The sequence below is a fragment of the Plantibacter sp. MMLR14_011 genome (assembly GCF_001865025.1).
Classification (GTDB): Bacteria; Actinomycetota; Actinomycetes; order Actinomycetales; family Microbacteriaceae; genus Plantibacter; species Plantibacter flavus_A.
This window is the reverse complement of sequence record NZ_MJGW01000001.1, coordinates 356,693-398,740: the sequence shown is the minus strand read 5'-3', so window position 1 is coordinate 398,740 and position 42,048 is coordinate 356,693. Positions and strand designations below refer to the sequence as shown.

At 70.3% G+C, this 42,048-nt stretch carries 34 protein-coding genes, 1 tRNA gene and 1 other RNA gene (1 of these 36 running past the window's edge); 13 read left to right on the top strand and 23 right to left on the bottom strand.

Annotated elements, in window-relative coordinates:
• Positions 1–41 precede the first annotated feature (41 nt).
• Positions 42–1,805, top strand: a complete 1,764-nt coding sequence (locus tag BIU99_RS01885) for an alkaline phosphatase family protein (RefSeq protein WP_254773547.1) — start codon at positions 42–44, stop codon at positions 1,803–1,805.
• A gap of 326 nt (positions 1,806–2,131) precedes the next feature.
• Here BIU99_RS01885 and BIU99_RS01880 read toward each other — a convergent pair whose 3' ends face one another.
• A complete protein-coding gene (locus tag BIU99_RS01880; RefSeq protein WP_071258927.1) occupies positions 2,132–2,485 on the bottom strand; it encodes a hypothetical protein in 354 nt (117 codons plus the stop codon).
• 152 nt (positions 2,486–2,637) lie between these two features.
• On the opposite strand from BIU99_RS01880, the gene BIU99_RS01875 reads away from it, so the two are divergent.
• On the top strand, positions 2,638–4,236 hold the full coding sequence (locus BIU99_RS01875; RefSeq protein WP_071258924.1) for an HNH endonuclease signature motif containing protein: 1,599 nt from the start codon (positions 2,638–2,640) through the stop codon (positions 4,234–4,236).
• 571 nt (positions 4,237–4,807) lie between these two features.
• Here BIU99_RS01875 and BIU99_RS01870 read toward each other — a convergent pair.
• From BIU99_RS01870 to ffs, 4 genes are all read right to left on the bottom strand, one after another.
• A complete protein-coding gene (locus BIU99_RS01870) occupies positions 4,808–5,920 on the bottom strand; it encodes a hypothetical protein (RefSeq protein WP_139205298.1) in 1,113 nt (370 codons plus the stop codon).
• A 425-nt stretch (positions 5,921–6,345) separates the two neighbouring features.
• On the bottom strand, positions 6,346–7,569 hold the full coding sequence (locus tag BIU99_RS01865) for an acetate/propionate family kinase (protein WP_071258919.1): 1,224 nt from the start codon (positions 7,567–7,569) through the stop codon (positions 6,346–6,348).
• 12 nt (positions 7,570–7,581) lie between these two features.
• A complete protein-coding gene (gene pta / locus BIU99_RS01860; protein ID WP_071258917.1) occupies positions 7,582–9,750 on the bottom strand; it encodes a phosphate acetyltransferase in 2,169 nt (722 codons plus the stop codon).
• A gap of 201 nt (positions 9,751–9,951) precedes the next feature.
• Positions 9,952–10,048: signal recognition particle sRNA small type (gene ffs / locus BIU99_RS01855), an RNA gene on the bottom strand.
• 154 nt (positions 10,049–10,202) lie between these two features.
• Here ffs and BIU99_RS01850 point away from each other — a divergent pair.
• From BIU99_RS01850 to BIU99_RS01815, 8 genes are all read left to right on the top strand, one after another.
• Positions 10,203–10,853, top strand: coding sequence for an SDR family oxidoreductase (locus BIU99_RS01850; protein ID WP_071258914.1), 651 nt, complete (start codon positions 10,203–10,205; stop codon positions 10,851–10,853).
• A gap of 350 nt (positions 10,854–11,203) precedes the next feature.
• Positions 11,204–11,830 carry a hypothetical protein gene (locus BIU99_RS01845; protein WP_071258912.1) on the top strand — a complete coding sequence of 209 codons (627 nt, stop codon included), beginning with the start codon at positions 11,204–11,206 and terminating at the stop codon, positions 11,828–11,830.
• A complete protein-coding gene (locus BIU99_RS01840) occupies positions 11,827–12,870 on the top strand; it encodes a MoxR family ATPase (protein ID WP_064294961.1) in 1,044 nt (347 codons plus the stop codon). The genes BIU99_RS01845 and BIU99_RS01840 overlap by 4 nt, the downstream gene beginning before the upstream one ends.
• Positions 12,871–12,932: 62 nt before the next feature.
• Positions 12,933–14,333 carry a DUF58 domain-containing protein gene (locus BIU99_RS01835; RefSeq protein WP_071258910.1) on the top strand — a complete coding sequence of 467 codons (1,401 nt, stop codon included), beginning with the start codon at positions 12,933–12,935 and terminating at the stop codon, positions 14,331–14,333.
• Positions 14,320–16,857, top strand: coding sequence for a DUF3488 and transglutaminase-like domain-containing protein (locus tag BIU99_RS01830; protein WP_139205297.1), 2,538 nt, complete (start codon positions 14,320–14,322; stop codon positions 16,855–16,857). The genes BIU99_RS01835 and BIU99_RS01830 overlap by 14 nt, the downstream gene beginning before the upstream one ends.
• A gap of 153 nt (positions 16,858–17,010) precedes the next feature.
• A tRNA-Ser gene (locus tag BIU99_RS01825) sits at positions 17,011–17,098 on the top strand.
• Positions 17,099–17,395: 297 nt separating this feature from the next.
• A complete protein-coding gene (locus BIU99_RS01820; protein WP_071258906.1) occupies positions 17,396–17,839 on the top strand; it encodes a MarR family winged helix-turn-helix transcriptional regulator in 444 nt (147 codons plus the stop codon).
• A gap of 233 nt (positions 17,840–18,072) precedes the next feature.
• Positions 18,073–19,623 carry an MATE family efflux transporter gene (locus tag BIU99_RS01815; RefSeq protein WP_083397128.1) on the top strand — a complete coding sequence of 517 codons (1,551 nt, stop codon included), beginning with the start codon at positions 18,073–18,075 and terminating at the stop codon, positions 19,621–19,623.
• 209 nt (positions 19,624–19,832) lie between these two features.
• Here the strand turns inward: BIU99_RS01815 and BIU99_RS01810 are convergent, their stop codons facing one another.
• On the bottom strand, positions 19,833–20,333 hold the full coding sequence (locus BIU99_RS01810) for a GNAT family N-acetyltransferase (RefSeq protein WP_071258904.1): 501 nt from the start codon (positions 20,331–20,333) through the stop codon (positions 19,833–19,835).
• A gap of 45 nt (positions 20,334–20,378) precedes the next feature.
• A complete protein-coding gene (locus BIU99_RS01805) occupies positions 20,379–20,738 on the bottom strand; it encodes a hypothetical protein (protein ID WP_064294966.1) in 360 nt (119 codons plus the stop codon).
• 56 nt (positions 20,739–20,794) lie between these two features.
• Between BIU99_RS01805 and BIU99_RS01800 the strand changes: the two genes are divergently transcribed.
• A complete protein-coding gene (locus tag BIU99_RS01800) occupies positions 20,795–21,502 on the top strand; it encodes a DeoR/GlpR family DNA-binding transcription regulator (protein WP_071258902.1) in 708 nt (235 codons plus the stop codon).
• A gap of 41 nt (positions 21,503–21,543) precedes the next feature.
• Here BIU99_RS01800 and BIU99_RS01795 read toward each other — a convergent pair whose 3' ends face one another.
• From BIU99_RS01795 to BIU99_RS01775, 5 genes are all read right to left on the bottom strand, one after another.
• Complete coding sequence (locus BIU99_RS01795) at positions 21,544–22,248, bottom strand: glycosyltransferase family 2 protein (protein WP_254773546.1); 705 nt, start codon at positions 22,246–22,248, stop codon at positions 21,544–21,546.
• Positions 22,249–22,271: 23 nt separating this feature from the next.
• Complete coding sequence (locus BIU99_RS01790; protein WP_071258897.1) at positions 22,272–23,738, bottom strand: bifunctional PIG-L family deacetylase/class I SAM-dependent methyltransferase; 1,467 nt, start codon at positions 23,736–23,738, stop codon at positions 22,272–22,274.
• Positions 23,738–24,760 carry an acyl-CoA/acyl-ACP dehydrogenase gene (locus BIU99_RS01785; RefSeq protein ID WP_071258895.1) on the bottom strand — a complete coding sequence of 341 codons (1,023 nt, stop codon included), beginning with the start codon at positions 24,758–24,760 and terminating at the stop codon, positions 23,738–23,740. Before BIU99_RS01785 ends, BIU99_RS01790 begins: the two co-directional genes overlap by 1 nt.
• Before the next feature lie 371 nt (positions 24,761–25,131).
• Positions 25,132–26,142, bottom strand: coding sequence for a 1-aminocyclopropane-1-carboxylate deaminase (locus BIU99_RS01780; protein ID WP_071258893.1), 1,011 nt, complete (start codon positions 26,140–26,142; stop codon positions 25,132–25,134).
• A 156-nt stretch (positions 26,143–26,298) separates the two neighbouring features.
• The gene (locus tag BIU99_RS01775) at positions 26,299–26,967 is read right to left on the bottom strand and encodes a GntR family transcriptional regulator (RefSeq protein ID WP_064294972.1); all 669 of its coding nucleotides are present in this window, start codon (positions 26,965–26,967) and stop codon (positions 26,299–26,301) included.
• A 179-nt stretch (positions 26,968–27,146) separates the two neighbouring features.
• Here BIU99_RS01775 and BIU99_RS01770 point away from each other — a divergent pair, with 179 nt between their 5' ends.
• Positions 27,147–27,680, top strand: a complete 534-nt coding sequence (locus tag BIU99_RS01770) for a hypothetical protein (RefSeq protein ID WP_139205296.1) — start codon at positions 27,147–27,149, stop codon at positions 27,678–27,680.
• A gap of 88 nt (positions 27,681–27,768) precedes the next feature.
• On the opposite strand, the gene BIU99_RS01765 is transcribed toward BIU99_RS01770, so the two are convergent.
• Positions 27,769–28,371 (bottom strand): N-acetyltransferase, encoded by a 603-nt coding sequence (locus BIU99_RS01765; protein ID WP_071258891.1) that lies wholly within the window; start codon positions 28,369–28,371, stop codon positions 27,769–27,771.
• 139 nt (positions 28,372–28,510) lie between these two features.
• Between BIU99_RS01765 and BIU99_RS01760 the strand changes: the two genes are divergently transcribed.
• Positions 28,511–29,386 carry an aminoglycoside phosphotransferase family protein gene (locus tag BIU99_RS01760; protein ID WP_175484329.1) on the top strand — a complete coding sequence of 292 codons (876 nt, stop codon included), beginning with the start codon at positions 28,511–28,513 and terminating at the stop codon, positions 29,384–29,386.
• Between the two features lie 222 nt (positions 29,387–29,608).
• Here the strand turns inward: BIU99_RS01760 and BIU99_RS01755 are convergent, their stop codons facing one another.
• The 10 genes from BIU99_RS01755 to BIU99_RS01710 form a co-directional block, all read right to left on the bottom strand.
• Positions 29,609–31,630, bottom strand: coding sequence for a helicase HerA-like domain-containing protein (locus BIU99_RS01755; protein ID WP_071258889.1), 2,022 nt, complete (start codon positions 31,628–31,630; stop codon positions 29,609–29,611).
• A gap of 67 nt (positions 31,631–31,697) precedes the next feature.
• Positions 31,698–33,209: a cryptochrome/photolyase family protein gene (locus tag BIU99_RS01750; RefSeq protein WP_071258886.1), complete on the bottom strand. Its 1,512-nt coding sequence runs from the start codon at positions 33,207–33,209 to the stop codon at positions 31,698–31,700.
• Between the two features lie 102 nt (positions 33,210–33,311).
• A complete protein-coding gene (locus tag BIU99_RS01745) occupies positions 33,312–34,472 on the bottom strand; it encodes a Gfo/Idh/MocA family protein (RefSeq protein WP_071258883.1) in 1,161 nt (386 codons plus the stop codon).
• Positions 34,472–35,314, bottom strand: coding sequence for a sugar phosphate isomerase/epimerase (locus BIU99_RS01740; protein WP_071259322.1), 843 nt, complete (start codon positions 35,312–35,314; stop codon positions 34,472–34,474). Before BIU99_RS01740 ends, BIU99_RS01745 begins: the two co-directional genes overlap by 1 nt.
• Before the next feature lie 88 nt (positions 35,315–35,402).
• Positions 35,403–36,764: an MFS transporter gene (locus tag BIU99_RS01735; RefSeq protein WP_064294978.1), complete on the bottom strand. Its 1,362-nt coding sequence runs from the start codon at positions 36,762–36,764 to the stop codon at positions 35,403–35,405.
• Positions 36,765–37,068: 304 nt separating this feature from the next.
• A complete protein-coding gene (locus BIU99_RS01730) occupies positions 37,069–37,662 on the bottom strand; it encodes a TetR/AcrR family transcriptional regulator (RefSeq protein WP_071258881.1) in 594 nt (197 codons plus the stop codon).
• Between the two features lie 202 nt (positions 37,663–37,864).
• Positions 37,865–39,373 carry an alpha-N-arabinofuranosidase gene (locus BIU99_RS01725; RefSeq protein WP_071258879.1) on the bottom strand — a complete coding sequence of 503 codons (1,509 nt, stop codon included), beginning with the start codon at positions 39,371–39,373 and terminating at the stop codon, positions 37,865–37,867.
• A gap of 92 nt (positions 39,374–39,465) precedes the next feature.
• The gene (locus BIU99_RS01720; RefSeq protein WP_071258877.1) at positions 39,466–40,518 is read right to left on the bottom strand and encodes a LacI family DNA-binding transcriptional regulator; all 1,053 of its coding nucleotides are present in this window, start codon (positions 40,516–40,518) and stop codon (positions 39,466–39,468) included.
• 43 nt (positions 40,519–40,561) lie between these two features.
• The gene (locus BIU99_RS01715; RefSeq protein WP_064294982.1) at positions 40,562–41,614 is read right to left on the bottom strand and encodes a LacI family DNA-binding transcriptional regulator; all 1,053 of its coding nucleotides are present in this window, start codon (positions 41,612–41,614) and stop codon (positions 40,562–40,564) included.
• Between the two features lie 262 nt (positions 41,615–41,876).
• Positions 41,877–42,048, bottom strand: partial view of a phosphatase PAP2 family protein gene (locus tag BIU99_RS01710; protein ID WP_231884318.1) — the 3' end only. 614 nt of this gene lie beyond the right edge of the window; 172 of the gene's 786 nt are visible here — the last part of the coding sequence; its start codon lies off the right edge, out of view; its stop codon occupies positions 41,877–41,879.

Genomic DNA, 42,048 nt, shown 5'->3' with positions numbered 1-42,048 from the left:
CTCGATCTGCCCCCCCCCCCCTAGCCGGCAAGGAGGTAGGCGTGGCCACGCACAACGAGGGAGCTGGCACTTTGTCTGACAAGGAGCATTCTGCCAACCCCAAACGCCCCACCTCCCGCCGAGACTTCTTCCGCGCCGCGGGCTTCGGTGTCGCCGGGCTGGCGGCGGGCGGAGCGGTCGCCGGTGGCATCGCGGCCGCCACCGCATCCAACCCGCAGGAGGACTACGGCTTCACGCCGCTCCCCAAACGCAGCGAACCGGGGTTCGACCACGTCGTCGTCGTGATGTTCGAGAACCGCTCGTTCGACCACATGCTCGGCTGGCTGTACCCCGCAGGAGGCGAGCCGGCCGGCCAGACCTTCGACGGCCTCGCCCAGGGCGACTACAGCAACCCCGGCGAGTCCGGCGAGGCCGTCCCCGCCCACGTCTACACGGGCCCCACCGACCGGATCATGGCGCAACCCGACCCGGACCCCGGCGAGTTCTACCCACACGTCAACACGCAGCTCTTCGGCACCATCGACCCCGAGAGCAACGGCGACCTCCGCAACCCGCTCCAGCCGCCGTGGAACCTCCCCGCCGACACCTCCTCCCCCAAGAACGACGGCTTCGTCAAGGACTACATCGTCAACTCGACGCTCGCCCGCGGACGCAAGCCGACGCCCGAGGAGTACTCCACCGTGATGGGCGGCTTCTCCCCCGAGATGCTCCCGGTGCTGTCCACGCTCGCCAAGAACTTCGGCGTCTATGACCACTGGTACGCGGCGGTCCCCTCCCAGACCTTCTGCAACCGCTCCTTCTTCCACGCGAGCACCTCCCACGGGTACGTCACCAACATCGAGGGCGACGGCATCGGCAAGTGGCTGAGCGCACCGGCCGTCCCCACCGTGTTCAACCGGCTCGAGGAGGCCGGCAAGACCTGGCGCGTCTACTACGACGCCCAACAGGTCGTGTCCCTCACCGGTCTCCTGAGCGCACCGTCGATCGAGCAGTACTGGAAGAGCAACTTCCGGAGCATGGAGCAGTTCCACGAGGACGCGGCGAACGGTGATCTGCCCGACTACGCCTTCGTCGAACCACGCATGGTGTTCGACCACAACGACATGCACCCGCCGGTCGTCCGTCCCGACAACCCGAGCCGGGACGACGTCGACCCTGAGCTCGACTCCGCCTACTCCGACATGCGCGCCGGCGAGCAGCTCCTCGGCGAGGTCTACACGGCGATCAAGCACGGGGCGTCGACCACCGGTTCGAACGCGATGAACACGGTCATGCTCGTCACCTTCGACGAACACGGCGGCATCTACGACCACGTCGCGCCACCTGAGGCGACCCCGCCGTCGGGCAAGCCGGAGGCGGGCGAGATGGGCTTCACCTTCGACCGCCTCGGACTGCGGGTGCCGACCATCGTCATCTCCGCGTACACGAAGGCCGGCAGCGTCATCAACGAGGAGATGCATCACGGCTCACTCATGAAGACCCTCGCCGAGCTGCACGGCCTCGACCCGCTGACCGAACGCGACCGCACCGCCACGAGCATCTTCAACGCCGTGAACCTTACCTCACCGCGGCAACCGGTGCTGTGGCCGACGGTGACGCCCGCCTACGTGCCGCCGAACCCCGAGGCGAACGCCCGTGCCGACAAGGACAAGGACCGCAAGCGACCACTCACGCCGCCGGCCCTCGGACTCATCGGGATCCTCCTCGCGAAGTACGAACCCGGCGCCCCGCTGCCCGACAACTACGCCGACGCGTACGAGGTGCTGACGAAGCACGGTGAAGGGCTGTTCGGCACGCGCGACTGAGCGGGCGGTGGTGCCCTTCGACAAGCTCAGGGACCGAACCGGATCGCGACGGATGCGAACGCTTCGGTTCTACGCACCCCGTGGCCCCCGAAGCACCGCTCCCGGTTCCTGAGCGGGCCCGCTCGGTCTGAGCGCGCTCTTGGGCCCTAAGCACTACTCCCGGTCCCTAAGCACCACTCCCGGTCCCTGAGCGCGCCACCCGGTCTTGAGCACCCATCCCTACCCCGGGCACCCCGTGCGGTCCCCGAACAGCCCTCCCGGTCCCTGAGTACCCATCCCGGTCCCTGAGCTTGTCGAAGGGTGGCAACCTCCGTCGAAGTGCGACCTCAGAACTGGACGTCTGCCACCGGCGGGAACTCGGTGATCGACTCATCGCCGAACGGGGCGAGTTCCAGGTACGTCGGCCGGTCGTCCTCGATGAAGAGGAGGAGGAACGCGTTCGACGTACTCGCCTCGAGGACCGTCTGACGCGCCGTGGTTGGCCGGTCGTAGCCCTCAGGGACAAGGTCGATCGAGGGACAGGTGCCGCACCCGCACATCCCGTGCACCATGACGCCTGGAAGCTGTCCCGCCCACCGTTCTCGATCGGAGGCGGCGATCACCCGATCAGCACCGTGCTCCGTGCCGCGGGCGATCAGGGCGACCAGGAGGTCGCGCTCACGGTCGGCGAGGGGGCGCATATGGCGAGTGTACGCGGGCCACGCGAGAACTCCCTCGCCGCTCGCAGAGCCCGGCGAGGCATCCGAACGCAACAGGCGTTGGCTAAATATCCCAGATCAGCGCCGGAATCGGTCGGCGTTCGAATGTCAGTGGTTCGTGTTTGGATGGTCCCATGTCCAGCAGCCCATTCGTTCCCCTCGGTCCGGTCTCCGCCGACCCCTTGGGCACGCTGGGCGAGACGGTGTCCGAGTTCCTCCGCACCTGGTCGGGCGCGCTCGACCCGATTCGGCCGGGCGACGACGCCATCGAGCAACTCGCCGGCATGAACGACGCAGGCGTGGTCCGCGTCCTCGACCAGCTGGGTGCCGTGCAGCACGTGGTCGAAGTCCTGGCCGCTCGGGTCATGGGTTCGGTGTCGGAGCGCTCCCGCGGCGGTATCGTCGGCCACGACCCGTTGGCCCGCAGCCACGGGTATGCAACGCCGGCCGTCATGCTCTCGGAACGCTGGCGCATCCCTCGCGGACGCGCCGCCTCGATCACCTCGGTCGCCCGGGCGATCACCCCCAAGCGCGCCCTCACCGGCGACGTCATCGAATGCGAGCGCCCCGAGATCGCCGCCGCCATCGAACCCCGGCCCGCCGCCGACGCCCCCTGCCTGCCGCTGTCCGAAGGCGACAACCCGACGTGCACGGTCGACCACGACGAGACGGCCGCCCCATCCCGCTTCGTCCGGTCCGCACTCAGTGTCGAGGGCGCGGGTATCCTGCTGCGCGAGCTGCGACTGGTGGGCTCCGGTGTCGACGACGAACGCGTCCACCGTGCCGTCAGCGCCGGCATCGAGCACTGCGACGGTGCACCGCTCGCCGAGGTCAACAGCCTCGCCAAGCTCGTCCGCACCAGCCTCGACCAAGACGGCCCCGTGCCGCGCGAGATCGCGCTCCGGAGGCAACAGCGCTGCACCCTCCGCGAACTCCCCGACGGCATGACCGAGCTCCGCGCCTTCCTCGCACCCGAGGCGGCGGGATGGGTCCGCGCCACGATGGACGCCGTCGTCGGCAAGCAGCTGCGGCAGGTACGGTTCGTCGATCCCTCCGATGAAACGGCCGCGGCGGCAGCGACCAGCAGTGAGCTGCCCTCCGCGGATCCCCTCGACGACGCCTACGTTCCGGCCGCAGAGATGCCCGACACCCGCACGATGGACGAGCGTCGAGTGGAAGCCCTCGTCGGGGTCTTCCGTCACGCCGCGGGTTGCGAGTCGGCGGTCATGGAACTGGCGCCCGTCTCCCTCATCATCCGCATGGACGAACCCGATCTGGCCGACGACGGCCAGTGGTCCGACGGCAGGGCCTACATCGACGGCGTCTCCGAACCGATCTCCGCCGGCACCGCACGGTGCATGGCAGCCGATGGCCGGATCATCCCGATGGTGCTCGGCGGGCCGTCGCAGGTGCTCGACCTCGGGGTCGGCACACGATTGTTCACCAAGAACCAGAAGATCGCCCTCGCTGAGCGCGATGGTGGCTGCGCCTGGACCGGCTGTACCCATCCACCGTCGTATACCGAGGCCCATCACCTCGTCTGGTGGTCTCGGGGCGGACCGACCGACCTGTCCAACGGCATCCTGTTGTGCAGTTTCCATCACCATCGCATCCACAACGACGGATGGGAGGTCATCGTGCGCGACCACGTGCCCTGGTTCATCCCGCCCGCGCACATCGACCCGCATCGCATTCCACGACGCGGCGGCAAACCGAGGCTGCGCGCTGCGTGACGCGCTCAGCACGACCGGACGATTGTCTCGACGTCAACCCAATCCACGCGGCCGGACGCTCCGAAGCACTGGTTCCGGTCATTTTCGTTACCCGAACGCGCAAATGGCCGGCGCGCATGGCCTGGGCCAAGCGGTCCCGGCACGTGCGACCGGGCGGAGTGCAGCAATGGAGCTGCCGCTCCGCCTTCCTCCCCCGCCGGGCTCGAACCAGGAACTCTCCCATAAACCCTTCGACAAGCTCAGGGACCGGGGTGGGTGTCGGTCATGGAGCTTGTCGAAATGCACCACGTGGAACCCATCCGGTCGCAGGAGAGAACGGGGCGGTACCGGTCACTGAGCCTGTCGAAGTGCACACGAGTACCGTGCCCTTCGACAAGCTCAGGGACCGGGGGAAGCACTCCGGAACGGAGACCGGTCATTGAGCTTGTCGAAATGCACCACGGACGACCTTCCCGATCGGACCAGTCACCCGGAAGACTCTGCGACAAGCTCAGGCGTGTCGGGGCGCCCCGGCGGCAGCACGAAGCCCCGCCCTCGACCGGAGTTGAGAACGGGGCTTCGCAGGGTGAGACTAGGCCGTGACCTGCGCGCCCTTGCGGCGAGCAGCTGCGAACAGCATGCCCGCAGCACCGAGGAGCAGCAGCGCGGCAGCGCCACCGACGAGGACACCCGAGTCCGAACCGGTGTCAGCCAGCGTCGGGACGACCGGAGCGCCAGCGGCGACCGGGTCGGCGATGACGGCGATCGCGTCCTCGGCGAAGACACCCGCGCTGTCAGTCACGCGGAAGGTGTATGTACCGACCTGGATGCCCTCGCCCACGAAGGTGAGGTCAGCTACGGCGAAACCACCGTCTGCGTCGGCGATGACCGTGTCGCCACCGTCAGCGGATCCGAAGACCTCGCCGTTGGGGTCGATGACGCTGATCGTCAGGGTGTCACCCGGGGTGAAGCCCGTGACGGTCACCGCGAAGCCTGCGCCACCGGGGCGGACGTCGGAGAAGTAGATCGTGTCGGGGTCGACGACCACCAGCGGGTCGAAGACCGGAGCGACGACCGGAGCGGCGAAATTGTAGTTGTCGCCGTTGAAGGAGATCGTCTGGACGACGTCGTCGCCGCCTGCGATGACGAGCACGCCGAAGGCGAGCAGGTCGAAGCTGCCGAGCGCGGTGCTCAGGTCGGCGATGGACGTCGGCGTGTTCGCAGCGATGCCAGCGATGTCATCGCTGCTCGCGACCCAGTTGCCGGTGAGGCCCGCTGCGCCCGGGTTCTCGGGACGAAGCGTGGTGAAGGTGTTGGTGTCGCCAGTCTCGGCGTAGACCGGGATCTGGAAGTAGGCCAGGTTGTTCGTCGACACGACTCCAGCCGTCGCCGCAATCGTCGCGAAGGTGACATCCGCACCGTCGACCGCGACCGGAGCTGCGTAACCGTTGATGATCTGCGAAGGACCGGTCATCTCGAGGCCCGCGTCGGTGACAACCGCGTCAGCGCCGGGAGGGGTGGTCGAGCCGGGAAGGCCGTAGCCTTCGTGCCAGCCGGTGTACACCGTCTCGTTGGCAGCAACCTGGTCATCGGTGACCTGGATCTCAGCTGCAGACGCGGGTCCGGCGATGAGGAGGGTGGATCCGGCGACAACTGCGATGCCGGTGGCGAGAGCCGCAGTGCGGCGTGACGTCTTCAAATTCACTGAGGTGAGTACTTTCGTCTAGGGGTCCGACAGGCGCGACGTCGCTGGCGGTTTCCTGAGACTAAGGGAACTCACAGGGAAAGTTAATAGGGGGAACCACTCATTCTTTTGTCCTCTGCACGGGGGACACGCGAGCGAGGGTCTGCCGTGCGCCCTCGGACAAGCTCAGGGACCGGAGGAAGCGCCCGGGGCCGATTTGGTCACTGAGCCTGTCGAAGTGCACACACGGAACCCCGCCCTTCGACAAGCTCAGGGACCGGGAGAGGGGCTCCGGGACCGGGAGAGGTGCTCCGCGGCCACGTTTCGGTCACTGAGCCTGTCGAAGTGCGCGCGCGAAACCCCGCCCTTCGACAAGCTCAGGGGCCGGCAGAGGCGCTCAGGGACCGGCAGAGGTGCTCAGGGACCGAAGGGTCGGCGACTCGCGGCTAGGCCAGTGCGGCGACCGTCTGGCGCGCGATCTCGAGCTCTTCGTTGGTGGGGACGACGAGGACGGTCACCGGGGAGTCGTCCGTCGAGATCACCCGGATGCCACGCGCACGCTCGGCGTTGCGGTCCTCGTCGAGGACGATGCCGAGCCCCTCGAGCCCCTGCACCGCACCCGCGCGGATCAGCGGCGCGTTCTCACCGACACCCGCGGTGAACACGACCACGTCGAGCCCACCGAGGACCGCGAGGTATGCGCCGAGGTAGTGCCGCAAGCGGTGGACGGTCACGTCGAGCGCGAGCTGCGCCGCTTCATCGCCCTTCGACGCAGACTCGGTGACGTCGCGCATGTCCCCGGTACCCGACAGCCCCAGCAGACCACTGCGGCGGTTGAGCAACGTGTCGAGCTCGTCGAACCCGAGCCCAGCCTTGCGATGCAGGTGGAACAGCACCGCGGGGTCGAGGTCACCGGAGCGCGTGCCCATGACGAGTCCTTCGAGCGGTGTCATGCCCATGGACGTGTCGACCGACCGGCCGCCGTCGATCGCGCACGCCGACGCCCCGTTGCCGAGGTGGAAGACGATCTGCTTCAGCTCACCGAGCGGGCGGTCGAGGAACGCCGCCGCAGCCTCCGACACGAACTTGTGCGAGGTGCCGTGGAAGCCGTATCGACGCACGCGGTGCTTCGCGGCGAGCTCCGCGTCGATCGCGTAGGTGTACGCCGCAGCCGGGATGGTCTGGTGGAACGCCGTGTCGAAGACCGCCACGTGCGGGACGTCGGGGAACGCGACCTGCGCCGCGTTGATGCCCTGCAGGTTCGCCGGGTTGTGCAGCGGCGCCAGCTCGGAGATGTCCTCGATGTTGATCTTCACGAGATCCGTGACCACCGTCGGCTCGAAGAAGCGCTTCCCACCGTGCACCACCCGGTGGCCGACCGCGATCGGCGCATGCTCGTCGAGTGACGGCCCGTGCTCGGCGAACGCGTCGAGCATGACGCGGAACCCGGCCGTGTGGTCGGGGATCTCACGCTCGATGACCCAGCGTTCCTCGATGGGCGGGGTCGTCGCGCCGGCGGCGTCCGCCAGGTACGACCGGTGCTCGGCTGCACCCGTCGCGTCGCCGATGCGTTCGACGAGTCCGCTGGCGAGCGTCCGCTCCGTCTCGACATCGATGAGCTGGTACTTGAACGACGAGGAACCGGAGTTCACCACGAGGACGGTGGGCATGTGTGTCTGGACCTATTCCTGTTCCTGCGCCTGGATGGCGGTGATCGCGACGGTGTTGACGATGTCCTGCACGAGCGCGCCGCGTGACAGGTCGTTGATCGGCTTGTTGAGCCCCTGCAACACCGGGCCGATCGCGACGGCACCAGCCGAGCGCTGCACCGCCTTGTACGTGTTGTTGCCGGTGTTGAGGTCGGGGAAGATGAACACCGTCGCACGGCCGGCGACCTGCGAGTCGGGCATCTTCGTCGCGGCGACCGCGGCGTCGGCAGCGGCGTCGTACTGGATCGGCCCCTCGACGAGGAGGTCGGGCCGACGCTCACGCACCTGTCGGGTCGCTGAGCGGACCTTCTCGACGTCGGCACCAGCACCGGAGTCACCGGTGGAGTACGACAGCATCGCGATGCGCTGCTCGATCCCGAACTGCTCCGCCGTCTCGGCCGACGAGATCGCGATGTCGGCGAGCTGGGCGTCGGTCGGGTCGGGGTTCACGGCGCAGTCGCCGTAGACGAGCACGCGGTCGGCGAGCGCCATGAGGAACACGCTCGATACCACGGAGACGCCGGGCTTCGTCTTGATGATCTCGAACGACGGCCGGATGGTGTGCGCCGTCGTGTGGGCGGCGCCTGAGACCATTCCGTCGGCGAGCCCGAGGTGCACCATCATCGTGCCGAAGTAGGAGACGTCGGTGACGGCGTCGCTCGCCATGTCGATCGTGACGCCCTTGTGCGCTCGCAGCCTGGCGTACTCCTGCGCGAACTTGAGGCGCAGCACCGCGTCGAAGGGGCTGACGATGGTCGCCTTGCTGAGGTCGATGCCGAGCTCGATGGCCCGTGACCGCACCTCGATCTCCTCGCCGAGGATGGTGAGGTCGGCGACCTCACGGGCGAGCAGGGTGCCGGCCGCGCGGAGGATGCGGTCGTCGTCGCCCTCCGGCAGCACGATGTGCTTGCGGTTCGACCGCGCGCGCTCCAGCAGCCCGTACTCGAACATGAGGGGCGTGACGACGTCGGCGCGCGCGACGTTGAGCAGCTCGAGCAGGAGCGGTGCGTCGACGTTCTGCTCGAACAGCGCGAGTGCGGTGTCGTACTTGCGCTGCGAGTCTGCGGCGAGGCGCCCACGGGTGTTCATGACGCGGACCGCGGTGTCGTAGGTGCCGAGGTCGGTGCTGACGATCGGCGGGATCTCGCCGAGACCGGAGATGAGCTCCTCCACCACCTCGGGCAGCGGGAATCCACCGTTGAGCACGATGCCCGCGATCGACGGGAACGTTCCGGAGGCGTTGGCCATGAGCGCGGCGAGGAGGACCTCGGTGCGGTCTGCCGGGATGACGATGACGGATCCCTCGGTGATGCGCGGGAGCACATTCACCATCGACATGCCCGCCACGACGACGCCGAGCGCCTCGCGCGTGAGCAGCTCCTCGCTGCCCTTCACCAGGGTGCCGTCGACAGCCTCGAGGATGCTGTCCATCGTCGGCGCGATGAGGAAGGTGTCTTCGGGGATGGCCCAGACGGGGACCATCGCGGCGCCGGCGGCGTGGCCGGCCGGGGCGACGACGGAACCGTTCGCGGAACCGTTCGGGTGGATGGCGTCGCTGATCGCAGCGGTGATCTCGAGGAGCTTGTCGGGATCGGCGCGGTTCGCGACGACAGCGAGCAACTGGGCGTGTGCGTCGGCGAGTTCACCCAGGGCGAGTTCGGCGATGTTGCGCATGTCGTCGGGTGTGCGGGCGACGGACTGCCCGAGCTGCTCCCCCGCACCCTGACCGGCACGGCCGCCGAGCACGAGGAGGACGGGCGCGCCGAGGTTGGTGGCGATCCGCGCGTTGTAGCCGAGCTCCGTCGGGCTGCCGACGTCGGTGTAGTCGGAGCCGAGGATCACGACCGCATCGCACTGCGCCTCGATGTGCTTGTACCGCTGGACGATGCGCGAGAGCGCCGCCTCGGGATCAGTGTGCACGTCGTCGTAGCTGACGCCGATGCAGTCCTCGTAGGCGAGGTCGACGCCGTCGTGCTCGAGCAGCAGCTGCAGCACGTAGTCGGGTTTCGTCGTGGACCGTGCGATGGGGCGGAACACCCCGATCCGCTCGATCTGATGACTCAGGGTGTCGAGGACCCCGAGGGCCACCGTCGACTTCCCGGAGTGTCCTTCGGCAGAGATGATGTAAATGCTTCGCGCCACGGTTTCCAGCCTACGGGGGCGTGCTCTGCGGGGGCTGGGTAAGCGCACAATGTCGTGGTCGCCGGGCAAGCACAGGAGATCGGCGCGAGAGCAGGAGGAAGCAGGTCCCGGTGTCCTGCTGCCGGGCGGATGTTCTGCTGCGACGCAGGCGGGCGGCGGGCGGCCGACGGGAAGCCGGCGGGAGCGGGCGCACCGCGGGCACGAAAAGACTCCCCGCGCACCCGCCAGAGCCCGGTTACCCTTGCTGCGTTTCCGCCCTGGGGGAGTTGGCCTGGATGGCGCCACGCGGGGAGCCGTCACCTAGTGTACCCGAGCCGCGACCGGGTTGCGTACGCCCCGGTTGAGGCGTTGACTGGCGGATCTGGGACCACTGGCCCCAGACCACCGATCGACCGCCGTCCCCACGAACGGACGGCGCACCGATCGGGACCGCATCGAACGAGAGGACTCACATGACCGACGTCGTCATCGCCGGAGGACACGGACAGATCGCCCTGCACCTGCAGCGACTGCTCGCCGAAGCAGGACACTCCCCCGCCGGCATCATCCGCAACCCCGAGCAGGTCGGCGAGCTCCAGGGCATCGGCTCGCGAGCCATCGTCCTCGACCTCGAGCACTCCTCGGCGGCAGAACTGGCCGACGAACTCGCCGGAGCCGACGTCGTCGTGTTCGCGGCGGGAGCCGGCCCGAACAGCGGCGCCGACCGCAAGCTCACCCTCGACCGCGACGGCGCCATCCTCCTCGCCGAGGCCGCCGAGCTCGCCAAGGTCCCACGCTACGTCATGGTGTCGGCGATGAGCACCGACGACTTCGACCCGGAGTCGGACGACGTGTTCCAGGTCTACCTGCGGGCGAAGTCCGAGGCCGACGCCGACCTCCGCGGGCGCGACCTCGACTGGACGATCGTGCGCCCCGGTGGCCTGACAGACGACGCCCCGACCGGCACGATCACCGCCGAGACGACCACCGACCGCGGCTCGATCCCCCGCGCCGACGTCGCCGCTGTGCTGTTCGCGCTCATCGAGTCGGGCGCGGCGTCCCGCACGCAGTTCGAGGTCATCGGCGGCGAGACCCCGATCCGCGAGGCGCTCGCGGCGCTGTAGGTCCCTGCACCTCGACGGGCTCGGCGAACGGATCCCCGTTCCCGGGCCTGTCGTCGTCTCCGCAGAACACCCCACCCATCGACAAGCTCAGGGACCGGAGGGGGTGTCACGGACCGTGAGAACGTCTCATCTACCGGGTGCGTGCCCAGTGCTCGGGTCCACACAACCGATGCGCCCCACGGCTCCGAAGAATTACCCGACCCGCAGCGGCACCGTGTGTGCGCGACCTGGCGCACATATGGAGTTCCTGTGGGCGACACGTCCAGGGGTGTTACCTGTTCGTTATCGGTCTTAGGATCGGGCAACGGGTTCCGGCCCGGACGATGTACGCAGCGCGACGGAGGCCGACGATGGACCAACGCTACGACCCCGCGTTCCAGCGCGGACACACGGACGAACGCACGCGCCCGAACACCGGTGACACCGGCCGGCGCAGCCACCTCGCCTCGCTCGAGGAGATCGCCCCGCAGCTCATCCAGCCGCCCACCGACGGTCGCCCCGTCCGCCCGCCGACCGACGACCGGTTCGACGATGGCCCGCGCGCCCAGCCGTCCCGCGGCATGCCGTCGCAGGCCGACCGTCGCATCCACCCGTTCGAAGCTCGGACCGCTGACACCATGACGGTCGCCGATCCGCCTGGGGTGACAGGTCCCGACGCGCAGCAGACCCAGCTCGCCCATGATCGGTACGAGGAGTACCTCGACGCCGCCGACGCCCATCGCGTCCGCGCCGTCGTCTGGGAACGGGTCCTCTGGATCGTCGGTGTCGTCCTCACCCTCGGCGGCGGCGTGGGGCTGTGGCAGTCGTTCACCCTGCTGTACCGCGGGTTCGTCGGCGACAGTGGCCCGACCGACAACTACCTCTGGATGCAGTTCCTCGGAGCACTCGCCCCGACCCTCATCACGATCGGCCTCGCCACCATCGTCGCGCTGCTGTTCAAGCGCATGCTCGACCACGACCGCAGGAGCCGACCATGACCGAGCAGAGCAACACCAGTCGCGCCCCACGGGACACCGTCGCCGAACTGAAGCCGGCACTGAACGCCGAGGAGTTCCAGGTGCTGGCCGAGCGCATCCTCGACAACGTCGAGCGCGTCCTCGACGGCAAGCCGTTCGCCGCGCGGATGGCGCTCATCGTGATGCTCGCCGAGGGCCACCTGCTCATCGAGGACGTCCCCGGCGTCGGTAAGACGGTCCTCGCGAAGGCCCTCGCCGCATCCGTCGGCAGCACCGTCCGCCGGATCCAGTTCACGCCCGACCTGCTCCCGTCCGACGTCACGGGCGTTTCGATCTTCAACCAGGTCGACCGCGAGTTCGAGTTCAAGCCCGGCGCGGTGTTCGCGAACATCGTCATCGCCGACGAGATCAACCGCTCCTCGCCGAAGACCCAGTCGGCGTTGCTCGAGTCGATGGAAGAGCGTCAGGTGACGGTCGACGGCGAGACGCACGCCCTGCCGTCGCCGTTCACCGTCGTCGCCACGCAGAACCCGCTCGAGATGGAGGGCACCTACGCTCTGCCGGAGGCCCAGCGCGACCGCTTCATGGCGCGCATCTCGATGGGATACCCCGACGCGTCCGCGGAGCTCGCGATGCTCCGCCAGCGCGACACGGTCAACCCGCTCGACACCATCGGTCCGGTCGCGTCACGCGGCGACGTCGAGCGCCTCATCGCCTGGGCCCGCGGCGTCTTCGTGTCGCCGATCGTCGAGCAGTACTGCGTCTCGCTCGTGCAGGCGACCCGTGTGCACCCCGAACTCCGCCTCGGCGCGAGCCCGCGTGCCACCCTGCAACTCGTCCGTGCGGCCAAGGTCCTCGCAGCGCTCGACGGCCGCGAGTTCGTCCTCCCCGACGACATCGACCAGTTGCTGGCACCGGTCCTCGCCCACCGGCTCATCCCCACCCGCCGTGCGGTGAGCGCCCACGACCGCTCGGGCGTCCAGGCCGTCTCCGAAGTGCTCGCCGAGCTGCTGGAGCGGACACCCGTGCCGCACTCCGGTCGCACCGAGCTGAGGTCCTGATCCGATGGCAGCGCACCGCGACCGCCGGATCGCCGTGATCCGGCAGCGGAGGTCCTGAGCCCATGAAGCGTCGCGTGCCGTTGACGAGACGCGCGGTCGGCGTGCTCATCGCAGCCGGCGTGTGCCTGATCTTCGCTCGCGGGATCGGCTCGCCGGAGTTGCTCGCAGCGGCCGGACTGCTCGTCGCGCTCGTCGCCGCCAGCTTCGGCGCGGTCTACCTCGAACGGCCGTCGCTCCGGGTCGACCGCACCACCCGGCCCGACCTTGTCGCGGTCGGCGGTCGGATCTCCGTCGAGGTCTCGATCGCCGAGACGAGCGCGCTCCCCCACGTCCACACGGAGTGGAAGGACCGCGTGCCGCCCGGACTCGCCGGCAGCGCCGAGGGCACCCTGCCGAGTACCGGCGTCGCGGGCATCGGATCGCGCCGGCGAACGGCCGAGTACACCGTGACGGCGCTGCGTCGCGGCGAGCACGAGCTCGGCCCGCTCGGACTCACCGTGAGCGACCCGTTCGGACTCGTCGTCCGTCGCCGCGACGTCGGCGGGACGCATGCGGTCGTCGTCCTACCGGAGGTCGTGGTCCTGCCCGAGATCCCCGCGCTCACGGCCAGCCGCGACGGTTCCACGCGCCCGTCGTCGCTGCACGTCGGCGCTGGCGAGGACGACATCATCGCGCGCCCCTATCTGCCGGGGGACGCGATCCGCCGACTGCACTGGCGGGCGAGCGCGCACCACGGTGAGCTGATGGTGCGGCAGGAGGAGCAGCAGAACGACCCCGAGGCGACGGTCCTCCTCGACACCGCCGCGGCCCACTGGGCCTGGCCCGACGACGATCCGTCGTACCTGCCGGCGTTCGAGCAGGCCGTGTCGCTGGCGGCCTCGATCACCGCCCACCTCGTCGATGCCGACTACCGCGTCAACCTCCTCGGTGCCGGCACCGAGGAGCTGTCGCGCGAGATCAGTGCGAGATCCGCCGCCGGTGGCCTGCGGTCCAGCCCCGTCGGCGACATGGGCGACGCGCTCGCCCGCGGCGGCCAGCATCTCGAGGAGGACGACCTCGACGCCGCCCTGCTCGACCTGGCCCTCCTGCGTCCGTCGGTCCGGCCCGATCGGTTCCTCGACCTCTCACCCGTCATCGCCGCACGCCGGTCGCAGCCGGTCATCGCGATCCTCGGCGACGTGGAGGAGGGCGATCTCGGTGAGCTGACCGCGGTCGCGCACCTCTCGCCTCTCCCTGTCGCACTGCTCCCGGCCGGCGCGCGGCGTCGGTCCATCGAGCTCCTGGAGTCGGCCGGGTGGCGATGCCACGTCGGCGAGCGCGGCGCATCGTTCCGGGCCCTGTGGTCCGGCACGAGCGGTCCGGTGACCACCACGCTGGCGCCGCAGTCTTCCGGCCGGGGCGGTCGTGGTGGCCGCGGCGGCCGTGGTGGTCGGGGTGCCGGAGGTGCGTATGTCCGTCGCTGAGGAACGCCGCGCGGCGGCCGCCGCCCGTGGTCGAGTGGCGTCTCGCGGAGGTGTGCCAGCGGGCGTCCGTCCTGGTGCCGGCTCGTCGAACCCACGGCGACCGTCCCGCGGCGGAACCAGTGGCGGGTCATGGTCGGGAGACGCCGGCGGACGCCGGGACGACCCACGCGACACCGCGAACGTCGGCGACCTGCGTCTCGGCCTCGCCGCCTTCCTGCTCCTCGCGACGGGTGGCCTCGGGTTCGGCCGGGTGCTCGACGCGCTCGACTGGTGGTTCGTCACGAACCTCGTCATCGCGATCGTCCTCGCCACGGCGATCCTCCTCCGGCGCACGAGACTGCCGGCGGTGTTCGTGTGGCTCGGCGCCGGCATCGCATGGCTGCTGACGATCACGCTGTTCTTCGCCAGTGAGACGGCGATCATCGGCATCGTCCCGACGCCGACGACGCTCGGCGCCTTCGAGCGGTTGCGCGACGCCGGGTTCCAGACCTTCCACGACGGCTCGGCCCCACTCGACACCGACGCCGGCGTGGTCTTCGTCATGGCCGCGGGCGGCGGGCTCGTCGCGCTGGCGGTCGCCTGGCTCGTGCTCGGCCGCCACGCACCGGTGCTCGCGGCCGTCGTGGTCTTCGCCGTCTACGCCGGGCCGACCGTCGCCGTGTCGTTCCCCCTCGATCCGTGGGTGTTCGCGTTCGTCGCCCTCTCCTTCCTCTGGCTGCTCCGCGAGGACGTCCGGCGCCGCGAGTTGCTGCGAGCGCTCGCCTCGGCCCGGGCTGCCGGCGACGGACGCGGCGCCGGACCGTCGGCGATGACCGGCGCCGGTCGCTTCGGAGGCCTCGGTCCGGCCGTCCTCGTCAGTGCCGTCGCGGTGGTCGTCGCGCTCCTCACACCGGCCGTGCTCCCGGACCTCGCCGTCCGGGACGTGACCGCTGGCGCCCGCGGGAGCGGTCCGTTCGTGAACGGCATCAACCCGCTCATCTCACTCGGCCAGAGTCTGCGGCGCCCCGCGAACACCACCGCGCTCGAGTACACGACCACCGCGGACGAACCGCCGTACCTCAAGGTCACCGATCTCAACGAGTTCACCGGCACCGTCTGGGGACCGGACAACTCGGGCTACAACGACGGCAACACGCTCGACGCCTTCCCCGCGCCGGCCGGACTCAGCGAGGCGATCCCGGTGGAGACCTTCGAGACGACGGTCACGGTGGACTCGCTGTCGAGCCCGTGGCTGCCCTTGCCGTATCCGACGCAGAAGGTCGACGGGCTCCGCGGTGACTGGCGGTTCGAGGCAGCCGGGCTGACGGCGATGGCGGAGCGTGGATCCACCCGCGGGCAGACCTACACGGCGACGAGTACCGCGATCCTGCCGACCGCACAGCAGATGCGCGACGTCCCGCCGGTCGCCGACCCGGCGTCAGCCGCCCCCTATCTCGAGCTGCCCGACGACCTGCCGCAGATCATCCGTGACACCGCTGCGGACGTGACGGCGACCGCCTCCACCGACTACGACCGCGCGATCGCCCTGCAGCGCTACTTCCGCAGCACCTTCGAGTACTCGGAGTCGGCACCCGTCGAGGAGGGCTTCGATGGCAGCGGCGCCGAGGTCATCGCGACGTTCCTGGAGCGCAAGGCCGGCTATTGCATCCACTTCTCGTCCGCGATGGCCGTGATGTCGCGCGTCCTCGGCATCCCCGCGCGCATCGCCATCGGGTACCTGCCGGGCACGACGATCGACAACACCCCGGCGAACCGCGACACCTACATCGTCACCTCGGACCAGTTGCACGCCTGGCCGGAGCTGTACTTCGAGGGCGTGGGCTGGGTGCCGTTCGAGCCGACGGCCAGCCGCGGGGTCGTGACGCAGTTCAGCGACGCGAGCACGGCGACGCCCGGCAGCGGATCGGTGAGCCCCGACAGCCGTCCGGCTCCGACCGCGGCGCCGACCCCCACCCCCACCGCGGACGCGCTCGGCGGACCGGCCTCGACCCGGTCCGACGGGGCGTTCACCGCCGCCCTCGTCCCGCTCGCGATCCTGCTCGGCGTGATCGTGCTGCTCGCCACCCCGTCGATCGCCCGGGGTCTCCGGCGTGCGGCCGGGCGTCGCCGTGCACGCACCGAGGGGAACTCGGCGGGCTGGGCCTGGGCGGAGTTCCTCGACACCGCCCGCGACCTCGGTTTCCCGGTGACGTCGGCGGAGTCACCACGCGGGTTCGCGTCGAGGCTGCGCGGGCAGTTCCGGATCGAGTCACCGGCCGTCGACCGGCTCGTGGCGGCCGTCGAGCGGGAGAGCTATGCGCCGAGTGCTGGTGCGCGACGCGACATCTGGGGCGATCCCCGGATCGGTTCCTCGGCTGGTGGTGCGGCGAGCGCCGGTTCGGTCGACGCGGCGTTGGCTGACGCGAAGGCGGCCCTGCGGTCGGCGAGTCAGCCGGTCGAACGCGTCCTCGCGGCCGTCCTCCCGCGGTCGCTCGTGCTGCGGCGTGACCAACGGGTGGACTGGCGGCCGCCTGCTGCGAGCTGATACGAGCGGCGCTCCGTGCCGGTGTGTTCGACCGCTCGCGTTCGTGGTCGGCCGGGCTCGGCCGGGCTCGGAGCGCGGCGGCGGGGCCGGGTGGCGCGCGGCGGTCCGGGAACCAGGTATGCTGCTATCTGGCCGTTTTTCACAAACTGCCTTGGAGAATTCGCCTAGTGGCCTATGGCGCACGCTTGGAAAGCGTGTTGGGTTAACGCCCTCGGGGGTTCGAATCCCCCATTCTCCGCCAGCTTCACCATGAACGCCCCGCCTCGTGCGGGGCGTTCTGCGTTTCCGGGCCTCCCCAGCGACGTCTCTCCGTGGCGCCAGCGCGGTGCGCTGACGTGAGCGCGGATCACACGCGTGAGCGCGGGTCTCCGGAGGGGCGCGCTCAGGGCTACGACCCGCGCCCACGCCGAACTCGTTGGTTTCGTGTCAGAGCACCGCGCTGACGCCGAGTCCGCCCAACTCACGTCAGCGCACCGCGCCGAGCAGGTCGATCATTCGAGGGTTGACAGTTAGAACTCAAAGCGTTAGCGTTCTAACCATGGATGACGAGACACCCGATTTCAGCAGCACACTCCAACTGCTCCGCTGGATCGCGTGGGCACAACGCAAAGCCGGCGAAGACTGGATCCGCGCTCGCGAACTCACGCACGAGCAGGCCTTCGTCCTCGGGTACCTCGTCCAGCATCCAGGCTCCATCCAACGCGACATCGCCGAGGTGAGCCGGACGAGCGCCGCCAGCGTCTCGAGCCTCCTGCAGGGACTCGAACGCCGAGCGCTCGTGGAACGACGCGCCGAAGCGGGGAACGCCCGCACCAAGCGGGTCTTCGCCACGCAGCGCGGCACCGACCTCATCGCCGGGTTCGAGACCGCGATGGCCGATGCCGACGACATCATCCTCACCCCGTTGGACCAGAGCGAACGCGACACCCTGCACGCTCTGCTCACGAAGCTCACGGCGCACCTGCCGCAGCCGACCCGCTGATCACCGCTCGGGAACCCGAGCTCCCCGACCACGCGCCGAGACCACTCGCCGCGTCATCCGCCGACCGCCGCACGCGATGGCGGCCGTGAATGCCACGACGGCGCTGTCCGTCGCGCCCGGACGCCTGCTGAGCCCGACCGCTCGGCCCGCACCGGACGACCACCCCACCAACGAACCCTCGCCGCGCCGGCGCTCATCGTCGCGCCCGGAACCTGCCCGAAACGGAGCCTGCCATGCACCCCGAAGACCACATCGATCCCACAACCGGAACGCCCCTCCCCAGCAGCACCGCACTGTCGACGGCCACCGCGCCACCGACCGTCACCACAGCCTCGACCGACACCGCAACATCGGCCGACAACGCACCATCGACCGCCGCCGACACGGTTGGCAGCAACCGCTGGTACCTCGCGACCGCCCCGATCATCCGGGCACTCATCCATCTGTGCGTCCCGATGGCGGCGGCCCTGGTCGTCAGCGCCGTCTACAACCTCATCAACGCGGGCGTCGTCGGCTCACTGCACGACACCTCGCTCCTCGCCGCGATCACTCTCGGAGCCCCGATCCTCGGACTCATCATGGCGATCGGCGACCTGTTCGGCGTCGGCGGCGGCGCGCTCATCTCCAGGCTCCTGGGCGCCTCCGAACACGACCCGGCACAGGCCGGAGACATCAAACGGGCCGCCTCCTTCTCCGTCTGGGGCGCGTTCCTGACGGGCGCCGTCCTGGGCGGGATCGGCCTCGTGTTCCTCGGCTCGCTCGTGTCGCTGCTCGGGGCGGACGCGGTCACCGCACCCGCGACCTCGGCGTTCATCGGCGTCATGCTCGCGTTCGTCCCCGTCATGGCGACCGCGTTCTGCCTGGAACAGCTCGTGCGGGCCGAGGGTGCCGCCCGTCAGGTGATGATCGCCCTCATCGCGTCGGCCGTGGCGAACCTCGTCCTCGATCTCGTCTTCATCCTCGGGTTCGGCTGGGGCGTCGCCGGCGCGGCACTCGCGATGGGACTGGCGAACCTCGGCGTCCTCGTCTACTTCGTGGCGTGGCTGCAGCGCAACAGCGAGCACGTCAGCCTGGCACCGCGCTGGTTCACGCTGTCGCCGACGATCCTCAAGCCGGTCCTCGGTGTCGGGGTCAGCACGCTCCTGCAGTCGGGGTTCCTCATCGTCACCGCGCTCGTGTTGAACACGCTGGCCGCGGCCTACGGAGACGCCCCGCTGGCCGCCATGGGCGTCGCGGTCCGGATCGCCCAGGTGCCCGAGTTCCTGGTCATGGGTGTCACCTTCGGTGTGCTCCCGCTGCTCGCCTATGCGTTCGGCAAGGGCGACGGCGCGCGCCTCCGGTCGGCTCTCCGCGCCTCGGCACTCACCGTCGGCGGGATCTCGGTCCTCTTCGCCGGCGTCGTCCTCGTCCTGCGCGAACCGATCGTCTCCGCGTTCATCGCCGACCCCGCCGTCCTCGGTCTCGGCGTCACGATCCTCGTCGCCCAACTCACCGCGATGATCGCCAACGGGTTCACCGGACTCATCACCTCGCTCTTCCAAGCGACCGGGCGAGCGCTCCCCGCGGCGGTCATGGCCGTCACCCAGGGCGTGTTGTTCGTCCCGATCGTCCTCCTCGGCAACCTGTGGTTCGGACTCGGTGGCATCGTCTGGTCGCTCACCGTCACGGAGGTCATCGTCTTCCTGGTCGGTGTCCTGCTCTGGCTCGGCTCGCGACGCGCCATCGACCGCGGGCTCGCAGCCGGTTCCCCGGAGCGTGCCGAGGCCCAACTCGCCGACGCCTGACGGACTGCCAGCGCGGTGCGCTGACGCGAGCGCGGGTCACACGCGTGAGCGCGGGTCTCCAGAGGGCCGCGCCGACGTCCACGACCCGCGCTCACGCCGATTGCAGCGACCTCACGTCGGCGCACCGCACCGGCACCCGCACCACCGCGCTCGGGTCGGCGCACCGCGCTGGCGACACCCCGCCGGGCGCGCGGGCCATCTCGGGAGCGTCACCCCGCGGGGGCGTCCAGGGGTATCCGCATCACCGCGTTCTCGATGAGCACCCCGCGACGCTCGACCCGCTGCTCGCGGACCACGACGAAGCCGTGGCGCTCGAACACCGGCTGCGCCGTCCGACTCGCCTGCACGGTCACCTCACGGAGCCCCACCGCCCGGGCTTCGTCGAGCACCTGACGAATGAGCGCGGACCCGACGCCGTGTCGTCCCGCGTCCGGATCGACGAACAGCATGTCGAGGTATCCGATCTCGACGTCCAGATCGGTGAAACCGACCACCGCGTCGTCGAGCTCGGCCACCCACGTCGTCACCGCGGCACGTCGGGCGGCCCAGTCGTCCAGCACGGCACCTGCCGGTTCGTCCGGCACCCAGGCGGCGAGCTGCTCGGCCGTGTAGTGGGCGGCAGCGGTCACCCGCACCGCGCGTTCGAAGATCGACCTGGTCGCCCGCGCATCGGTGTCGCGGTAGCGGCGGATCCTGAGGTCGTCGAGCACGCGCGTCAGCCTAGCCGAGCGCCGGGACTCCGCGAGCGAGCGACCTCAGCCCTCGAGCGCCGGAATCTCCGAGAGGTCGGTGTACACGGGGATCCCGCGCTCACGGGCGATGGCGACGTCGGTGTCGGCACCGGACGACTCCCCCGGCAACCGGAGCACGGCGTCGCAGTGCTGGAGCAGCCGCCTCGCCGTCTCGTACATGACGTCGCCGTCGCCCGACGCGGTGTCGATCCCCCGCAGGATCGGCAGCGCGACCCACTCCCCGATCATCGGGACGTGACCGAGCGCGTAGATGGGCGCTGCAGCGGCTTCGAGTCGTTCCAGGTTGCGGGCGATGGCATCGGGATCACCACCGGTCCCGGAACGGTAGGGGCCGGCGATGAGGATGAGGAGTGGCGTTGTCATGTCCAGCACTGTAGCGTTAACCGTGCACGATCGTGCAACATCATGAAGGAGCACGCATGTTGAGCGCCCAACGCCGATCGCACCTGCTCGACCTCCTCGACCGCGACGGGCGGATCGTCGCGAAGGACGCCGCCGCTGCGCTCGGACTCTCCGAGGACTCGATCCGCCGAGACCTCCGCGAGCTGGCCGAAGCCGGCCTCTGCGTCCGCGTCTACGGCGGCGCACTCCCGGTCCCCGCGGCCGACCGCTCGTTCCACGATCGGCTGTCCCTCGGGACGGCGAGCAAGGAGCGGGTCGCCCGCATCGCCGTCGATCGGATCCGACCAGGCAGCACCGTCATCATCGACGCCGGCACCACCGCGCTCGCCCTCGCGCGACTCGTCCCGGACGACCCCACCCTCACCGTCTTCACCCCGAGCCCGGCGGTCGCGCTCGCCGTGGCGGAGCACTCGCCGGCGCGCGTCATCATGATCGGGGGCGAACTCGGACGGCACTCCATGGTCGCGGGCGGCGCTCTCGCCGCTGAAGCCATCCGTCACCTGAGCGCCGATGCCTGCTTCCTCGGCGTCACGGGCTTCCATCCCGAACACGGCCTCACCACCGGCGACCTCGACGACGCCGCGACGAAACGCGCCCTCGCCGAGCGCAGCACCGACGTCTACGTCCTGGCGAGCGAGGAGAAGGTCGGGGCCGTCTCCCGGTACCCGGTGCTCGACCTCAGCGAGGTCACCGAGGTCATCGTCGATCCACAGACGCGCGGATAGGACCGGCCGACGCGGGCCGGGGGTTCAGACGCGCAGGATCGTCAGGATCGCGGGTAGGTCTCGGCGAGGAACGCGGCGTAACCACCCGGGGTGCGACCGCGTCGCCGACCCGAGGTCTCGACGGGTGCATCCGGCGTCGGCACGACCCTGAGACCCGCCGCGCGGGCGCGCTCGACGAGATCGACGTCCTCGTGCTCGGCCAGCTCACGGAAGCCGCCGAGTTCGTCGAGCCGATCGGCACGGACACCCAGGTTGGCCCCATGCACGTTGCCCGGCAGATGTCCGGGCGGGTGGGTCTCCATCCAGCGCTCGATGTCGCGCTCGGAGAAGTCCGCGAAGTCGGGACGGACGGTCCCGAGGAGGACGTCGACACCGTCGTCGAACGCTTCGGCGTGCACGGAGAACCAGTCCTCCGGAACGCGCGAGTCGGCGTCGGTGTTGGCGATCCAACGTTCTGATACGCCTGCAGCACCCGATCCGGCAGCACCCGATCGCCCAGCGGCCTCGACACCGGCCCGCCGGGCCGCCCCGACACTGCGCTCGTCGATGACGACGGTGACCGCCTCCTCGGGATCGAAGCCCGCCAACCGCTCACGGACGATCCGCGCCGTGTCGTCGCGGCAATCGTCGAGCACCACGACGATCCCCACCTGCAGCTCGGGACGAAGACGAAGCACGGCGGCACGCGCGACGAGCAGCGCGTCGAGGCATGCCCCGATCAGCTCCTCCTCGTCGTGTGCGGGCACGACGGCATCGATCCGTCGCAGCATCAGCCCGTCAGACCGTCCACCGCGGCGATGCTCGCCTCGTCGGCAGGCACGAGGACGTCGAGCAGGAAGTCGTCCTCGACGTGCTGGACCGACCGACGGCCGGGCCAGCGTTCGAGCAACCGGCGATGGACGAACTCGGCCGAGGTCGTGGCATGGTCGTCGGGGTGCCGCCAGTGACACGCGACGATGCTCCCGCCGGGCATGAGCGAGCCGAGGAGGTGGTCGATGACCCGATCGAGGTCGGTCGCCGACAGGTAGTAGCCGACCTCAGACATCACCACGAGGTCGAAGGCGCCGCTCGGCCAGTCGCCCGGGAGCGTCCCCCGTTCGAACCGAGCAGCGGGCACCCGTCGACGGGCGATCTCGAGGGGCGCCTCGGCGATGTCGACACCGAGCACGTCGTCGCTGCGGTCCACGAGCCGCTCCGTCAGGACACCCGTTGCGCAGCCGAGTTCGAGCACCGAGCCGTAGCGCTGGCGCGGCAGGGCGGCGAGGAGGACCCGACGTTTGCGCTCCTCGTACCAGGACCCGAAGTCCCAGCCGTCGGGGTGGTCGCGGTAGTGGTCCTCGAACGACTCCTTCGAGCGCGAGGTGGTGTCGGCAGTCACGACGGTGTCCGTCGCGGTGGCGATGTCGGTGGCGACGTCGGTGTCGGAGTCCGCCGCCGCACCCGCATCCGGCTCGCTGTCGGGCTCAAGGTCCAGTGCACGCCCGTTCGGGAACAGGACCTCGAACCGCCGCGCGTAGTGCTGCAGGTGGTGATGGTCGACGATCGCCTCATCGCCCGGCGCATCCGAGAGCGGCTCCGTCTGCGAGGGGTAGGCGTCCATCGCGGCGATCTTCGCCCCGTGCGCAGCCGCGTCGAGCGGGACGATACGCGCCTCGGGCCACGGCAGGGTCGCGTCGTCGGTGTCGGCCCAGTGCCAGAGCCAGATGGGGAACTCCACGAGCGCGAGGTCGAGCTCGGTCGCGAGGGCCGTGGCGAGTTCGCCCGCGATCCGGTGGTCGCGGTGCCCGTCGCCGCGCCAGGGGGCGACGATGAGCGGTCGTGATCCGGCGGTGGCGACGGCTGCCCGCAGTCGCTGCGCGATGCCCACGCGTTCGGCGTCGAGGCCGCCGTCCGGGATGCGCAGGACGTCGTGCCCGACCGTCGGGTGGAGACGACCGACAGCATCGATGAACTCGGCCTCCCGGCGCGGGGCGAGTTCCTCGGGGGTGGTGGTCGGCGAGTCGGGGTGCGATCCCTCGCCGAGGGTCACGAGGAGGACCTCGACCGGGATCCCGGCGGCCGCGGCGGCCGCGATCAGCCCGCCGGCTCCGAGCGACTCGTCGTCGGGGTGCGGCGACAGCACGACGACGCCCGTGGCATGTCGCCAGCCGTCCCAGACGGGCAGGTCGAGCTCGTGCAAGCGGGTCGCCCAGGCGGCTGCCGACGTGCCGGGGTCGCGGTGGTCGAACGCGGGCATCAGTCGGCCTCCACCAGCATGCGGCCGTAGCGCGCGAGGTCGCGGTCGCCGTGGTCCTGCTGGACGTAGAGCTCGAGGTCGGACATCCGGGCGAGGTAGGCGGGTTCGGAGGTGAGCGGGCCGGGGCCGAGTGCTCCGAGCACCCCGGCGCGGATGGCGTCGACCCGACCCCGGACCGTCGACCGCACGCGCTGGGCGAGGCGCGGGCCGGCCGTGTCGTCGGCGTGGCCGTGTTCGATGGCCTGGGCCGCGTCGGCGATCGCCTGCTCGGCGATCGAGAGGTCGACGGCCGCGGCGCCGAGCGTGCGCAGGAGCAGGTCGGCGTCGGGTCGCGTGCGTGCCGCGGCGAGCAGGCGGTCGACGAGCGTGATCGCGCCGCCCCACCAGCAGGCGGCGACGCCGATCCCGCCCCAGGAGAAGCCGGGGCGTCGCAGGTACCACCCGTCGTCGCCGACCGGGGAGGCGGGGACCCCGTCGAAGCCGACCGGGCCGCTCGGGACGAGGGGCAGTCCGCGGGCGAGCCAGGCGCTGTCGTCGGTCGTGACCCCGGGATCGGTGAGTGCGACGGCGAACAGCCGCCGCTCGCCCGGCGCGGTGTGGGCGGTGACGAGGGCGTCGCTCAGGTGGGAGGCGAGGGAGCACCACGGCTTGGTGCCGGTCAGTTGCCAGGCGTCGTCGACCAGGGTCGCGTCGAGACGCAGCCCGGGCGCTTCGGCCGCGAAGACCCCCCAGGTGGAGACGGCCGGCGGTTCGAGGTCGGCCTGATGCAGGATGGCCAGTGCGTCGAGGTGCGGTTCGACGACGCGTGCGAGCGTGACGTCGACCGCCGCGATGGCGCCGAGTCCCGCGAAGACGCGCCCGGCGGTGTGCTGTTCGAGCGGACCGACGAGTCGCACGGCTGTGGCGGTGAAGGCCAGGCGCGACTCGATGCTCGCCAACGATCCCGTCGCCGCGTCGTGCAGAGCGTCGAGGTCGAGGGAGGTGCCGCTGGAAGGCCAGGCGGTCGACTGCAGACGGATCATGCGGTCCTCGTCTGGTGTCGGGGTTCCATCGGTGCGCGCATGCGACCTCCTCGCGTCGTGGAGGTCCAAGTCTCGCACCGCCGCGCGCCGCCGCCCGACCCTGGACCGCGACCATCGACCCTGGTAGTGCGTCAGCGCGGTGCGCTGGCGCGAGCGCGGGTCTCCGGACGGATGCCAGCGCGGTGCGCTGACGCGAGTGCGGGTCATGGACGTGAGCGCGGGTCTCCAGAGGGGCGCGCTCGTTCGCCTGACCCGCGCTCACGCCGATTCCCTCGGGTTCGCATCAGCGCACCGCGCTGGCACCGGTTACCGGCACCTCGGCTCAGCGCACCGCGCCGGCACCTCGCTCGGGCGGGACACCCGGCACCGGCTCAGTCGCGGAAGAGGGCGCTGTAGGCGTTGATCGCCGGCTGCCCACCGAGGTGCGCGTAGAGGACGTTGCTGGACGCCGGGATGTCACCGCTCGTCACGAGGTCGATCAGTCCCGCCATCGACTTCCCCTCGTAGACCGGGTCGATGATGACGCCCTCGAGCCGGCCGGTCAGGCGGATCGCCTCCATCGTCGACTCGACCGGGATCCCGTAGAGGTCGCCGGCCCACCCCTCCAACACCGTGATCTCGTCGTCGCGGAGCTCGCGTTCGAGGCCGATGAGCTCCGCCGTGTTGCGGGCGATGCGTGCGACCTGGTCGCGGGTCTCCTGGATCTTCGCCGACGCATCGATGCCGATCACGCGGCGCGGTCGGTCCTGCCCGGCGAACCCGGCGATCATGCCGGCGTGCGTGGACCCGGTGACGCTGCAGACGACGATCGTGTCGAAGAACACGCCGAGTTCGCGCTCCTGCTGCTCGACCTCGGCGGCCCAGTTCGCGAACCCGAGACCTCCGAGCCGGTGGTCCGACGCCCCGGCCGGGATCGCGTACGGGGTGCCGCCGCGTTCGCGCACGTCGTCGAGGGCACGCTCCCAGCTTGACTTGAAACCGATGCCGAAGCCCGCGGGATCGAGACGGACCTCGGCCCCCATGATCCGCGACAGCATGATGTTGCCGACCCGGTCGTTCACGGAGTCGGGCCAGTCCACCCAGTTCTCCTGCACGAGGACGGCCTGCATCCCGAGCTTCGCCGCGACCGCCGCGACCTGACGCGTGTGGTTGGACTGGTAGCCCCCGATCGACACGAGCGTGTCGGCACCCTGCGCGATCGCATCGGGGATGAGGTACTCCAGCTTGCGGGTCTTGTTGCCGCCGTAGGCGAGACCGCTGTTGACGTCCTCGCGCTTGGCCCAGATCGTCGCGCCGCCGAGGTGGGCGGTGAGGCGGTTGAGTTCGTGGACGGGACTCGGTCCGAAGGTGAGCGGGTAGCGGGCGAAGTCGCTGAGGGACATGTGGTGGCTCCTGGGTCTCGGTGGTGCGGCTGAATGGTGGCGATCGGTGCGGCGGGCCCCTCGACGGGTTCGGGGACCGGGTGGGGCGTCGGGGACCGGTTCGGGTGGTGCGGACGCGGTCGGGTGGTGGGGACCGGGTCGGGTGGTGCGCGCTGCTCAGTCGTCCTCGAGGTGGGCGAGGACGAGGTCGGCGAGGGTCGTCCAGTTGCCTCGGACAAGGGCGGCCGCCGCGTCGACGTCCCCCTCCGCACAGCGCTCGATGACGGCGTCGTGCTGCGCGATCGACCCGCGTGCCGCGACCGAGGAGAACCGCAGCCGTTCGATCCTCCGCAGCAGCGGGGTGACCGCCTCGAGCGCATCACGGATGAACGGATTCCCGGCGACGTCCACGGCCACGGCGTGGAAGGCGTCGTCCGCTGCGAGCGCCGCGTCGGCGTCGTCGCGTTGCAGCGCGGCTGCGAAGTCCCGGTTCGCCGCGCGCATGCGGTCGAGGTCGTCCGCACTCAGGTGCGGCACCGCCTCGCGGACGGCGAGTTCGTGCATGGCGGCGGCGACCGCCTGGGCCTGCAACGTCGCCCGGCTGTCGAGTGGGGCGACGACCGTCGACCGTCCCGGTTTCGCGATGACGAGCCCACTTCGGGCGAGACGCAGCACGGCCTCGCGGATGGGCGTGCGGCTGACACCGAGCCAGCGTTCCAGTTCGGTGTCGACGAGCTTCTCGCCCGGAGTGAAGGTCCCGTCGACGATCGCATTGCGCAGCGACTGGTAGACGTCGTCGCGGAGGAGCGCCCGGCGATGCGGGTTGGCTTGAGCGGGTGCGGGCATGCAATATATTGCACATCGCAGAGTGGGAAAGTCAAGCACGACCGCCCGACGGGAGGGACCGGCTCGAAGAATGGGGCATTCGTCCTACTTGTCCCCCAGATGGCGGATTGTCCACCCATGCAAAGCAGGCCACGATGGTCGGCGGGGGTGAGCGCGTGGTGCGACGGGGTGAAGAACCGGTGACGGTCAGACCGCATCCCCGCGTGCTCTGGAGCGCCGTCCTGAGCGCCGCGATCGTCGTCCTGCCCGTCTGGGGCGTCTCACTCTGGCTCGTCGGCCCGACCCCGAGTGTCGAACGCACCTGGGTCATCACGCTCGGCGTCCTCGGCATGGTCGTGCTGCTCGGCGTCGCCGTCCTGTCTCGACGCCAACGCATCGTCGTGTGTCGTGACGGATTCATCGAGCAGCCCATCGTCGGACGGCAGCGGTTCGTTCCGCGGGAGGCGATCGGCCGCAGCCTACTCTTCGAGTTCCGGGGTCGGGGGCTGCACGCGAGCTCGCAGTTCTTCGTCTGCGACGCCGAGAACCGACCGCTCCTCCGCATGCGCAGCAACCGATGGAGCACGGACAGCATCGCGGCCGTCGTCGCCGCCTACGACGGCCCGGTGGAGCGACCTCGCCAGCCGGTCTCGCTCGACGACCTCCGCGAGGACCACCCCGACCTGCTCACCCCGCTCGAGCGCCTGCGCTGGGCGCGCGCCGAACTCCTGTAGCTGAGACGTCCTGCCCCGGCCACCGCGCTGGAGCGCGAGAGTACCGTCGCTCCACGCGGGATCGGGCTCGGGTTGAAGACCGCCTGGGTCAGAGCGCTTTCGCGTACCAGTGGGCGCCGGGGTCGCCGTCGACCCGGGTGAAGCCCGTCCGCTGGTAGAACTGCTGCGCCCCGGTGTTGGAGACGCCGACGCCGAGGTGCACGCCCGGGACGCCGCGCGCTGCGAGGAGCCCGCAGAACGCGGCGATGAGCCGCCTGCCGACACCCATCCCCTGCGTCACCGGCAGCAGGTCGATGTGCAGATGGGCCGGGTACTGCACGAGGAGCTCCGGGGCCAGTCCGCCACGGTCCGTCGCGGATCGGACGATACCGCGCTCACCCTCCGAGGCGTCACCGGAGGCCGCAGCCTCCGCGTACTTCCCCTCGACGGTCGGCCACCAGCGCTCGATGAACCAGCGGTCGAAGGCGGCCGTGTCCGCGGTGCCCAGGATGTACCCGATCGGGCCCGCACCGGCGTCGACGAGCAACGCCAACTCGGGCTCGTGCTCGACGTAGGGCAAGGCGTAGATGTCGGGCAGGAGATCGTCCGTGCTGAACTGCCCGGTCGCGTCCGCCCCCGAGTCGCCCGTTCGGGTGCAGATCGCCGCCACAGCGGCGCGGTCGGACGGGCGGTATGCGCGGATCTCGGTCACCGCGCCAGCCTAACCGGCGTTCCCCGCTCCCTGAGCCTGTCGAAGGGCGACGTTCCTCCGTGAGCCCTTCGACAAGCTCAGGGACCGACCGAGGCGCGACCCAGGCACCGGTCCGAGCGGGTTGCCTAGGCTGAGTTCCGTGACATGGCGACCAGGGAGCATCGACGCGGCCGTCGAGCAGTGGCGGCTCGTGCCCGACGGCGAGCTCATCGTGACGCCGTCGAGCCGGCTGCTCCCCGTGACGCACCACGGACGACCGGCGATGCTCAAGGTGCCACTCGTCGAGGAAGAGGCGCTCGGCGGACGGCTGCTCGCGTCATGGGAGGGCTCTGGGTGCGCGGCGGTGTTCGCGGGCGATGACCACGCGATCGTCCTGGAACGCGCGACGGGCGGCCGAGATCTCGCCTCGCTGACCCGCGCAGGTGACGACCTCGGAGCCGTCGCGATCCTGTGCTCCGTGCTCGACACCCTGCACACGGCGATCCCCACCCCGGCGCAGATCGATGCCGGTGGCGTCATCGCCGAGCTCCCGACGCTCCGCCGGTGGTTCCGCGAGCTGCTCGCCGACGACGCGTCCACCCTCGGCACCCTCCTCGGCGATCCGGCGAGCGCGGCGTTCCTCGAGCGTGGGCGGGAGCTCGCCGGTCGACTGCTCGACACCACGACGCCTGCCGACGTCGTCGTGCTCCACGGCGACCTCCACCACATGAACGTGCTCGAGTTCGCACCCGGCGACTGGCGGGCGATCGACCCCAAGGGCATCGTGGGCCACCGCGCCTTCGACGCCACCGCACTGTTCAGCAACCCCGATCCAGCGACGGCGCGGAACCCACGGCTGTTCGCCGAGCGGGTGGACGTCGTGCGTCGATCGCTCGGCCTGCCGCGAACCGTCCTCCTCGAGTGGGTGGTCGCGCGCTCCGCGCTGTCCGCCGTGTGGTCGCTGCAGGACGGGCTACTCGACGACGCCCGTGCCACCGTCGAGCTCGGTCGCCTCGCCGAAGACGGCCTCCGGTAGGCCCTTCGACAAGCTCAGGGACCGGAAAACCACTCGGGAACTGGGATACCGCTCAGGGACCAGGACGCCGCTCGCAGGACCAGGACACCACTCCGGGCCGGGACTCCAATCCGATACCAAGACACCGCTCCGGACAGGGACGCCCTTCCCGGAGCGAGACACCGCTTTGGACAGGGAAGTCGCTCAGAGACCTGGGCGCCGATGAAGAGACGGAGCAGCAGCTCAGCGGCGACGGCGCGTCCCGAAGATGCCCTCGACGACCCCGGTGAGGATCGACCGCGTCGCCTTCGACCCGAGGATCTCCTCGAGCGGACTCTTCGAGGACGTCGACGACGACCTCGTCGACGTCCGGCGGGTCGTGCCGGCGGTCTTCCGGAGCAACCGTTCGTACTCGGCGTCGGCCTTCTTCTGCGCCGCGGCCTGCGCCTTGTCGGCGGCGGCCTGCTGCTTCGCGAGTTCCGCCGCGATGCGCTGCCGCTCGAGTTCGGCCTCGGCGGCGAGCGCGGCCTGGTTCGCCTCCTCGAGCTTCGCGGTCAGGATCTCCCTCGCCGACTCACGATCGACGGGCGTCCCGTACCGCGCGAGCAGCGGCGAGGCCGCGATCGCCGCGTCGATCGCGGCGTCGGGACTCGGCGACATGAGTCCCTGCGGTGCCCGCAGTCTCGTCCACGCGACCGGCGACGGCGCCCCCTTCTCGTTCATCACGGTGACGACCGCCTCACCCGTACCGAGCGAGGTGAGGACCTCTCCGAGCTCGTACCCGGAGGTCGGGTAGGTCGACACGGTCGCCTTGAGCGCCTTCGCGTCGTCCGGGGTGAAGGCACGGAGGGCGTGCTGCACGCGCGACCCGAGCTGCGCGAGTACCTCGCCCGGGACGTCCTTCGGCGTCTGGGTGACGAAGAAGATGCCGACACCCTTGGACCGGATGAGCCGGACCGTCTGCGTGATCTGCGCGAGAAAGTCCTTCGACGCGTCGCGGAACAGCAGGTGCGCCTCGTCGAAGAAGAACACGAGCTTCGGCTTCTCGGGGTCGCCCACCTCGGGGAGGGTGTTGAAGAGGTCGGCGAGCAACCACATGAGGAACGTCGAGTAGAGGGCCGGCTGATTCTGGACGCCCGGCACCTCGAGCAGACTGACGATGCCCTTGCCGGTCGGGTCGAGGCGGATGAAGTCGGCGGTGTCGATCTCGGGTTCGCCGAAGAAGACGTCGGCGCCCTGGTCGGCGAAGGTGATGAGCTCCCGCAGGATCACCCCGACGGTGGCGCCCGACAGCCCGCCGAGCTCCTGCAGTTCGCCCTTGCCGTCGTCGCTCGCGAGGTAGGTGAGGACCGCGCGCAGGTCGCTCAGGTCGAGGAGCGGCAGACCCGCTTGATCGGCGTAGTGGAAGACGAGACCGAGGCTGGACTCCTGCGTGGCGTTGAGGCCGAGGACCTTGCTCAACAGCAACGGGCCGAAGGCGGCGATGGTGGCACGGATCGGGACACCCTTGCCGACGCCGCCGAGCGCGAAGTACTCCGTCGGGGTGGCGGCCGGCGTCCAGTCCTGGCCGATGCCGCGGGTGCGGTCGAGGAGCTTCTCGTTCGACTCCCCCGGGGTCGCGATGCCCGAGAGGTCGCCCTTGATGTCCGCGGCGAACACGGGGACACCGGCCGCCGAGAGCTGCTCGACGAGGCCCTGGAGCGTGCGGGTCTTCCCGGTTCCGGTGGCGCCCGCGACGAGCCCGTGCCGGTTCATGACGCTGAGCGGGATGCGGACCTGCACGCCGGGCACCGGTTCCCCGTTGACCAGGGCACCCATCTCGAGCGCCGGGCCGTGCACGACGTAGCCGTCGCGGATCTTCAGCACGTCGTCGAGGCCGAGCGGGCCCGGGCCGATGGTGTCGACGCTGAGGTCGTCGGTACTGCTGGCACTGTCGCCGCTGCTGCCGGGGGCGGTGCTGCTGGCGTCGGCACCGACCGCGTCGTCGGTCGGGACGTCAGCCGGGACATCGGATGGGGCCTCGGCGGGCACCGCATCACTCGCGGAGCCGGAGCCCGCCGGCTCGACCGGTGACGCCGCCACCGTGGCCCCGCCCGACGCGGTGATCCCGGCCCCGGCGAGCGCCGCTGCCGCCTCGGCCGCCTTCACTTTGGCTGCGGCGAGCGCCGCCTGCGCCTGGGCGGCTTCGAGCTCGGCCTGGGCTTGGGCGGCGGCAGCCTGGAGTGCGGCGATCTGCGGGTCTGATGCTGCATCACTGGGCGTCATGTGCCGAGCCTAGCGACGCGTCCCCCACCGGTCGAGGGGTCGCGCGGGGGCTGGACGACTGCTCCGATCACCACCGTTCGCGGGTGCGCTCCTGGTCGACGACGGCGCGCAGGTCGGACAGTCGGCGCATCCCGGCCAGCGGTTGCGCCATACGGGTGTTGTGCCGGATGCGCGGTTCCACGCGGTCGAGGAAGGCCCAGTATCCGGCGGTGAAGGGGCAGGCGTCCTCGCCCAGCCTCACCTTGGGATCGAAGACGCACCCACCGCAGTAGTCGGACATCCTGTCGATGTACGCACCGCCCGAGGCGTAGGGCTTCGTCGCGACGATGCCGCCGTCCGCGTGCTGCGACATGCCGATGACGTTCGCGGGCATCACCCAGGGGGTGCCGTCGACGAACATGTCGATGAACCAGTCGTTGAGTGCGACGGGGTCGTACCCGTGCTGCAGGGCCCAGTTGCCGAGCACCATGAGCCGCTGGATGTGATGCGCCCAACCGTGGCGGCGCATCCCGTCGATCGTCTCGCGGAGGCAGTTGGACTGGATGGCGGCGGCGTCGAGTTCACGGAACTGACGCGGGAGCGGCTCGTGTGCTCCGAGGGCGTTGTGACTCGTCCGGTACGGCTCACCGAGGTGCCAGTAGAGATGCCAGACGTAGTCGCGCCAGCCGATGATCTGGCGGGTGAAGCCCTCGACGCTCGACAGCGGCGCGCGACCGGCGTGGTACTCGGCGACCACGGTCTCGACGGCGTCGCGCGGGTCGAGCAGGCCGAGGTTGAGCGGCGCGCTCAGTAGGGAGTGCGCCATCGTCCAGTCGCCGCCGAGCATGGCGTCCTCGAACGGTCCGAAGTCGCCGAGCCTGGTCTCGATGAAGTCCGCGAGCGCCGCCTCCGCCTCGGCCGCCGTGGCCGCGAAGCGCCGGGGCCCGTCGTCGCCGACCAGCTGGACCAGTCCGTCGCGCTGCCAGCGGTCGAGGTCCTCCCGGACCTCCGCGTCGATGTCGTCCTCGTCGGGCCAGAGTGGCTCGGGCAGACCGAGCCGGGCGGCTCCCTTCGGCGGCGGGTTCCGGTTGTCGTGGTCGTAGTTCCAGCGGCCGCCCTCCGGCTGGTCGCCGCGCATGAGGATCCCGGTCCGCTCCCGCACCGTGCGGTAGAAGTCCTCCAGGAGGAGCCGCTTGCCGTCCCGCGACGACGCCCAGGCCGCGAAGTCCGGCTCCGAGGTCACGAAGCCGCGGCTCGGGAGCACCCGGAGTCCGCGCTCACGGACGAAGCGCCGAGCCGTCCACGAGGGTGGGTCGATCACCTCGAGGTCGGCGCCGACCTCGACGACCTCCTCGTAACGGTCGACCTGGTGGAACTCCGCCCGGTCGCCGAGTTCCGCCGCACGATGTCGGATGGCCGAGAGGAAGAGGTGCGCCTTCGCCCGGTGCATCGGTCGCTTGGTGAAGGTTGACTTCGATTCGATGAGCAGGATCGGTCCGCCGTCGTCGAACGTCGGGCCGAGCTGGCCGGTGAGGATCCATCGCCGGCGAGGAGTCGCATCAGCGTCGTGCTCGGCGGCGCGCCGACCGGTGGTGTCCATCGCCTCAGCGTACGTGGGGCGACGGACACCACCGGGGGCTTGCTCAGCCTGGTCCGATGCTGCTCGGTTCTGTTCTGCTCGTGGCCGCTCGGCTCACAGCGCTCAGAGCGTGGCGGCGAACGGGTCCCAGTCCTCGGCGACGAGCGGGACCGGCGCGACCCGGCTCGCCACGTCGACGGTCTGGCCGGACACCACGGACTCGTCGATCGAGACGAGCGTGTCGAGCACGTGGTAACCGAGGGCACCCGAGGCGAGCGGTGTGCCGCCGGAACGGATCGCCCGGGCGAGGTCGAGGACCCCGGTCCCGCGGCCGGCGAGGACACCCTCGGTCGGCACGACCTCCCACTCCGGGTCCTGCTGCATCCGCTCGATGGGCGCCGCACGGGTGATCCGCACCTCGCCCGTGAACATGTTCGGGTCGGGGATCACGAGCGTCCCCTCGGTGCCGGTGATCTCGACGACGCCCATCTTCGCGAGCGGCGACTCGAAGCTGAAGACGCTCTGGCTCACGCCGCCGTCCACGAAGCGGGCGATGGCGCTGACGTGCGTCGGCACCTCGACGGCGAACTCGGTGCCGACGCGGTCGCCCTGCTGGATCGTCCGCGTCGCACGCCCGCGGGAGCCGGCCGCCGACACCGAGGCGACCGAACCGAACACCTGCACGAGCGTCGTGAGGTAGTACGGCCCCATGTCGAAGAGCGGCCCGCCGCCCTTCGCGAACAGGAACTCCGGGTTCGGGTGGAAGATGTCCGGCCCGGCGTACTGCATGACGGTCTGGGCGGTGAGCGGCTGACCGATGTCGCCGCGGGCGATGGCGCGACGCGCGGACTGGACGCCCGGGCCGAGCACCGTGTCCGGCGCGATGCCGACGAGGAGTCCTGCGGCGTCGGCCTGCTCGAGGAGCGCGAGCCCGCTCGCACGGTCGACGCTGATCGGCTTCTCCGTCCACACGTGCTTCCCGGCGGCGAGCACCTGTGACGCGACCTGCGCGTGGACGGCGGGGATCGTGAGGTTCACGACGAGCTCGACGTCCGGGTGCGCGAGGACGTCGTCGGCGGTCCCCCACTCGCCGACGCCCCACTTCTCGGCCTGGGCCTTCGCGCGGTCGACGTCGAGGTCGCCGAGGATCACGACGCGGACGTCGGGGAACGAGGTCAGGTGCTCGAGGTAGGTGTCGCTGATCATGCCGGTGCCGATGAACCCGACACCGACCGGGCCACTGCCCTGCGGTGCGCGCGCCGTGCCCTGCGCTGCCGCGGCCATCAGCGGACCACCGCTTCGGTCGAGACGAGCTGCTCGGCGACGAGCGCGTCGACGCTCGCCTGGATGCCGTCGAAGATGTCGCCGGCACCGTAGTGGTCGAACTCGATGATCGCGAAGCGTGCCGAAGGGGCCGCTGCGATGGACTCGCGCAGCGGGACCTCGCCCTGCCCGAACGGTCGCTGGTCGAGACTCGTCGGCACGAAGGGTGCGGCGCCCGGTGCGAACGGGTCGGCGGGCAGCAGGCCGTCCTTGATGTGGAGCGCCTGCACGCGGTCGCCGAGGCGGCCGAGCAGCGCGGGGACGTCCTGACCGGCGGTCGCCGCCCAGAACAGGTCGACCTCGAGCGCGACGTCGTCACGCAGCTGATCGGCGAAGACCTCGAACGCGCTGCGTCCGCCGAACGATGCGACGAACTCCTGGGAGTGGTTGTGGTAGCCGACGCGGAGACCGTGGTCGGCGGCGCGCTCCGCTGCGGCGTTCAGGCGGGACGCCGTGTCGGCGACGGCGGCTTCGTCGAGCCAGCGGTCGGGGCTCACGAAGGAGTCGATGACGATCTCGAGGCCGAGTGTGGTCGCGGCGGCGAAGACCTCCTCCTGTGAGGCGACCGGCATGACCTGGTCGCCGAAGCGGATCTCGTCGGAGAGGAGGGTCGCGTGCCCGGTGCGGGCGGCGAGACCGTGGCGGTCGAAGGCCTCACGGAGTTCGGGCGCACGGGAGACGAAGTCGAACGCCTCGACCTCGCGCAGGCCCATGCCGGCGAGCCGGGCGAGGGCGTCGTCGAGGCCCTGGTCGAGGTGCTCCTTGATGCTGTAGAGCTGCACGGAGAGCGCTGGTGCGGTCATGGTGTTGTCGTCCGTTCTGACGCCGTCGTTGGCATCGCTGGTGGTGGAGTGGAGCTGGTGATCGGGGTGCGGGAGGCTGTGACCTGGTTCACCCACGGGTCGCGATCGATCCGGTGATGGTCCCGTCGGCGTTCCGGGTCATGCGGTGTCGGACCGGCAGGATCGTCAGCGCGCCGAGCACGGCGATGACACCGGCGCCCCAGAACAGGGCCGTGTAGTTGTTGCCGACCGCGCCGAGTCCGAGGAGGAACGCGCCCACCGCGCCGGCGAGCGACTGCGGCAGGGCGTTCGCGATGTTGAGGACGCCGAGGTCCTTCGCCGCGTCGTCGGGGTTCGGCAGGACGTCCACGACGAGGGCGGTGTCGACCGCGACGTACACGCCGTACGCCGCTCCCATGATCGCCTCGACGACGTAGAACATGGGCACCGTCGTGGTGTGGGCGAGCAGGATGAGTCCGACTGCGAACACCGCCGTCGACCCGATGACGAACACCTTGCGGTTGAGCATCCGGTCCGACAGCCAGCCGCCGAGCTTCGCGGTGATGACGAGCGCGATCGTGTAGATCAGCACACCCATGGTCAGGGTGTCGACCGCGCCCTGCTGGGACAGCCCGACCTCCTCCTGCAGGAAGAACAGGCGGAACGCGACGAAGAGGAACGAGGCGAGCGTCAGGAGGAACCGCGAGAGCCAGACCCAGCCGAAGTCGGGGTGCTTGAGCGGGTTCACCCAGAAGGTGAAGAGCAGGCCCTTCCACCCGCCGACGTCCGGACGGGTGGTGATCGCGCGGTCGGGCAGGACGAAGCAGTACAGCCACACGGTGATGAGCGCGAAGACGGCCGGAGCGACGAAGAGCAGCAGCATGTCGGTGACGAACCAGCTGGCCACGAACGCCGCCGCGAGGATGCCGACGTTCTGCATGACTCCGACGTTCGCGGAGACGCTCCCCCGCTGCTCCGGCGGGACCTGGTCGGCGATCGTCGCGAGGAGCGGGCCGAGGATGGCGTTGCCGGTCAGCTGGGCGAGGCACCACCCGGCGATGAGGACCGGGACGTTCGGTGCGAGGGCGACGATGGTGAGCGAGGCGACGAAGCCGATGGCGCCGAGGAACATCCACGGGCGACGGCGACCGAAGCGAGAGAGCGTGAGGTCGGAGAGTCGGCCGATCACCGGGTTCGCGACGAGGGCGAACAGGGCGGCGATGGAGAGGACGTTGCCGTTGACGACCGCCGCCTGATCCCCCGGGACGAGCTGCTGCGTCTTGAGGGCGAGGCTCACGGTGACCGGGGCGAGCAAGGCCACGAACAGACCGAACTGGGCGAGCGCCATGGTGGTGACGACCCGTTTCGACGCCCGTTCCGTGGGCCCCGACGGGCCGGTGACGAGGCTGACGTAGGGGCCGCTCGAAGCACGCTGGCCGGTGGGTTTGGGGCGGCGGGGTGGGTTGGACATCCGAGTTCCTCTCAACGCTGAGCTGCGGACCGGCTCTGGCCCGCGGGTGGTGCTGTCCTGGCAGGATCAGGAAACCGATCACTGCACGGCTTTGAGTATAGGCGCGAAACCCGAGTGGTCAATAGGTTTTCAAGAATCCCGTCGGTGTTGCTGCTGCCGGCGCGGTGCGCTGACGCGAGCGCGGCCCAGCCGCGTGAGCGCGGGTCTCCGGAGGGTCGCGCTCACGCGGCCGGGGCGCGCCCACGCCGATTACGCAGCACTCGCGTCACCGCACCGCGCCGGGCCCCACAGACCCGCGCTCGGGTCAGCGCACCGCGCCGGCGTCACCGACGAGGAGCACCCAGGCGCGCTCGAGGTCACCGGCCATGTCGACGGAGGGGTCGAGTGTCCACTGCACCTGCAGACCGTCGGCGAGGGCGACCATGACACGCGCCACGTGATCAGGGTCGAGGCCCGCGGCGACCCGCCCGGAGGCCTGGCGATCCCGGACGACGTCGGCGATGCTCCGACGCACCGCTGTGACGTGATCGACGAAGAACCCGCGCACCGGGTGCTCCGCATCACCGGCGGCGGCCGCCATGGTCAGGTACAGCTCGACGAGACCCGGGACATCGCTGTTGTGGCGCATGACCGCGACCAGACCCTCGATCGCGTCCTGCGACCCGGCCGCGGCGAACTCCTCGTAGTCGACGGCGTCGCGCTCCCGCAGGATCGCCGCGAACAGGTGCTCCTTGGATTCGAAGTAGTGCATGAGCCCCGGCAGGCTGACGCCGACCTCACGCGCGACCTCGCGGAGCGACGTGCCGCGGTACCCCTCGCGCGCGAACACCGCGAGCGCGACGCGCAGGATCTCCTCCCGACGCGCGACGCCCTTCGCGTAGGAGCCCCGTGCCGTCATGTGCCGATTGTAGGGCCGCGCGACGACGGCGGCGGGAGGGATTCCCCACCCGCCGTCGACGTCGACACGTCCACAACGCAGGACGGGTCCGGCGCGCCGCCCCGCGATCGCCGCGAGCGCGGCAGACCCGCCGTGATCGTCCTGAGTTGCGAACGTCGAAACCACTGACTCGCAGACCGGGGCCCGCAGCCCGCTTCCCGACTCAGGCGCCGAGCGCGACCGCCGTCCACGACACGGGCGGGAGCGTGATCGTCAGGGTGCCGTCGGCGAGCGACGCGCTCTCGTTCGCGACGAGGCCGACGCGCTCGCGGTCGTCGATCGTGTTCTTCGCGTAGACGTCCTCGTCGTGGATGCCGTTCGCCTCGACGATCGAACCGACGCCGAGCGCCGAGACGTCGACGGTCACCGTGATGGCCTCGTCCTGCTGACGGTTCACGAGGAACACGGCCGCGGTCCCGGCCTCGGCGTCGTAGGTCGCGACCGAGTCGACGAGCGGTGCGTCGCCGTGGACCTTCGTGGCGTAGCTGCCGACCTCGATGCGCGGCGAGAGCACGACACCCGATGCGAGCCGGCTGGTGACCGAGAACGGGAAGAACGTCGTCTGTCGCCAGGCTCCGCCACCCGGCTCGGTCATGATCGGGGCGATGACGTTCACGAGCTGCGCGAGGCTCGCCGACCCGACGCGGTCGCTGTGCTTGAGGAGCGTCATCAGCAGGTTGCCGAACACGACCGCGTCGGCGACCGAGTAGACGTCCTCGATGAGGCGGGGCGCGTAGGCCCACTCCTCGATCGTGCCCTCGATCGCGTTCCACTCGTCGAGGTACCAGACGTTCCACTCGTCGAACGAGAGCTGGATCTGCTTGTCGGAGTGACGCTTGTGCTGCACGTGATCGGCGGCCGCGACGACCGTCCGGATGAAGTACTCCATGTTGAGGGACGACGCGAGGAACGACCCGAGGTCGCCGTCGCGCTCCTGGTAGTACGCGTGGCAGGAGATGTAGTCCACCGAGTCGAAACTGTGCTCGAGGACGGTGCGCTCCCAGTCGCCGAAGGTCGGCATCGACGAGCTCGACGAACCACAGACGACGAGCTCGAGCTTCGGGTCGACCATCTTCATCGCCGACGCGGTCCGCGCGGCCAGCTTGCCGTAGTCGTCGGCAGACATCGCGCCGACCTGCCACGGCCCGTCCATCTCGTTGCCGAGACACCACATGCTGATGCCGTAAGGCTCGGGTGCGCCGTTCGCGATCCGCTGGTCGGACAGCGCCGTGCCGCTCGGGTGGTTCGTGTACTCGAGGAGGTCGAGCGCTTCGAGCACCCCGCGCGTACCGAGGTTGACGGCCATCATCATCTCGCTGCCGGTGAGCTTGCACCACTTGGCGAACTCGTCGACGCCGACCTGGTTGGTCTCGAGCGAGTGCCACGCCAGGTCGCGGCGCACGGGGCGGTGCTCGCGCGGCCCGACGCCGTCCTCCCAGCGGTAGCCGGAGACGAAGTTGCCGCCGGGGTAGCGGATGGTGCTCGTGCCGAGCTCCGTGACGAGGTCCACCACATCGCCGCGGAAGCCGTCGGCGTCGGCGGTGGGGTGGCCGGGCTCGTAGATGCCGTCGTAGACGCAGCGGCCCAGGTGTTCTACGAACGAGCCGAAGATCCGGCGGTTGACGGGGGCGACCGTGACGTTCGGGTCGATGGCGATGCGTGCGGTGGTCATGCGTGATCCTCTCCGGGGACGTCGTCGTCCAGACTTCTACAACGTTGAAGGTAAACGTTGTAGAAACAGTCTCGTGTGCCGATCGACAGCTGTCAAGACACGTTCGGAGATGGGGATTCAGCTCTGGCGGACGAGGGCGTGGTCGACTCACGTTGTACCAGTTCGAAGTCCGCGTAGACCCGACGGGGTGGCACGTCGTCGACACCCCCGGCGATCCGCTCGACGAGCAGCGAGACGGCGGTCAGGGCGATCTGCTCCCGTCCCGGTGCGATCGTCGACAGCGACGGCAGGGAGTACCGCCCCTCGTCGATGTCGTCGAAGCCGATGACCGCGACCCCGTCGGGCATGGCGACGCCTCGTTCACTCAGGACGCGCATGGCTCCGAGCGCCAGGGCGTCGTTGAACGCGACGATGCCGTCGAACGCGACACCCTCGTCGAGCATCGCGCGCATCGCGAGCGCTCCGTCGAAGCGACCCCAGACCGGGACCTCCCGGACGAGCGCCGGATCGAACACCATGCCTGCAGCCTCCAGCGCCGCTCGATACCCGGCGAGACGCAGACTGGCCGAACCGACGATGTCGGCGCGGTGCGCTCCGAACGCGACGATCCGTCTCCGACCGAGCCCGATCAGATGCTCCGTCGCGGCACGCGCTCCCTCGGTGTTGCGCATCGTCACGTGGTCGTTCGGCGCGTTGAACATGCGCTCACCGAGGAGCACCATCGGGATGGTGACCTCCTCCACGACGGCGAGATCCTCGTCGCCGAGGTGGAGCGCGCTGTAGAGGACACCGTCGACCGCACGGAGTCGCGCACCGCGCAGGAGCTCTGCCTCGCGTGCCCGGTCGCCGCCGCTCAGCTCGATCAGCACCGACAGGCCGAGCTGGTCGGCGGCGTGCATGACGGCGTCGGCGAGCTCGGCGAAGTAGGAGTTCCGGAGGTCGGGGATGATCAGGCTGATGACGCCGGACCGGCCGGAGCGGAGCCCGCGTGCGGAGAGGTTGGGCCGGTAGCCGAGCTCGGCGATCGCGGCAAGCACCCGCTCCTTGGTCGCCTGCTTGATGTGGGGGTAGTCGTTGACGACGTTCGAGACGGTCTTGGCGGACACCCCGGCGAGCTTCGCCACGTCGTGCAGGGTGGTCGCCATGATCCTCCTCGGCGGCGGCATCCCCGGCCGCCCAGTACGCACTCTACAACGTTGAAGGAGCGGCCCTGGATCCGGGCTCGTGAGCGGTGACGGAACCGGTGGACTCCCTCGGGACGACGCGGAAGCCACTGACGATCGCACGCGGTGCCTCCGGCTGCCCGGGCGCGGCGATCCGCTCGATCAGGAGCTCGACGGCGCGCTCGGCGATCTCCTCGCGGCCGATGTCGACGGTGGACAGGGTCGGGAGGGCGTAACGCGTCTCGTCCAGGTCGTCGAAGCCGATGATCGCGACGTCGTCGGGGATGCGGAGACCGGCGTCCTGGAGGACGCGCATGGCGCCGAGGGCCATCGCATCGTTGAAGGCGACGACGCCGTCGAACGGCAGGCCTGCGGCGATGACCTCGCGCATCGCGTTCGCCCCGTCGCTGCGGTGCCAGCTGACGACCGTGCTGACGTAGGCGGGATCGGCGGGGATACCGGCGGCTTCGAGCGCCTCCCGATACCCCTGGAGGCGGAGGGCGGCCGGCCCGAGGGTGTCGTGCGGGTCGGTGCCGAGCGCGACGATGCGGCGTCTGCCCTGCGCGAGCAGGTGTTCGGTCGCCGCGCGGGCGCCGTCGACGTTGGCCATCGTCACGTGGTCGCGGTCGCCGTCGAACAGTTGCTCACCGAGGATCACCATGGGGCCCTCCGGGAGGAGTGCACTGTCGTCGCGGTCGAGGCTGAGCGGGCTGTAGAGGATGCCGTCGACCAGCTGCATGCGCGGCCCACGGAGGATCTCGAGCTCGACGTCGCGACCGCCGGCGACCTGCTCGATGAGCACGGAGAGCCCGCGCGCACGCGCCTGACGCATGACCGCGTCGGCGAGCTCCGCGAAGTAGGCGTTGCGGAGGTCGGGGATGATGAGGCTGATCACGCCGGACCGGCCGGAGCGGAGACTCCGGGCCGAGAGGTTGGGGCGGTAGCCGAGCTCGGCGATCGCGCGCTCGACCTTGGAGCGGGTCGCGTCGCTCACGTGCGGGTAGTCGTTGACGACGTTCGAGACGGTCTTGATCGAGACGCCCGCTCGTGCGGCGACGTCGTGCATCGTGATCGACACGCGTCTCCTCCCCCGGCCGGCTCCCGGCTGTCAGCAGACTACCGCTCCGCCGGCACGGGGGGATGGGGCCGCCAGCGCGGTGCGCTGACGCGAGCGCGGGTCTGTGGCGTGAGCGCGGGCCTCCGGAGGGGCGCGCCCAGGCGGTGGACCCGCGCTCACGCCGATCCGAGCGGTCTGGGGTCAGCGCACCGCGCTGGCGTCACGGCAGCACGCGAACGACGGGCGGTAGACGTCAAGCGACGAGCGACGGACGTTCACTCGATCAGCCGTCGGTGAGCGGGACCCGTTTCTTCGGCTCGGTCGACATCCGGTGCAGCAACGGCACGGCGATGATGAGCGCGACACCGGCACCGAGCAGCAGCCCGCCGATCGTGTCGCTCACCCAGTGGGCGCCGAGATAGGTGCGCGACAACATCATCAGCAGCGTGTAGGCG

Bases quoted from the DNA above. Each gene is read 5' to 3' on its own strand.
- BIU99_RS01840 (WP_064294961.1), top strand. From the start codon at position 11,827: ATGACCGAGCAGAGCAACACCAGTCGCGCCCCACGGGACACCGTCGCC.
- BIU99_RS01785 (WP_071258895.1), bottom strand. From the start codon at position 24,760: ATGATCCGTCTGCAGTCGACCGCCTGGCCTTCCAGCGGCACCTCCCTC.
- BIU99_RS01800 (WP_071258902.1), top strand. From the start codon at position 20,795: ATGTTGAGCGCCCAACGCCGATCGCACCTGCTCGACCTCCTCGACCGC.
- BIU99_RS01845 (WP_071258912.1), top strand. From the start codon at position 11,204: ATGGACCAACGCTACGACCCCGCGTTCCAGCGCGGACACACGGACGAA.
- BIU99_RS01780 (WP_071258893.1), bottom strand. From the start codon at position 26,142: ATGTCCCTCAGCGACTTCGCCCGCTACCCGCTCACCTTCGGACCGAGT.
- BIU99_RS01875 (WP_071258924.1), top strand. From the start codon at position 2,638: ATGTCCAGCAGCCCATTCGTTCCCCTCGGTCCGGTCTCCGCCGACCCC.
- BIU99_RS01790 (WP_071258897.1), bottom strand. From the start codon at position 23,738: ATGCCCGCGTTCGACCACCGCGACCCCGGCACGTCGGCAGCCGCCTGG.
- BIU99_RS01820 (WP_071258906.1), top strand. From the start codon at position 17,396: ATGGATGACGAGACACCCGATTTCAGCAGCACACTCCAACTGCTCCGC.
- BIU99_RS01850 (WP_071258914.1), top strand. From the start codon at position 10,203: ATGACCGACGTCGTCATCGCCGGAGGACACGGACAGATCGCCCTGCAC.
- BIU99_RS01745 (WP_071258883.1), bottom strand. From the start codon at position 34,472: ATGGCCGCGGCAGCGCAGGGCACGGCGCGCGCACCGCAGGGCAGTGGC.
- BIU99_RS01775 (WP_064294972.1), bottom strand. From the start codon at position 26,967: ATGCCCGCACCCGCTCAAGCCAACCCGCATCGCCGGGCGCTCCTCCGC.
- BIU99_RS01830 (WP_139205297.1), top strand. From the start codon at position 14,320: ATGTCCGTCGCTGAGGAACGCCGCGCGGCGGCCGCCGCCCGTGGTCGA.
- BIU99_RS01880 (WP_071258927.1), bottom strand. From the start codon at position 2,485: ATGCGCCCCCTCGCCGACCGTGAGCGCGACCTCCTGGTCGCCCTGATC.
- BIU99_RS01740 (WP_071259322.1), bottom strand. From the start codon at position 35,314: ATGACCGCACCAGCGCTCTCCGTGCAGCTCTACAGCATCAAGGAGCAC.
- BIU99_RS01725 (WP_071258879.1), bottom strand. From the start codon at position 39,373: ATGACCACCGCACGCATCGCCATCGACCCGAACGTCACGGTCGCCCCC.
- BIU99_RS01865 (WP_071258919.1), bottom strand. From the start codon at position 7,569: ATGCCCACCGTCCTCGTGGTGAACTCCGGTTCCTCGTCGTTCAAGTAC.
- BIU99_RS01755 (WP_071258889.1), bottom strand. From the start codon at position 31,630: ATGACGCCCAGTGATGCAGCATCAGACCCGCAGATCGCCGCACTCCAG.
- BIU99_RS01735 (WP_064294978.1), bottom strand. From the start codon at position 36,764: ATGTCCAACCCACCCCGCCGCCCCAAACCCACCGGCCAGCGTGCTTCG.
- BIU99_RS01835 (WP_071258910.1), top strand. From the start codon at position 12,933: ATGAAGCGTCGCGTGCCGTTGACGAGACGCGCGGTCGGCGTGCTCATC.
- BIU99_RS01750 (WP_071258886.1), bottom strand. From the start codon at position 33,209: ATGGACACCACCGGTCGGCGCGCCGCCGAGCACGACGCTGATGCGACT.
- BIU99_RS01805 (WP_064294966.1), bottom strand. From the start codon at position 20,738: ATGACAACGCCACTCCTCATCCTCATCGCCGGCCCCTACCGTTCCGGG.
- BIU99_RS01815 (WP_083397128.1), top strand. From the start codon at position 18,073: ATGCACCCCGAAGACCACATCGATCCCACAACCGGAACGCCCCTCCCC.
- BIU99_RS01730 (WP_071258881.1), bottom strand. From the start codon at position 37,662: ATGACGGCACGGGGCTCCTACGCGAAGGGCGTCGCGCGTCGGGAGGAG.
- BIU99_RS01720 (WP_071258877.1), bottom strand. From the start codon at position 40,518: ATGGCGACCACCCTGCACGACGTGGCGAAGCTCGCCGGGGTGTCCGCC.